The organism is Bradyrhizobium sp. SZCCHNRI1009, from assembly GCF_032487575.1.
Taxonomy (GTDB): Bacteria; Pseudomonadota; Alphaproteobacteria; order Rhizobiales; family Xanthobacteraceae; genus Bradyrhizobium.
Map to the genome: position 1 here is coordinate 1 of NZ_JAUEUL010000033.1, position 51,486 is coordinate 51,486.

Sequence of the window (51,486 nt, forward strand, 5' to 3'; positions counted from 1 at the left end):
ATCGATTTGCGTGACCCCAAAAGTGTCAACCATGTCCCCGAACAGGTGTAAGCTATGTCTCCGGGCTAAACAGCAGCGAAGCAATCCAGGATCTTGCCGCGGATGCGCTCTGGATTGCTTCGTCGCTGCGCTCCTCGCAATGACGGAAATCTTGGTGGGCGTCTCGTTTCAACAAACACGGTGTCGTCCCGGCGAACGCCGGGACCCGTAACCCCAGGAAGATGTTGTTGCGCGAGATGTTGGACCAGGCTTGTTTCACCACGGCCGCCGCGGAGTATGGGTGCCGGCGTTCGCCGGGACGACAGCGGAGGTCGTGGCGATTGCTTGGCTCACACCGGCAGTGCAATCGAGTACTTGACCTGACTCAGGGCAAAGCTGCTCTCGATCGAGGCGATGCCGTCGAGCCTTGTCAGCTTGGTCTTCAGGAACGCCTCATACGACGACAGGTCGGCCGCTACCACCCGCAGCATGTAGTCCCGATTGCCTGTCATCAGATAGCACTCCAGCACCTCGGGCCAGGCCGAGATCGCCTTCTCGAACCGTTTCAGGTCCTCCTCCTTCTGCCGAGCCAGCTTGATCGAGATGAACACCGAGACGTGCAGCCCGAGCGCCTTCTGGTCGACGGTGGCGATGTAGCGGGTGATGACGCCGCGCTCCTCCAGCAATTTCACGCGGCGATGGCAGGGCGAGACCGAGAGGCCCACCTTGTCGGCCAGCTCCTGCATGGTGATGCGGCCGTCGGCCTGGAGGTGGCCGAGAATCTTGCGGTCGATGGCGTCGAGTTCTGGCATTGGAATCAAGTCGCTGAAAATGAGTTCAGGTTGATAAAATATCCCAATAGAGCCGCTCTGTGCGCGAAAAATTGAGAATTCTGGCCGTGGCAAGAGGATTAAAGTCCACGAATCCAGCAATACCCGGGGAGCAGCGCCATGGCCACGCCATCCGCATCGTCAGACCGTCTCGATATCCTGAACGCGCTGACCCGCAAGGCGTTGTGGCTGTCGTCCTGGACCATCCATCACGCCAACCACATCAGGCCGAACACCGATGGCCTGAAGGTCGGCGGCCACCAGGCCTCGTCCGCCTCGCTCGCGACCATCCTGTCGGCGCTGTACTTCTCGGTGCTGCGCCCCGAGGACCGCGTCGCAGTGAAGCCGCATGCGAGCCCGGTGTTCCACGCGATCCAATATCTGTTCGGCCGGCAGACGCGCGAGAAGCTGGAGAATTTCCGGGGCTTCAAGGGCGCGCAATCCTACCCGTCGCGCACCAAGGACGTCGACGATGTCGACTTCTCCACCGGATCGGTCGGCCTCGGCGTCGCGCAGACGCTGTTCTCCTCGCTGGTGCAGGACTACGTGCACGCGCATGGCTGGATGAAGGATCGCCGCGAAGGCCGCATGATCGCGCTGGTCGGCGATGCCGAGATGGACGAGGGCAACATCTTCGAGGCGCTGGCCGAAGGCTGGAAGCATGGCCTGCGCAACACCTGGTGGATCGTCGACTACAACCGCCAGAGCTTGGACGCCGTCGTGCGCGAGGGCCTGTGGGAGAAGTTCGAGACCATGTTCCGCAATTTCGGCTGGGATGTGGTGATCGTGAAATACGGCCGGCTGATGCGCGAGGCCTTCGCCGAGCCCGGCGGCGAGGCGCTCAGGCGCTGGATCGACAATTGCCCGAACGCGCTCTACGCGGCGCTGTGCTTCCAGGGTGGGGCTGCCTTCCGCAAGCACATCCAGGACGAGATCGGCGACCAGGGCGACGTGACGCGGCTGCTCGACAAGCGCAATGACGACGAGCTGCTGGCGCTGATGTCCAATCTCGGCGGCCATGACATGGCGAGCATGCTGGAAGCGTTCGAGTCCATCGATCACGACCGCCCGGTGTGTTTCATTGCCTACACCATCAAGGGTGTCGGCCTGCCGTTCCAGGGCCACAAGGACAACCATGCCGGGCTGATGACGGTGGCGCAGATGGAGAAATGGCGCGCGCAGCAGAACATCCGTCCGGGCCATGAATGGGACAAGTTCGAGGGACTGACGCAGGATGCTTCGACGCTGGAGTCGTTCCTCGCCTCGGTGCCGTTCAACCGCGATGGCCGCCGGCTCGATGACGCCGTGTTCGACGTGCCCAGGCTGACCTTCACCGCCGCGGCCCAGATGTCGACGCAGCAGGGCTTTGGCCTGATCCTCAACGATCTCGCCCGCGGCGACACCGCAATGGCCTCGCGCATCGTGACGTCGTCGCCCGATGTCACCGTCTCGACCAATCTCGGTGCCTGGGTCAACCGCCGTGGCCTGTTCGCGCGCGCCGAGAAGGCCGATTTGTTCCGCAGCGAGAAGATCCCCTCGACCTTCAATTGGGCGGCCTCGCCGAAGGGCCAGCATATTGAGCTCGGCATCGCCGAGATGAACCTGTTCATCATGGCCTCCGCGCTCGGGCTGTCGCACGCCATCAACGGCGCGCGGCTGCTGCCGGTGGTCACCTTGTACGATCCCTTCATCGAGCGCGGCCTCGATGCGCTGAACTACGCCTGCTATCAGGATGCGCGTTTCATGGTCGTCGCGACGCCGTCGGGCGTCACCCTGGCGCCGGAAGGCGGCGCGCATCAGTCGATCGCGACGCCCTTGATCGGCATGGCGCAGGATGGGCTGTCCTCGTTCGAGCCGGCCTTCGTCGACGAGCTCGCCGCGATCATGAAGTGGGGCTTTACCCACATGCAAGCCACGCCGGGCGAGGGCGGCTCGGTCTATCTGCGGCTGTCGACGCGCACCATCGACCAGCCGCAGCGGATCATGACGCCCGAGCTGGAGTCCGACATCGCCGCGGGCGCCTATTGGCTGCGCAAGCCGGGCCCGAATGCGGAGGTGATCGTCGCCTACACCGGCGCGGTCGCGCCGGAGGCGATCGAGGCCACCGGGCTGATCGGCGAGTCCCGCCGCGACGTCGGCCTGCTCGCGATCACCTCGGCCGACCGGCTGCATGCCGGATGGACGGCGGCGCGCAGCCTGCGCCGGCATCGCCGCGGCGGGCAGCATCTCAGCCACATCGAGCAGTTGCTGGCGCCGCTGCCGCGCGATTGCGGCATCGTCACCGTCATCGACGGCCATCCGGCGACGCTCGGCTGGCTCGGCTCGGTGCGCGGCCATCGCGTCGAGGCGCTGGGTGTGGAGAAATTCGGCCAGACCGGCACGATCGACGACCTTTATCGCCACAACGGCATGGACGCGAACGCGATCATCGACGCCGCCGAGAGCCTCACCGGCGCCCCGGTGAGGCATCGCAAGATGGCGGTGTGAGAAGGGGGCGGAAACAAGGACGCCGCCTCGCTCACCTGGGGTGAAGGAGACGGCGTCGCAACTTGGATCAAATGTCTACGTGCTAAAAGGCCACGCAATAAGAACAGGCGAAAATATCGGTTCTGAAATCGTGTCCGGCGTCCTTTCGAGATGCCGGGATGTCTATGACGGGGAGATTAGCCACGGCGATCCAACGGCGATGTGAAGCAGTTCACATCTTGGAAATGAATCTTCGGCGACGGGAATTCTGCCATCCGGAATGATGGCCGGTTAGCGGCGAAAGAGGGAGCCACGCTTGTTGCGATGCAAAATGGAGCGGCGACGAAACGCAGGCGCGTCGGCTTGCGCCGGTCGCGGGCTTGCTCCTATATCCGCGGGACGCAACCCCGGCCCCCGCATGTGGCGGGTTCATCCCGCGGATCGCGCGTGCCAGGATGCCGGCCCGCGCGCTGCCGCCCCTCCATATGCTTCCACGTGAAGAGGTTTTCCGATGGTCAATCGCCTGCAATTCTACATCGACGGCGCCTGGGTCGATCCGGTCGTCAAGAAGTCCACCCCGGTCATCAATCCGGCGACCGAGGAGGCGATGTATGAGGTTGCGCTGGGCTCCAAGGCCGATGTCGACAAGGCCGTCGCCGCCGCCAAGCGCGCCTTCGATACCTTTTCGCAGACCTCGCGCGATGAGCGCGTCGCGCTGCTCGAAAAGATCATCGCGATCTACAAGGGCCGCATGAAGGAGATCGGCGCCGCCGTCTCCGACGAGATGGGCGCGCCGCTGCCGATGGCGGAGAAGCTGCAGGCCGGCGCCGGCCTCGGCCATCTGATGTCGACGCTCGACGTGCTTAAGAAATACGAGTTCGAGGAGACGCTTCCGGCGTCCGTGGTCGTGCGCGAGCCGGTGGGCGTGGTGGGCATGATCACGCCCTGGAACTGGCCGCTCAATCAGATCGCCTGCAAGGTCGCGCCGGCGCTGGCCGCGGGCTGCACCATGATCCTGAAGCCGTCGGAATTCACTCCGACCTCGGCGCTGATCTTCGCCGAGATCCTGCATGAAGCCGGCGTGCCGAAGGGCGTGTTCAACCTCATCAACGGCCTCGGGCCGGAGGTCGGCGCCGCCATGAGCGAACATCCGGACATCGACATGATCTCGTTCACCGGCTCAACCCGCGCCGGCATCGACGTCGCCAAGCGCGCAGCGCCGACGGTGAAGCGCGTCAGCCAGGAGCTCGGCGGCAAGTCGCCGAACGTGATCCTGGAGGGGGCCGACCTCACCAAGGCGGTGACCGGCGGCGTCATGCACATGTTCAACAACTCGGGCCAGTCCTGCAACGCGCCGTCGCGCATGATCGTGCCGGCCGCGCGGATGAAGGAAGTGGCCGCGATCGCCAAGGGCGTCGCCGACAAGACCAAGGCCGGCGATCCCCGCGGCGAGGGCACCACGATCGGCCCGGTCGTCAATCGCGGCCAGTGGGACAAGATCCAGGCCCTCATCAACAAGGGTATCGAGGAGGGCGCGACGCTCGTGGCTGGCGGTCCGGGCCTGCCCGAGGGCGTCAACAAGGGCTTCTACGTCCGTCCGACCATCTTCGCCGACGTCAAGCCTGACATGACGATCTCGCGCGAGGAGATTTTCGGGCCGGTTCTCGTCATCATCGGTGCGCAGGACGAGTCCGAGGCGGTGAAGATTGCCAACGACACGCCCTATGGTCTTGCCGGCTACGTCTCGGCTCCGACGATCGAGAAGGCCCGCGAGGTCGGTCGCAAGATCCGCGCCGGCAACGTCAATTTGCAGGGCGTGCCGAACGACCGCACCGCGCCGTTCGGCGGCTACAAGCAGTCCGGCAACGGCCGCGAATGGGGCAAGTTCGGTCTCGAGGAGTATCTCGAGGTCAAGGCGGTCGCGGGCTACAACGCGGCCTGATCGATGAGGATGCGTAGGGTGGGCAAAGCGCAGCGTGCCCACCGTTCGCGCCGACAACGAAGCAGGTGGGCACGGCGCTCCGCGCCTTTGCCCACCCTACGGGACCGGATGTCAGCCCCCCAGCGCGCCCTGCGTGTTCACGTAGAGTGCGTAGATCGACTGGCTGGCAGCCATGAACAGGCGGTTGCGCTTGAGGCCGCCGAAGCAGACGTTGGCGCAGCGCTCGGGCAAAGCGATGCGGCCGATCGGCGCGCCATCCGGCGCGAACACCATGACGCCATCGAGCTCGGGCGTGCCCATGCCCCAGCCGCACCAGAGATTGCCGTCGACGTCGCAGCGCATGCCGTCCGGCGTGCCTGGGCCGGCATCGATGTGGACGCGCTTGTTGGTGAGCGTCGTGCCGTCGGCGGAGACGTCATAGGCGAGGATCTTGCGCGTCGGCACGCCGCGGGATTCGACGATGTAGAGGATGGATTCGTCGGGCGAGAAGCACAGCCCGTTCGGCCCCAGCACGCCTTCGGCGACGATGGTCGCTTGGCCGGTGGCAGCGTCGATCCGGTACACGTGGGTGTCGATCTCCGGCTCGGCCTTGTAGCCCTCGTAATTGCCGAGCAGGCCGAAGGTCGGATCAGTGAACCAGATCGAGCCGTCGGACTTCACCACGACGTCGTTCGGCGAGTTCAGCCGCTTGCCGTTGAAGGAATCCATCAGCTCGGTGATCGAGCCGTCGTATTCGGTGCGCGTGACGCGGCGGCCGCCATGCTCGCAGGTGACGAGCCGTCCCTGCCGGTCACGGGTGTTGCCGTTGGCGAAATTGGAGGGCTTGCGGAAGATCGAGACCGCGCCGGTCTCCTCCTCCCATTTGAGGATGCGCTGGTTGGGAATATCGCTGCAGAGGAGATAGCGCCCGTCGCCAAACCACACCGGCCCCTCTGCCCAGCGCAGCCCGGTGGCGAGCCGCTCGACCGCGGAGAGCTTGAGCCAGTATTTCTCGAAGCGCGGATCCAGCGCCTGGATCGCCGGATCGGGATAGAAGGTGGCAGGGCGAAAGCCCTGCGCGTGAGCGTTTCCGTCGGACATTTGGCCGGTCCTGTTATTGCGCCGTTACGATCTCTGCTATCATCGCCAAGCAATGACCGCAAACCTGCGGGCCGAACAAGAGGGATGAAATGCCACGTATCTTGATGACCGGAGCGAGCGGTGGAATCGGCACTTCCTTGCGGAAGCTGCTGCCGCCGATCTATCCGGACCTTCTGCTCAGCGACCTCAGACCGCCGGCGGATCTGTCCAGCCAGGAGACGTTCAAGGCGGCCGATCTTGCCGACCTGTCCCAGGTCGAGGCGCTGTGCGAGGGCGTCGACGGCATCATCCATTTCGGCGGCTACTCGGTCGAAGGACCGTGGAGCGACATCCTGCAGGCCAACATCATCGGCGGCTACAACCTGTTCGAGGCCGCCCGCCGCAAGGGTGTGAAGCGCGTGGTGTTCGCGTCGTCGAACCACGCGGTCGGCTTCTATCCGCGCCATCGCAAGATCGACAACGACGTGCAGCCGCGCCCCGACGGCCGCTACGGCGTCAGCAAGGTGTTCGGCGAGGCGCTCGGGTCTCTGTATGCCGACAAGCACGGGCTGAAGGTCACGTGCCTCCGCATCGGCAATTTCGGCGACAAGCCGCTCGACAAGCGCCGTCTGTCGATCTGGCTGAAGCCGGAGGATCTCGTGCAGCTCTGCCGCATCGGCCTGGAGCATCCGGACATCCACTTCGAGGTGCTGTACGGCGCCTCGCTCAATGAACGCGCCTGGTGGGACAACCAGCGCGCCTATGATCTCGGCTACCGCCCGACCGGCCGCGCCGAGGATTTCCGCGAGCACGCCATGGCCGAGCAGGCCAAGCTGCCGGCCGATCCGATTGGGGACTATTTCCAGGGCGGCGCGTTCTGCACCACGGAGTTCGATGGCGACACCAGCCGGATCATCGATTGGGGGTGATCCAAGGTCGTCATTCCGGGGCGCGTCCGCAGGACGCGAACCCCGAATCTCGACATGAGAGTTTAAACCACTTCTGGATTCCGGGTTCGCGCTCCGCGCGCCCCGGAATAACGAGACAGAGCAACGAAAGAAAAGAAGACCATGACCGACGGCCTGCGCAAGGGACTGACCGCTTACGGCGATGCCGGATTCTCGCTGTTCCTGCGCAAGGCCTTCATCAAGGCGGCGGGCTATTCCGATGACGCGCTCGATCGTCCGATCGTCGGCATCACCAACACCTACAGCGACTACAATCCCTGCCATGGCAACGTGCCGCAGATTTTGGAAGCGGTGAAGCGCGGCGTCATGCTGTCCGGCGCGATGCCGTTCGTGTTTCCGACCATCTCGATCGCCGAGAGCTTTGCGCATCCGACCTCGATGTATCTGCGCAACCTGATGGCGATGGAGACCGAGGAGATGATCCGCGCGCAGCCGATGGACGCCGTTGTCGTCATCGGCGGTTGCGACAAGACCTTGCCGGCGCAGATCATGGCCGCGGTGTCCGCCGATCTGCCGACCGTGGTCATTCCGGTCGGACCGATGGTGGTCGGGCATCACAAGGGCGAGGTGCTCGGCGCCTGCACCGATTGCCGACGTCTCTGGGCGAAGTATCGCGCCGGTGAGATGGACGGCAGCGAGATCGATGCGGTCAACGGCCGGCTCGCGCCTTCGGTCGGCACCTGCATGGTGATGGGCACGGCCTCGACCATGGCCTGCGTCACCGAGGCGCTCGGCCTGTCCCTGCCGATGAGCGCGACCATCCCCGCGCCGCACGCCGAGCGCTTCCGCTCGGCCGAGGCCAGCGGCCGGGTCGCGGCTGAGATGGCCAAGGTGAAGGGACCGAAGCCGAGCGAACTGCTGACCCCTGCGGCGTTCCGGAATGCGCAGGTGGTGCTGCAGGCGATCGGCGGCTCGACCAACGGGCTCGTGCATCTCACCGCCATCGCCGGCCGGACGCCGCACAGGATCGACCTCGATGCGTTCGACTGCATCGGGCGCGAGGTGCCGGTGCTGGTCGACCTCAAGCCGTCCGGCGATCACTACATGGAGCATTTCCACCACGCCGGTGGCGTGCCGAAGCTGATGAAGCAGCTTGGCGATCTCATCGACCTCGATTGCCGCTCGATCACCGGCCAGTCGCTGCGCGACATCGTCGCTGCGGCGGAGGATGTTCCCGGGCAGGACGTGATCCGCGCGCGCGATGACGCGATCAAGCCGGAAGGCGGCCTTGCCGTGCTGCGCGGCAATCTGGCGCCGCGCGGCGCAGTCATCAAGCATTCGGCGGCGAGCCCGAAGCTGCTGCAACATACCGGGCGCGCCGTCGTGTTCGAGTCGGTGGAGGACATGACCCTGCGGGTCGATGATCCCGCTCTCGATGTTTCGGCCGACGACGTCCTGGTGTTGCGCAATGCCGGACCCAAGGGCGCGCCAGGCATGCCGGAGGCGGGGTACCTGCCGATTCCGAAGAAGCTCGCGCGCGGCGGCACCAAGGACATGGTGCGCATCTCCGATGCGCGCATGAGCGGCACAGCGTTCGGCACCATCGTCCTTCACATCACTCCGGAGTCCGCCGTCGGCGGTCCGCTGGCGCTGGTGCGGAGCGGCGACATGATCCGGCTCGATGTCGAAAAGCGCAGCATCGACCTGCTGGTCGACGACGCCGAGTTGGACCGGCGTCGCGCTGCGCTGAAGCAAGCCGCAACGCCCGAATGGGCCGAGCGCGGCTATGCGCATCTCTTCCATGCAACGATCCTGCAGGCCGACGACGGCTGCGATTTCGATTTCATGCGCCGGAAAGGGAAGAGTTGAGCGCAGTCCTACTTTCCCTTGCTGGTGAAACGCTTCACGGCGGCGCGGAATTCGTCGGTGTGCATGCAATTGATGATTGCATCCCGCTCGGCCGCCAGCTGGTCCTCGACCGAGCTGGTCGGTGCGCGATGGATCAGCGCCTTGGTCGCAGCGATCCCCGCCGGCATGTTCTGCGCCAGTCGCTGCGCCAGCGCTTCGGTGGCTGCAGCGAGCCCGGGGGCGGGGACGACTTTCGCGACCAAGCCCCATTCATGGGCCTGCGCGGCCGTGAAGCTGTCCTCCGCCAGGAAGATCTGCAACGCCCGCCTGATGCCCACAGTGGCGACCATGCCAACTGTACCGCCGCCGTCGGGCGACACGCCGAGCTTGGCATAGGCCGGCGTGAAGCGCGCGTCCTCGGCGGCGATGCAGAGGTCGGCGGCGAAGGTGAGCGACATCCCTGCGCCGGCGGCGGAGCCGTGCACGCTCGCCAGCACGATCTTGGGCATGCGCCGCAGGCTCGCGATGAAAGCATGGTAGTGATGCAGCAGTTCGCTGACGACAGGCGTGATGGTGTTGGCCTCAGCGGCAGCGCCGATCGTCTGCAGGTCGCCGCCGGCGCAGAAGGCGCGGCCTTCGCCTTTCAGGATCAGCACGCGGATGGTCTTGTCGGCCTCTACTTGGGCCGCAAGCAGCTCCAAGCGCTTCGCAATCGCAAGGTTGATGGCGTTGAACGCCGCCGGGCGGTCGAGCGTGATGGTCGCGATCGGACCCTCGATGCTCAGGCGGGCAGGTTCCGCTACGGCGTCCGACATTCATACCTCCCGGGCGTGGTTCTTGTTGCCGCATTTAAACCGCACGGCGGGACCGGTGACAATGCCGGGCAAGTCTGCCAAAACCCGGTTCCGTCGGCATGGACAATGACAGAATGGGGCAGCGCGCAGTGACGAAGGGACCGGTGGTGATCGTGGGTGCGGGGCATGCGGGATTCCAGCTCGCGACCTCGCTGCGTCAGGCAGGCTTTGCCGATCCCATTCACCTGATCAACGACGAACCGCATCTGCCGTATCAGCGCCCGCCGCTGTCGAAGGCCTATCTCAAGGGCACCGGCGGTCCCGAGACCCTGATGTTTCGGCCGCAGAAGTTCTACGCGGACCAGACCATCGATCTCGTCTACGATCGTGCCGTCGCGGTTCAGCGCGATCAGCGCAAGGTGCAGCTCGCCTCCGGTCGGACGCTCGACTATGGGCACCTCGTGTTCGCGACCGGCGCGCGCAACCGGCTGCTCGACATTCCCAATGCCAATCTCCCGGCCGTGCGCTATCTGCGCATTCTCGACGACAGCGAAACGCTGCGAGGCTTGCTCGCCGATGCCAAGCGGGCCGTGGTGATCGGCGCCGGCTTCATCGGTCTCGAATTCGCGGCGACCGCGCGGATCAAGGGCCTCGAGGTCGACGTGCTCGAGCTCGGCGCGCGGGTGATGGCGCGGGCCGTGACGGCGGAAATCTCCGACTACTTCCAGAAGCAGCATGCCGATGCCGGCGTGCAGATTCATCTCGGAGTGCAGTCCACCAGCATCGAGGCCGACGGCAACAAGGTCACCGGCGTCAGCCTCAGCGATGGTCGGCACATCCCCGCCGATCTCGTCGTGGTCGGCGTCGGCGTGCTGCCGAATGTCGAGCTCGCCGCCGAGGCGGGATTGCAGGTCGCCTCCGGCATCGTGGTCGACGAGTATCTGCTGACCAGCGATCCGCACATCTCGGCGATCGGCGATTGCGCGCTGTTCGCCAGCCAGCGCTTCGGCGGGACTCTGCGGCTGGAGTCGGTGCAGAACGCCACCGATCATGCCCGCTGCGTCGCGGCGCGGCTGACGGGCGACGTCAAGCCCTATGACGGGCAGCCGTGGTTCTGGAGCGATCAGGGCAATGACAAGCTCCAGATCGCGGGGCTCACCACGGGCTATGACCAGGTCGTGCTGCGCGGGGATCCGGCGCAAAAGGCATTCTCCGCATTCTGTTACAAAGAGGGCCGGCTGGTCGGCATCGAGTCGGTCAACCGCGCCGGCGACCATATGTTCGGCCGCAAGTTGCTTGCTGCGGGCGGCACCTTGGATGCAGCCAAGGCCGCTGATCCCAGCTTCGACCTGAAGAGCGCTCTCGCCTAGAGCAGCGCGCGCACCTCCTCGGCAGTGGGCATCGACGGGCCGGCGCCCATCCGCTGCACCGAGATCGACGCCGCAGCGTTGGCGTAGGCGATCGCATCCGCGATCGCCGCGCCCTGCGACAGTCGCGCCGCCAGCGCGCCGACGAAGCAGTCGCCGGCGCCCGTGGTGTCGACAGCCTTGACCGCGCGGCCTTCGACCAGCCTTGCCTCGGCACCAGAGACCGCGACCGCGCCGCGCGCGCCGAGCGTGACGCAGACCGTCTGATCGTCGCGAGGCTTGAGCGCAAGCACCGCCGTGATTACCTGCTGCGGCGTCGGCGCGTCGCCAAGCTCGATGCCGGCCAGGAAGCCGAGCTCGGTTTCGTTGAGCACGAGGACGTCGACCAGCGCGAACAGCTCGCGGCCAAAGGCGCTGGCGGGGGCGGGGTTGAGGATCGTGGTGGCGCCGGCGGCCTTCGCGCGCTGGAAGAAGGCGGCGATGGTCGCCTGCGGGATCTCGAACTGGCTCACCGCCACGTCGCCCGTTGTCAACGCAATCTGCGCCACATCGTCAGCGCTGACCTCGGCATTGGCGCCCGGGATCACCACGATCGTGTTGTCGGCGTTGGCCAGCGTGATGATCGCGGTGCCCGTCGACGCGTCCGCGCTGTCCTTGACCGCGGCGAGGTCGATGCCCTGGCCGGCGAGGAAGGCGCGCAGCTGCTCGCCGAAGGCGTCGCGGCCGAGGCGGCCGATCAGCGCCGTCGGCGCGCCGAGCTTGGCGGCTGAGACCGCCTGGTTCGCGCCCTTGCCGCCGGGAAAGTACATCACCGACCGGCCCGCGACGGTCTCGCCGATGCGCGGATGGCGCTCGGCCGCCGCCACCACATCCATGTTGATGCTGCCGGCGACGACGACCCGTCCCATCCGCTTTTCTCCCAAACAGCCGCTAGACGCGCGCCTCGAATTCCTGCCGGACCAGCTCGATATCGGTGAGCGTCGGCAGGCCGGCCTCGTTGCCGAGCTTCTGGATCTTGAACGTCGAGGCCGCGCGCGCGAACTCGAAATGCTCCTTCCAGCCCTTGGCGGGATCGGCGAGGTACGAATACACATACGCGCCGTGGAAGACGTCGCCGGCGCCATTGGTGTCGATCACGCGCTCGCGCGGGATCGGATAGGCCGGCAGCGTATGCACGGCGCCGACCTCGTCATACCAGAGCAGGCCCTTCTCGCCCTGGGTGACGCCGCCGATGCGGCAGCCGCGGCTCTTCAGGTAGTCGAGCATCTTTTCCGGCGTGAGATCCATCTGCTCGCACAGCCGCTCGGCGACGATCGCGACGTCGATATATTCGAGCAGCTCATGGGTGTTGGTGCGCAGGCCGCCGCCGTCGAGCGAGGTCAGGATGCCGGCCTCGCGGCACAGCTTGGCATAATGCAACGCGGCGTCGGGCTGGTGGCCGTCGACATGCAGCGCCCTGCAATTGCCGAGATTGAGCAGCGGGAACGGGTGGATATGCGCGTCGTCGCGGCAGCGCACGATGGCGCGCTTGCCGTCCTTCGGCATGATGAAGGACAGCGAGGAGGCATTGACCTTCCGGGGGTGGACCGAGATGCCGTATTTCGCGGTCATGTCCTGGAACATCCGCCCGAGCCAGTCATTCGCGACGGTCGCGATCAGGTCGGGCACAATGCCGAGCTTGGCGCAGCAAAATGCCGCAGTCACGGCATTGCCGCCGAACGAGACGGCATAGTCGGACGCCACGTGCTTCTCGTCCCCCGTCGGCATGTGGTCGGTGATGAATGTCACGTCGATGTAGGTCTGTCCGATGAAGAGGGCCTGCATTGCCATTTCTGTCTCACTAAGGGGTGATCGCGGCCCCGGCGCCGCAGATTAGCAAGCGGTCAAAGCGGATCAACGCTGAAATTCTTCGTCAAATCGTCACCTTGGTGGTTGAGATCGGCCGTCTGCTACCGGTGGCCCCCTGCCGCCGGCGCGCGGGTCGCGCTATGGTTGCCGGCCTGCAGAAACGCAGATTCGGGAGTGGAATATGACTGTCTATGCGGGTCCGGTGTTCGAGATGGCCACCAATCAGTTCAACGTGATCGCCGACCATCTTGGTATCCCAGCCGACGAGCGGGACCGGCTGCTGTTGCCGAAGCGGGCGATCACCGTCTCGTGTCCGATCCACAAGGATGATGGCACGATCTCGGTCTACGAAGGCTACCGGGTCCAGCATCTGCTGACGATGGGGCCGACCAAGGGCGGCACGCGGTTCGCCCCGACGGTCGACATTGGCGAGGTCGCCGCGCTCGCGATCTGGATGAGCTGGAAATGCGCGCTGGTCGGCTTGCCCTATGGCGGCGCCAAGGGCGGCATCAACGTCGATCTCTCCAAGCTGTCGAAGCGCGAGCTCGAATCGCTGTCGCGCCGCTACATGCAGGAGATGATCCCGTTCGTCGGCCCGCATACCGACGTGATGGCGCCCGACATGGGCACCAATGAGCAGGTGATGGCCTGGTTCATGGACACGTATTCGATGTACCAGGGCCAGACCGTGACCGAGATCGTCACCGGCAAGCCGGTGTTCTCCGGCGGCACGCTCGGCCGCCGCGAGGCGACCGGCCGCGGCGTCGCCCATGTGTCGCGGCGGGTGATGGATGAGCTGGGCATCGACCCGACCACGTCCACGGCCGTAGTGCAGGGCTTCGGCAATGTCGGCTCCTACGCCGCGCTCGGCTTCCACCAGATGGGCATGAAGGTGATTGCGGTCAGCGATCACACTGGCGCCCTCCATGATCCGCGTGGCCTCGACATCCCGGCGCTGATGGAGCATGCGACCAGGCACGGCAGCATTGCGGGCTTCTCCACCGAACTCGCCTTCGATCCACACCAGATACTGACCCTGGCCTGTGACATCCTCGTGCCGGCGGCCGTCGAGCGCGTGATCGACGCCAAGGTGGCGGCGCATCTGAAATGCCGGGTGATCGCGGAAGCCGCCAACGGTCCGACCACGCCGGATGCCGATCTCGTGCTGGAGCAGCGCCGCAAGGAGATCTTCCTCATTCCCGACATCCTCTGCAATTCCGGCGGCGTCATCGTCAGCTACTTCGAATGGGTGCAGGATCTGCAGCAGCTGTTCTGGGAGGAAGAGGAGGTGATGCGCAGGGAGTACCAGATCCTCGACCGCGCCTTCGAGCGGATGCTGGCGCGCGCCAAGGCCGACGACATCTCGCACCGGACCGCGGCGATGGCGATCGGGGTAGAGAAGGTGCGCAACGCCAAGAACTCGCGAGGGCTGTTTCCGTGATCACCGGGCTCGACCACGTCGTCGTCCTGCTGCAGGACATCCAGGCCGGCAGCGCCGCGTTCGAGACGCTGCTGGCGCGCAAGCCGTCCTGGCAGAATTCGGGCGAGGGCGCCGACCGCGTCCTGTTCACGCTCGACAACATGAGCCTGGAGCTGATGGCGCCGGCGGGGGAGAGCCCCGCCGCCGACCGCATCCGCAACGTCATCAAGATCTGGGGAGAGGGGCTCGCCAGCATCTGCTTTGCCACCGGCGATATCGGCAAGATGCATCGGCGGCTCGAGCGGGTCGCGCTGAAGCCGGATCCGATTGCCGAGGTCGACAACACCGATCGCGTCTCCGGCCAGACGCTGCATTGGAAGCGCACCCGTGCGATGACCGATCTGACGCGCGGCGTGCGCATGTTCTTCCTCGAGCTTGCCGAGCCGCGCCCGCCGTCCGCCAAGACCGCCGATACGGCCGTGCTCGGCCTCGACCATATCGTGATCTCGACCGAGGATCCCGAACGCGCCGCCGCGCTCTACGGCGCCCGGCTCGGCCTCGACATGGCGCTCGACCGCAGCCATCAGGAATGGGGGCAGTTGATGTTCTTCCGCTGCGGCGACCTGATCGTCGAGGTGGTGAAGCGGCCGGTCGCCGGCAACGACAAGGCCCATGACAAGCTGTGGGGCCTGAGCTGGCGCGTCGCCGACATCGATGCCACGCGCGCGCGGCTGCTCGCCGCCGGCCTGCAGGTCTCCGAGCCCAGAGTTGGGCGCAAGCCCGGCACACGGGTGATGAGCCTCTACAGCGGCACCTGCGGCATCCACACGCTGATCCTGGAGAAGACCCCGCGCGTGGCGGAGTGAGGGATTCGCGGAGCGTGGAGAGGCGTTCGGACAACGGCACGGCAGGTCGCGAGCAACGCTAGGGCGTCGGGATGCGCTCAGCTCTTTCGACTCGTTATGGCCGGGCTCGTCCCGGCCATCCACGTAGCACCGCACACGCCGAACGACGTGGATGGCCGGGACGGGCCCGGGAATGACGAGAATTCCCTTGGCAGTCTCGACGCCGCGCAAGGGCAGGCGGTGATATAGATTGGGACGGTTTCCAGAGTTTCGCCTCAGCCGATGACCTCTCCTATCGTCGTCCCTTCGTCTGGTCCGCGCCGTGTCTTCATGCTCGGCGCGACGGGAACGATCGGCCGCGCCACCGTGCGTGCGCTGGTCGCGCGGGGGCATGAGGTGGTCTGCTTCGTCCGTCCGCGCCAGGACGCCGTGCGGGTCCAGGGCGCCACCGTCAGAACGGGCGACGTCACCGATCCCGTCTCGCTCGCGCGCGACGGCTTTCGCGGTGAGCATTTCGACGCCGTGGTGTCCTGCATGGCATCGCGGACCGGCGTGCCGCGCGATGCCTGGGCGGTCGACCACCAGGCTCATGTGAACGTGCTGAAGGCCGGCCGCAATGCAGGCGTGACGCACTTCGTGATGCTGTCTGCCATCTGCGTGCAGAAGCCGCTGCTGGCGTTTCAGCAGGCCAAGCTGGCGTTCGAAGCGCATCTGATGGAGCAGGGCCTGATCCATTCGATCGTTCGTCCCACCGCGTTCTTCAAGTCGCTGTCCGGGCAGGTCGAGCGTGTCAGACAGGGCCGGCCATATCTCGTGTTCGGCGATGGCCGTCTCACCGCGTGCAAGCCGATCAGCGACGCCGATCTCGGCGACTACTTGGCCGGCTGCCTCGATGACGAGAGCCGCTGCAATCGCGTGCTGCCAATCGGCGGCCCCGGACCGGCCATCACGCCGCTGGAGCAGGGCGAGCATCTGTTCGCGCTGCTCGGACGCAAGCCGCACATCCGCCACGTCCCGGTGGCGCTGCTCGACGTCGTCATCCGCGGGCTCGATCTTGCCGGTCGGGTCGTGCCGTCGCTCGCCGACAAGGCGGAGCTCGCCCGCATCGGCCGCTACTACGCCACCGAATCCATGCTGGTGCTCGACCCCGCCACCGGCCGCTACGACGCCGACGCCACGCCGTCGACGGGTTCGGAGACGCTGTTCGACTACTACGCCAGGCTGATCCGCGGCGAGGCCACGGCCGAGCGCGGCGACCACGCGGTGTTCTGAAATCGCCAGCGCGCTGTTGAGCATTCCACCCTCTCCATCGTCATGGCCGGGCTTGACCCGGCCATCCATCACTCTTCGCGAGAAGATGGATGCCCGGGTCAAGCCCGGGCATGACGAGTAACTCAATAGCTCGCCCCTCGGCGGTCTCCTTATGCGCGGCGTCATTGCGAGGAGCGCAAGCGACGGAGCAATCCAGAGTCGCATGCCCAGCCCTGGATTGCTTCCGCCGTCGCCCTTCGGGCTTTGGCGGACACGTCGCATCGCTCGCAATGACGATGGTGAGAGCTGTGTTTGGGACGATGAGACTTGTGCTGAAGGCGGTGAGACATGCGGTCACCCCCTCGCGGCGCGGTTCGCGTCCGAGCTTTGCGCTTCGTCCTGCCCTCTCCGAAAAGAGGGCACGGGGAATGCCGGGCGCTGGCCGCACCCATGGCCCGCCTGCGGAAAAAAATGCAGGCGGCAGGAACCACAGGTTCAGCCGAGACATCCCGGCATTCCCCGCGCGATGGTTTTGACGGCTGCTTCGCGTTCTCCCCGGTGCTCCGGGCTTTCTGGCCACCGTTGCCCGCGCGGCGCGTGAGCGCCAACGCAAGCGTGACACCAGCGTCGGGGTGTCAGGACCACGCGACTTGACCGTGCGCATCGATGCCGTTCGTCGGCGCGGAAAACCACGCTGCGACACCAACACGCCCACCGCATCCCGCCTCAACGTTCGTGACGACCGCGAAGCGCCCCTCTTGTGAGACGGGACGGCGCGCGTATAACATGATTTCTGATGAAGCGAAACAAAAATCTTGCAATTCGAAAACAAAGCGAGGAGCGCTACGTAAAGTCGGTAGGGCGGATTAGCGAAGCGTAATCCGCCGCGCCAGCAGCAGCGGCATTGTAACAGCGGGTCGCTTGAGCGTGGTTGTGACCGGGGGCCGGATCGCTGATGAAGAGCGTGTCCTTCAACAGCAGTTGACCGTGTCAGCGGCGGATTACGCTTCGCTAATCCGCCCTACGAACTGCCGCCCAGGCCGTCATGGCTGGGCCGTCTGAAGTCAAGACCGAGGGGCTATCGCGAGAGCGACGATCGCGTCAGCCCCCCAACCACACACGGCACGCTCGCAAACCCGCGAAATCTGACCCGCCCCCCACGCACCGCCTCGCCGTCCAGCTGATAGTTCGGAAACCGCGCCAGAAACCGCGAGATCGCCACCGCGCCCTCCAGCCTTGCCAGCGCCATGCCGGCGCATTGGTGCGCGCCGGTGCCGAAGGCGAGGTGACGGTTGGCGGGGCGGGCGATGTCGAAGCGTTCGGGGTCGTCGAACTGGGCGGGGTCGCGGTTCGCGGCGCCGATGCACAGCGTGACGGAGGTGCCAGCCTCGAGCCTGACGCCGCCGAGCTCGACGGGCTCCGTGGTCATCCGGTTGCCGAGCTGGTTGGAGCTCTCGTAGCGCAGGATTTCTTCGACCGCGGTGCGGATCAGGCCGGGCGCCTCGATCAGCCGCTGCCGCTCGGCCGGATGCTGGCACAGCAGCACGAGGCCGTTGCCGATCAGGTTGGTCGTGGTCTCGTGGCCGGCATTGAGCAGGAAGATGCAGTTGTGCAGCAGCTCCGTCTCGCTCAGCCGCTCGCCGTCGGCCTCGCCCTGGATCAGCCGCGTCAGCACGTCGCGCTCGGGATTGCCGGGGGCGGCGCGCCGGCGCGCGACCAGGGTTTCGAGATAGGTCAGCATGTCGCCGACGGCCTGGTTGCCGCGTGACAACTGCTCCGGCGTCAGCACCGGCTCCAGCGCGCCGAGGATGGCGAGAGACCAGTCGCGCAGCGGCGCGCGCTCGTCATGCGGCACGCCGAGCAGGTTGCCGATCACCTCGATCGGAATCGCGGCGGCGAAATCCTCGATCAGCTCGAATCTGTCCTTGGTCGCGATCCGGTCGAGCAGCCCGTCGACCAGCGCGATCAGCGCAGGCTCCATCTCGGCGATCGCGCGCGGCGACAGCGCGCCCATGATCAGGCGGCGCACCCGCGTGTGCGCCGGAGGATCGTTGAAGACGAGGCTCGTCGTGTGATGCTCGTACAGCAGCGAGTTGCCGTATTTGGGCGCGAACTCGCGCTTCTTGTCCGACGAGAACGTCTTGGTCGCCTTGTAGGCGGTGACCAGATCGTCGTAGCGGGTGAGGAAATAGGAGCCGTTGCGCATGCGCTTGACCGGGGCGTGCCGGCGCAGCGCGCGATAGGTCGGGTAGGGATCGGCGTAGAACTCCCGCGTCAGGCTCTCGAGATCGAACTGGCTGGCGAGCGCTGCGTCGTCGGTCATGTCTGGTCCTCCCGGCCGATTCTTGTTTTTGTCCCGGTGACCGTCGCATGGCGCGCGGCGGAAGAAAATGCGCCCGCCGCGGCGGTCCCGGCGCGGCACTGCATCCACTGATGGGGCGGTGCCGCAGATCCGCCGCTTTGAGAGGTATAAAAGTGCCTTTGGTGGTCGTGAAATCCCACCTGCAATTTCAGGGACTTGGCCGCCGACCCTGCTGCGCCGCGGCATCTTTCTTGACATCAATCAAGTGAGTATTTACTCACGGCCGATGTCCACTTTGCGCATGACAAGCGATCTCCGGAGGCAGCTGATCCTCGGTGCAGCCAAGCGCTGCTTCGCGCGTCATGGCTATGCCGGCACCACGACCAAGAGCGTGGCCGCGGCGGCGGCGATCTCCGAAGCGCTGCTGTTCAAACATTTCCCCTCCAAGGCGGCGCTCTATGCGGAGATCCTCACCGAGGAGTGCGAGACCGATCCGGATTTCGAGGTGCTGCTCAGTCAGGAACCTTCGACCGCGACGCTGGTCATGATGATGGCCGGGATGGTCCGGCATTTCCTCGGGATCGCCGACGGCCCCAATGAGGAAGAAGAGCAGCGGCTGCGGCTGATGGCGTCGAGCCATCTCGACGATGGCGAATTCGCAAGGCTGCTGTATACGAAGATCGATGATCTGATCGGCGCCAAGTTCGTTAACTCCTTGGAAAGCGCGGTTGCGTGTGGTGATGCCGTGCGTCTCGTGGCTGCGCCCCGTGACCTGTTCTGGTTCGCGCACCACACCGTATTGATGGCGGCCTTGACGCGGCTTCCATCCGTTCCGTGTGTGCCGTATGGAACTGCTGCGAGCCTGGAGCGCCAGCTCAGCGAATTCATTCTCCGCGGCATCGGCCTGACCGATGCCGCCATTGCGTGCCACCTCGATCACGAATTGTCGCAACCTCCGGCCCGGCCGGCGACGGCAGAAAGTGCATGACATGAACATTGCGACGGAACCCAAGCTCTCCGGAAAGCCGGTCGACGACAAGCCGCGCAAGCGCACCCGCCCGGTGCTGTGGTTCATCGTCGTGGGCGCGCTGCTCGCGGCGCTGGTCGGCGGCTTCGTGTGGTTCAACATGTTCCGCGACAAGATGATCGCGCAGTTCTTCGCCAACATGAAGCCCCCGCCGCTCAATGTCAGCGTCGCGACGGCGAGTTCGGAGACGGTGCCGAACCTGTTGACCGCAGTCGGCGATCTCGCCGCCGTTCATCAGGTCAACGTCACCTCCGACGCCTCGGGCCGCATCACCGACATCATGTTCACGCCGGGCACGACGGTGAAGCAGGGCACGCCGCTGGTGCAGCTCTATGATGCGCCGGAGCAGGGCGACCTCGCCAACTACAAGGCCCAGGTCACCGTGGCGCAATTGTCGCTCGACCGAGCCAAGCAATTGGCCTCGCGCCAGTTCGGCCCGCAGGCGACCGTCGACCAGGCCCAGGCCGCCTACGACCAGGCCCAGGCCGGCGTCGCCAAGACCGAAGCGCTGATCGCGCAGAAGCTCGTGCGCGCGCCGTTCGACGGCGACCTCGGCGTCCGCAAGGTCGAAGTCGGCCAGTATCTGTCCGCCGGATCGCAGATCGTGTCGCTGACCGATCTGTCGCAGCTCTGGGTCAACTTCACCGTGACCGAAAAGGACAGCGGTCAGCTCAAGGTCGGACAGACCGTGCGCGTCGGCGTCGATGCCTATCCGGGCAAGACGTTCGAGGGCAAGATCACCACGATCGAGCCGCAGATCGCGACCGACACACGCAACATCCGGGTGCAGGCGACGATCGCCAATCCGGAGCGCATCCTCAGGCCCGGCATGTTCGCGACCACCACGGTCGTACTGCCGGACAAGCCGCCGGTGCTGACGGTGCCGGAGACCGCTGTCGACTACACGCTCTATGGCGACTCGGTGTTCGTCATCAACGAGAAGAAGACCGACGACGGCAAGACCGCGCTGACGGCCGACCGCATCTATGTGCAGACCGGCGACCGCATCAACGGCCGCGCGGTGATCCTCAAGGGCCTCAAGGAAGGCGATCGCGTCGTCGCCGTCGGCCAGCTCAAGATTCAGTCCGGCGCCGCGGTCGCGATCTCCACCGATCCGCTGCCGCCGGTCCCGGCGAAGCCGCCGCGCTACTGAGCGACCTCTGAGCCAATGCCGGGCCGCCTGATCGTGGCGGCCCGTCCGGACCTCATCTGACCTCTGCTGACGGGATTGCCGCGATGCGTTTCACCGATATCTTCATCAAGCGCCCGGTGCTGTCGGTCGTGGTCAGCCTGCTCATTCTGCTGCTCGGCCTGCGCGCCGCCTTCGTGCTGCCGATCCGGCAATATCCGAAGCTGTCGAACACGGTCGTCAACGTCACGACGGTCTATCCCGGCGCGTCCGCCGACCTGATGCAGGGCTTCATCACCACCCCGCTGGAGCAGGCGGTCGCCTCCGCCGAGGGCGTCGACTACATCACCTCGTCCTCGGTGCAGGGCACCAGCACGATCCAGGTGTTCATCAAGCTGAATTTCGATCCGAACCAGGCGCTCACCGAGGTGCTCGCCAAGGTCAATTCGGTCCGCTACCTGATCCCGAAGGAATCCAACGACCCGATCGTCACCAAGACGACGGGCCAGACGACCTCGGTGATGTATCTCGGCTTCTCCAGCGAGGAGCTGTCGGGATCGGCGATATCCGACTACCTGACGCGCGTGGTCCAGCCGGTGCTGTCGACGGTCGACGGCGTCGCCGCGGCGAACATTCTCGGCGGCCAGACCTTTGCGATGCGGATCTGGCTCAACCCCGAGAAGATGGCCGGCCGCAACGTGTCGCCGACCGACGTCGCGGCAGCGATCGCGGCCAACAACTTCCAGTCCGCGGCCGGACAGGCCAAGGGCTACTTCATCGTCTCCAACGTCACGACCAATACCGGCCTGACCGACGTCAACCAGTTCAAGCGGATGATCGTCAAGGCCAAGGACGGCGGCTTCGTTCGCATGGAGGATATCGCGACCGTCGAGCTCGCGGCGCAGAGCACCGACGCCAGCGTCGCCTTCAACGGCGAGCGCGCCATCTTCATCGGCGTCGATGCGACGCCACAGGGCAACCCGCTCAACATCGTCAGGGGTGTGCGCGCGCTGTTCCCGGACCTCGAGCGCAACCTGCCGCCGTCGATGAAGATGAAGGTGGCCTACGATTCCACCAAGTTCATCCAGTCGTCGATCGACGAGGTCGAGCACACGCTCGGCGAGGCCGTGCTGATCGTCATCGTGGTCATCTTCCTGTTCCTGGCCTCGCTGCGCTCGGTCATCATCCCCGTCGTGACGATCCCGCTGTCGCTGATCGGCGTCTGCACGATGATGCTGGCGCTTGGCTTTAGCATCAACCTGCTGACCCTGCTGGCGATGGTTCTGGCGATCGGCCTCGTCGTGGACGACGCCATCGTCGTGGTGGAGAACATCCACCGCCATCTGGAGGAGGGCAAGGCACCCGTGCAGGCTGCGCTGCAGGGCGCCCGCGAGATCGTCGGCCCCGTCATCTCGATGACGATCACCCTGGCCGCGGTGTATGCCCCCATCGGCTTCCTCGGCGGTCTCACCGGCTCGCTGTTCCGCGAATTCGCCTTCACGCTCGCCGGCTCGGTCATCGTCTCCGGCGTGATCGCCCTGACCCTGTCGCCGATGATGTGCTCGGTGCTGCTGCGCAGCGCCGAGGAGGGCCGCTTCGCGCGGCTCGTCAACCGGGTGTTCGGCGCGATGACGCGCTGGTACGGCCGCCAGCTCGACCGCTCACTCGACTACCGGCCGGTGACGGCGCTGTTCGCGCTGACGATCCTCGGCCTCGTCGGCTTCCTCTACATGCACACCGCCAAGGAGCTGGCGCCGGAGGAGGATCAGGGCATCGTGTTCTCGATCACCAAGGCGCCGAAATACGCCAATATCGACTACATCAACTTCTACACCGACAAGGTCGACAAGGCGTTCCAGAAGTTCCCGGAGACCGATCTTCGCTTCGTCCTGAACGGCATCCAAGGCCCGCAAGGCGGCTTTGCCGGCATGCTGCTCAAGCCGTGGGACGAGCGCACGCGCTCCTCGATCAAGCTGAAGCCGCTGGTGCAGGCGGAGCTGTCGAAGATCGAGGGCATCAACGCCTTCGCCTTCAACCTGCCGGCGCTGCCGGGCGGCCCCGGCGGCCTGCCGGTGCAGATGGTGATCAGCTCGACCAGCGGCTTCCAGGCGGTCTATGAGCAGATGGCCAAGCTGAAGGACGCCGCACGCAAGAGCGGCATGTTCATCGTCTCCGACAGCGACCTCGAGTTCAACCAGCCGGTGGTCAAGGTCTGGATCGATCGCAGCAAGGCGAGCGATCTCGGCATCACCATGCAGTCGATCGGCAACACCCTGGCCGTGCTGCTCGGCGGCAACTACATCAACCGCTTCAACCTCGAGGGCCGCTCCTATCAGGTGATTCCGCAGGTGCCGCGCGACAAGCGGATCTCGCCCGAATCGCTGTCCGGCTACTATGTCGCGACCTCGGCTGGCCAGCAGGTGCCGCTGTCGACCGTCGTCAACATCGAGACCGCGACCGACCCGAACTCGCTGACGCATTTCAACCAGCTCAACTCGGCGACCTTCTCCGCCGTGCCGATGCCGGGCGTCACCGTGGGGCAGGCGGTCGACTTCCTGGAGAAGCAGGCCAAGAACCTGCCGTCCGGCTTCAGCCACGACTATCTCGCCGACGCCCGTCAATACGTCCAGGAGGGCAATCAGCTCGCCATCACCTTCGGCTTCGCGCTGATCATCATCTTCCTGGTGCTGGCGGCGCAGTTCGAGAGCCTCAGGGATCCGCTGGTCATCATGATCAGCGTGCCCATGGCGATCGTCGGCGCGCTGATTCCGCTGTTCTTCGGGCTGGCGACCATGAACATCTACACCCAGGTCGGCCTGCTGACCCTGGTCGGCCTGATCACCAAGCACGGCATCCTGATGGTGGAGTTCGCCAACGAGCTGCAGCTCAACGAGGGGATGGACCGCCGCACCGCCATCGAGACGTCCGCGCGCATCCGCCTGCGGCCGATCCTGATGACCACGGCGGCGATGGTCACCGGCCTGATCCCGCTGTTGACCGCGACCGGCGCCGGAGCCGCCAGCCGCTTCTCGATCGGCCTCGTGGTCGTCGCCGGCATGTCGATCGGCACCTTGTTCACGCTGTTCGTGCTGCCGGCCGTCTACACCGTCATCGCCACCAACCACCAGGCCGCTGCCAAGTCGCAGCGCGCCCGGCAGATCGCCCAGTTCGACGCCGAGACCGATCATGCGCTGAAGGCGACGTGAGCGGGCAGTTTCTTTGGGTTGCTGAAGATCAACGGCGGCTGCTCCTGGCAGTCGCCGTTTTTGTCGGGCCGTCTCTTACTCCCTTTACTGGCGTCACGGCCGGCGGCGCCCGCCGCGGCGCTCAGCACAGCGGCCTCCTAAAGAACAGATGGTCGAGCAGGATCAGCAGAGCGGCGATGCCGATGATGATGAGAAACGCGAAGGCGTAGTGCAATGACCGATGGAAGTGCGCGCGATAGGCGCGGGAATATTCGTCGGCAGTCACACGGCGGAGCGTGAACCAGCCGCGCCATTCCGGTGCATGGCTCGCCATCAAGACCCGCTCGCGAAACGCCAGCGCCCAGATCACGACGCCAGCCCCCATGTCGACGATCGTCAACAATCGCAGGAGATCCTCAGCCATTCGAGCTAGCATGGAGAGACCTCGCTCACTCTTCCTGCTGCGGATCGAGCGCGTCGCGCAGGCCGTCGCCGAGGAGGTTGAGGGACAGCACCACCAGGAAGATCGCGAGCCCCGGCCAGATCGCCATCCAGGGGGCATTGGTGAGGAAGCGCTGGGCGGCGTTGAGCATGCTGCCCCAGGACGGCGCCGGCGGCTGCTGGCCCAGGCCCAGGAACGACAGCGCGGCCTCGGCGATGATGGCGGCGGCGACCGACAGCGTCGCCTGCACCAGCAGCGCCGGCATGATGTTGGGCAGGATGTGCCTGACCGCGATCTGCAGGTCGGTATCGCCGACGCTGCGGGCGGCCTCGGCATATTCCTCGACCTTGACGCTCAGCACCTCGCCGCGGGTCAGCCGGACGAAGATCGGCGTCGCCGAGATGCCAATCGCGATCATCGCATTGCCGAGGCTCGGGCCCAGAAACGCCGCCAGCGCGATCGCCAGGATCAGGAACGGGCAGGCCAGCATCGCGTCGGTGATGCGGCTGATCAGGGCATCGATGAAGCCGCCGCGATAGCCTGCGGTCATGCCGATGGGGACGCCGATCGCCAGCGCGATGGCGACCGAGATCGCGCCGGCCAGCAGCGAGGCGCGCGCTCCATAGATCACGCGGGCCAGCACGTCGCGGCCGAGATCGTCGGTGCCGAACCAATGCGCCGCGGACGGCGCCTTGCGCACGAGCGCCCAGCTCGTCTTGACGGGATCGTAGGGCGCCACCAGCGGCGCTGATACGGCGAGCAGGATGAAGGCCGTGATCAGGCCGAGCCCGACCATTGCGCCTTTGCGCTTCACCAGCCGGCGCCAGGTGCGCTGCATCGGCCGTTCGAGCGGAGCGAGGGCGCGTGCTCCTGATGGAGCCGACAGCGTCGTCTCGGCCATCTCAGCTCCTCAGCCTGGGATTGACGAGGACATAGGCGAGATCGGCGATCAGGTTCAGCATGATGTAGACGGTGGCGGTGACCAGCACGACGCCCTGCACGACGGCGTAGTCGCGATTGAACACGGCGTCGACGATCAGCTTGCCGAAGCCGGGGATCGAGAAGATCTGCTCGGTCAGCACCGCGCCGGACAACAGCGTGCCGAGCTCGAGCGCGCCCAGCGTGATGACAGGCGTCAGGGCGTTGCGCAGCGCGTGGCGCAGGATGACCTGGCGCTCGGAGATGCCCTTGGCGCGGGCGGTGCGGATGTAGTCGCTGCCCAGGACCTGCAGCATGGCGCTGCGGGTGTGGCGCATCAGGATCGCGGCGATGGCATTGCCGAGCACGAAGGCCGGCATGATGGTGGCGGCGAGGCTGGCGCGCCAGTCCTCGGCGGGCGAGACGTAACCGGAGGCGGGGAGCCAGCCGAGCTGGATCGAGAACAGGAAGATCAGCATGATGCCGAGCCAGAAGTTCGGCGTCGAAATGCCCCACAGTGCGAAAAGGTTGGCGGCATAGTCCCAGGCCGTCCCGCGCTTCACGGCGGAAACGATGCCGGCGGGAATGCCGATCAGGAACGCGATCACGATCGCCATCGAGGCGAGCTGCAGGGTCACGGGCAGCTTCTGCAGGATGAGATCGCGCACCGGCATCTTGATGCGCAAGGACTCGCCGAAATCGCCCGAGAGCACGCCCTTCATCCAGTAGCCGTACTGGACGGGCAGCGGCTGGTCGAGGCGATACTGCTTGCGGATCTGCTCGATGACAGCGGGATCGCGCTCCTCGCCGGCCATGACGAGCGCGGGATCGCCGGGCAGCAGCTGCTGCAGCGAGAAGATCAGGATCGAGACGAAGATCAAGGTCGGAATGATCTGGGCGATGCGGCGGGCGAGGAAGGTCAGCATGATCAGTGCCTCTCCCGACGCTGATGCTTGCAATCAGACTCCGGTCGTGCCGCTTGCGTTCCCTCCCCCCTTGTGGGGGAGGGACAGGGAGGGGGGTGCCCCAAGCGAGATCGGAGTGCGTGGCACCCCCCTCCCCAACCCTCCCCCACAAGGGGGGAGGGAGCGGAGTGAGTGCGGGGCGCCGGCTGCGCGTCCCAACGACCAGGTGCCACCTGACCGCTCACTTCAGCTTCAGCCCGACCACCCTCACCAGACCGTCCGGCATCTGCTTGTAGCCCTCGAGCTTCTTGGTGTGCGCGATCAGGATGCGGCGGTGATAGAGGTAGAGGATCGGCTCGTCCTCGATCTCGAGCTTGGTCAGCTTCTCGTAGAGCGCCTTGCGCTGGGCCATGTCGGTCACCAGCCGCGCGTCGCTGAGCGCCTTGTCGGCCTCGGCGTTGGCCCAGGCGCTGTAGTTCTGCGGCGCGTTGCTGTGCAGGAACACGTAGCTGTTGCCGTCGGGATCGATCCGGCCGCTCCATGACAGCATGAACGCCTGATAGTCGCCGGCCTCGGCCTGCTTCAGCGAGGTCGCGAACTCCGTAACACGGATCTTCATGTCGAAGCCGGCCTCGGCGGCCATCGACTGTACCACCTGGGCGGCCGCCTCGGTCTCGGCACCCTTCGGTACCATGAAGTCGACCGCGACAGGCGTCGTCACGCCGGCCTCTTTCAGCAGCGCCTTTGCCTTCTCGACATCGCGGGCACGCACCGGGAAGGCCTTCTGATAATACGGATGCGAGGGATTGACCCATTGGTTGCCCGGCATGAATTCGCCGTTGAAGACCACCTGGTTGAGCGCCTCGCGGTCGATCGCGAGATCGAGCGCCTGGCGCACCTTGGCTGACTGGCTGAGTGGGCCCTTGGCCTTGTCCTTGCCGATGTTGAGCGTGATGCCCTGGTAGCCGAGCTCGATCGCAGTCGACAGCGCAAGCCTGGAATCGGCGCGGACATCCTTGATATCGGTCGCGAGCACGCGCTCGATCAGGTCGAGGGCACCCGACTTCAGGTTCGCCAGCCGCACCGTGGCATCGACGATGGGCTGGTAGACGATCCTGTCGATGAAGACGTTGTCCTTGTTCCAGTAGTCGGCGAACTTCTCGAACACGATCTTGTCCTGCTGGACGCGCTCGACGAACTTGTACGGACCGGCGCAGACCGGATGCAGGCCGAACTTGTCGCCGGCCTCCCTGGCGGCCTTCGGCGACACCATCATGCCGGCGCGGTCGGTGAGCTGGGCGATCAGCGGCGAGAACGGCGCTTTCAACACCAGCTTGATCGTCAGGGGATCGACGACGTCGACATGATCGAGCGAGGCCAGCTCAGGCTTGCGGAACGAGCCGGGAAAGGTCAGGTGGCGGTCGAGCGAGAATTTGGCGGCCTCGGCGTCGAACGGCTCGCCGTCGTGAAACTTCACGCCGGGCCGCAGCTTGATGGTGACCTCCTTGCCGTCGGCGGATGTCTGCTGCGACAGCGCGAGCTGCGGCACGATGTTGAGCTTCTCGTCGATGTCGAACAGCTTGTCGCAGGTGGCGGCGAACACGATGCGCCCGACATAGGTGCGGGCCATGGTCGGATCGAGAACGTCGGGGTCCTCGGCAAGGCCGATTCGCAGGGTGGTCTGCGCCTGCGCGGCCGGCCCCCAGGAGGCCACGACAACGGCCGCGACGGCGGCCAAGCACCAGTTCCTCATCATCCGATGTCCCCTACGAAAATGCAGCCTGCGTTGTTGCACTATCCATACCAACCCCGGTCACGCGCCGTCCTTCCGGCTCGGTCATGTCTGGTTCGCGAGCGCCGCGGCGATGCCGGCATCGATCGTGGCGCGATCCGTAATCCCCGCCGGATTGTCGCGCGTCGGCATGAACTGCCGGAACACCGCCCAATGCCTGCGGCTGACGCCTTCCAGGCGTGCGAGCTCGGTGAGCGGATCGGCGTGATCGTCGACCCGCAGATCGAGCTCGGACCATTCCTCCTTGCCGTGGATGAGGAGGGCGGCGGACTGTTTGCCGCGCTTGTCACCGCCGGCGGCCTCGCCGGCCTTCATGGCCGCGATCAGCCGCTGCGCGAAGGGCAGGGCGCCATGAGTGAGAAACGCGTTCGCGGTTTCGTTGAGCACCTGCGGGCCGGCCAGCATGTTGCCGGCAATCGAAAAGCCTCGGCCTTCGAGATGGCCGCACCAGTCGATGCAGTCGCGGCCGGTGTGGGCGGCAATCTGGCCGTTGTGATCGAGGATGTGGAGCTGGCGGCTCTCGCGGCCGGGATCGGCCGACGTCAGCAGTTGCACGATCTCGCGCGGATGGCGGCCATCGCGGAGCAGCGTCACGCCGTCGATGCCGTAATAGGGATTGACCAGCGCCTGTGTCGCGATGCCGCCGTGGCCGGCGACGATGAAGGGCACGCGCGCGCCAACGGCGAAGAAGCGGGTGGCGACGGCGACGCCGATCCGGCCGGTGAGATCGTCCTTGGCAATGATCGACCAGGTCATCGTCGCGTTGCTCTCTTATCGTCCGGCGGCGTAACCCTGCATGCCCCGCGGATTGGCGGCGGCGCGGCGGCGGCGGCCGACACGTGATGCGGCCGTGAGCCGGCCCTCCGACCAGTCGGGGCCGACCTCGACAACATGGCCGCGGCGGCGCAGCTCCTCGACGGTCGCCTTGGGCACGCGGTTTTCGACCACGAGCACGCCGGGGCGTGCGGTGCGCGGCCAGAACGAGATCGGAAAGTGCTCGGAGTGCCACGCCGGCGCGTCGATCGCTTCCTGCAGGTTCATGCCGGCATGGACGTGGCGCAGGAAGAACTGCGTGTTCCACTGGTCCTGCTGGTCACCGCCGGGCGAGCCCCAGGCCACATAGGGCTCGCCATCGCGCAGCGCCATGGTCGGCGACAGCGTGGTGCGCGGCCGCTTGCCCGGCACCAGCGCCGCGGGATGATCCTCCTCCAGCCAGAACATCTGCGCGCGAGTCCCAAGGCAGAAGCCGAGCTCGGGGATGACCGGCGAGGACTGCAGCCAGCCGCCGGACGGCGTGGCCGAGATCATGTTGCCTTGGGAATCGATGATGTCGAAATGTACGGTGTCGCCGCGCACCTCGCCGAAGCGGCCGACGGTCGGTTCGCCCGAGCCCATCGCGCCGACGGCCTCGCGGTGGCCTGTCGCCTCGCGCAGCTTGACCTTGGCGCCGTAGCCGTCGAGCGTGCCGGGACGCAGCTCGAGCGAGGCCTTGTCGGTGATCAGCTTGCGCCGCGCGTCGTTGTAGGCATCGGACAGCAGCGTCTGGATCGGGATGTCGGCGAAGGCGGGATCGCCATAGAACGCCTCGCGATCGGCGAAGGCCAGCTTGGCGGCTTCGATCTGCCAATGGATGAAGTCCGGTCCGGTCGGATCGAGGCCGTCGAGCGCAAAGCCCTTGAGCAGCGCAAGCTGCTGCAGCAGCACCGGACCCTGGCTCCAGACGCCGGCCTTGCAGACGGTGTAGCGGCCGTACTCATAGGTCAGCGGCGCCTCGATCGTCGGTTGCCAGCGCGCCATGTCGTCGGCGGTCAGCACGCCCTTGTGACGCGCGCCCGAGACGTCCATCACCTCCTGGGTCCGGCAGAAGCGGTCGATCGCCTCAGCGACGAAGCCGTGCGACCAGGCCTTGCGGGCTCGCTCGATCTGCGCGTCGCGATCAGCACCCGCGCTTTCGCCTTCGCTCAGAATGCGCGCGTAGGTCTCCGCGAGCTGTGGATTGGTGAACAGCGTGCCCGGCCGCGGCACGTTGCCGTTGGGCAGATAGAGCGCGGCCGAGGTCGGCCAATGCGTCTTGAACAACTGCTCGACGGTCTGGATCGTCGCCGAGACGCGTTCGACCAGCGGATAGCCGTCGCGCGCATAGCATATCGCCGGCTCCAGTACGTCGCGCAGCCGCATCGTGCCATAGTCGCGCAGCAACAGCATCCAGGACTCGAACGTGCCGGGCACGCAGGCAGCGAGCAGGCCGGTGCCGGGCACCATGTCCAAGCCTTCGCGCTTGTAGTGCGCGATGGTGGCGCCTGATGGCGCCGGGCCCTGGCCGCAGATGACCTCGGTGCGCCCCCGCCTGACGTCGTGCAGGATGATCGGCACGTCGCCGCCGGGACCGTTGAGATGCGGCTCGACGACCTGCAGGGTGAAGGCCGCCGCGACGCCGGCGTCGAAGGCATTGCCGCCGCGCTCCAGCATCGCCATGCCCACCGCGGTGGCAAGCCAATGTGTGGAGGTGACGACGCCGAAGGTGCCGTCGATCTCGGGGCGGGTGGTGAAGGGATCGGGGTTGATGAAGCTCATGGCGCCCTTTGATCTGTCTTATTAGTCGCCGTCATTGCGAGCGAAGCGAAGCAATCGAGGGTCCAGGTTGACGCCCCTGGATTGCTTCGTCGCTTCGCTCCTCGCAATGACGACCTCATTCAAATTCCGTCGTGCTGCTTCACGCCACCGATGCCGTCACAACGGCCGTGTCGGCCGGCTGGTTCACCGCATGACAGGCCACACCTCCGATCAGCTCCGGTGCCTTCTGCCGGCACAGATCGAACGCCAGCGGACAACGCGGGTTGAAGGTGCAGCCCGAAGGCGGATTGATCGGGTTCGGGATCTCGCCCTTGACCGGGATGCGCTGGCGGCCGGACATCGACAGGTCCGGGACGGCGCCGAGCAGCATCTTGGTGTAGGGCATGCGCGGATCGTTGAAGAGGGTGCGGCCGTCGGCGATCTCGACGATGCGGCCGAGATACATCACGCCGATGCGGCTCGCCATGTGACGCACGACCGCGAGATTGTGGCTGATGAACAGATAGGTCAGGCCGAACTTGTCCTGCAGATCGCGCATCAGATTGAGGATCTGCGCCTGTACGGAGACGTCGAGCGCCGAGGTCGGCTCGTCGCAGACGATGAATTCGGCTTCCGAGGCCAGCGCGCGCGCGATCGCGATGCGCTGGCGCTGGCCGCCGGAGAATTCGTGCGGGAATTTCTGGCCGTCGTCGGGATGCAGGCCGACGAGGGTCAGGAGCTCGCCGACACGGTCCTTGATCTGGCGTTCGCCCTCGATGATGTCGAAGGCGCGGATCGGCTCGGCGATGATGCTGTCGACCCGGAAGCGCGGGTTGAGGCTGGCGTAGGGATCCTGGAACACCATCTGGATGCGCCGGCGCAGCTTGCGCCGCACCTGCGCCTGGCGCGCTTCGCTCATCGACACGCCGTCGATGATGACCTCGCCCGACGTCGGCGCCAGCAGCCCGACCACCATGCGCGCGACCGTGGTCTTGCCCGAGCCGGATTCGCCCACCAGCGCGAAGGTCTCGCCCTTCCTGATGCCGAAGCTGACGCCATCGACCGCCTTCAGGAATTCCTGCGGCTGGCGCTCGATCACGCGGTTGAGCCAGGGTTTCGAGACGTCGAACACCCGGCGCAGATCCCTGACTTCGACGAAATCGCTCATGCCGCGGTCTCCGTCGCGCGATCATACAGATGGCAGGCGACCGCCTGCGTGCCCTGGCGCAGTGGCTCCGGCCGGTCGACGCGGCAGCGCTCGAATGCGACGCCGCAGCGCGGATTGAACGAGCAGCCGGGCGGGATCGCCGACAGCCGCGGCATGGAGCCTGGGATCTGCACCAGCCGCTTCTCCTCGCCTGCGAGCGTCGGGATCGCGCCCATCAGGCCCTTGGCGTAGGGGTGCAGCGGGTTCTGGATCACCTCCTGCACCGGGCCGATCTCGGCGACGCGGCCGGCATACATCACCGCGACGCGATCGCAGGTCTCGGCGATGACGCCCATGTCGTGGGTCACCAGCATCACGGCGGTGCCGTGGTCGCGGCCGAGCCGCTTGATCAGCGAGATGATCTGCGCCTGCACGGAGACGTCGAGCGCGGTGGTCGGCTCGTCGGCGATGATCAGCTCGGGCTCGGCGCACAGCGCGAGCGCGATCACGACGCGCTGGCGCATGCCGCCGGAGAATTCGTGCGGATAGCCGTCGATGCGCTTCTCGGGCGCTGATATGCCGACCTCGGCGAGCAGGTCGATGGCGCGCTTGCGCGCCTGCTGGTCGGTGAGATTGGTGTGGGTCCTGATTGTCTCGATGATCTGGTCGCCGACACGATACAGCGGATTGAGCGAGGTCAGCGGATCCTGGAAGATCATGCCGATGCGCTTGCCGCGCACCTTGCGCATCTCCTCCGGCGGCAGGTTGTCGATGCGCAGCCCGGAGAGCTCAATCTCGCCGCCGGAGATGCGGCCCGGAGGATCGATCAGGCCGATCACGGCAAGGCCGGTGACGGATTTGCCGGCGCCGGATTCGCCGACGACGCCGAGCACCTCGCCCTTGGCGATGTCGTAGGAGACGCCGTCGATCGCGCGCAGGGTGCCGCGCCGGGTCGCAAACTCGACCTGCAGATTGCGCACGGACAGAACGGGGGCGGTCATGAGCTCGAGCCTCGGAAGGACGCAAACACGCGGGTCATCGCAGTTTCGGGTTGAGGGCGTCGCGCAGCCAGTCGCCGAGCAGGTTGATGGCGAGGATCAGCCCGGCGAGCGCGATGCCGGGGAAGGCGACGATCCACCATTCGCCGGCGAACAGATAGTTGTTGCCGATCCGGATCAGGGTCCCGAGCGACGGCATCGTCTCCGGCATGCCCGAGCCGAGGAACGACAGGGTCGCCTCGGTGATGATCGCCAGCGCGAGGTTGATGGTGGCGATCACCAGCACGGGACCGGTGGTGTTGGGCAGCACGTGGCGCAGCATGATGACGGGCGCGGGCAGGCCGATCAGTTGTGCGGCGGCGACGTAGTCCTTGTTCTTCTCGACCAGCACCGAGCTGCGCACCGTGCGCGCATACTGCACCCAGAAGGAGAGGCCGATCGCCAGCACCAGCACGACCAGCATGCTGAGCCAGTCCAGCCGGTTGCCGGAGACGGACTTGGCGATGCCGTTGACCAAGAGCGCAATCAGGATCGGCGGAAAGGTGAGCTGGACGTCGGCGATGCGCATGATCACGGTGTCGACCCGGCCGCCGAAATAGCCCGCGATTAGCCCGAGACCGATGCCGAGCGCACCGGAAAAGGCGACGCCGAGAATGCCGACCAGGAGCGAGATGCGCAGGCCGTAGAGGATGGCCGAGAGCACGTCACGGCCCTGCTCGTCGGTGCCGAGCAGGAACGGGCTCTGCCCGTCGGCGGTCCACAGCGGCGAGATGCGCGAGTTCAGGAGCTGCAACTGCGCCGGGTCGAACGGGTTCTGCGGCGACAGCAGCGGCGCGAAGATCGCCAGCAGGAAGAACAGCAGCGTGATCACGGCCGCGGCGACCGTCAGCTTCGAGCGGCGGAACGAGTAGAACAGGTCGCTCGCAAACGCACGCTTCAGCCAGCCGTCGGCGGCGCGCGGCGTCTCGACCGGCGTGGGGTGGGGGAGGGCTGCGTCGCTCATGATCAGGCCGGACGGCTGATGGTCGCGCGCAGGCGCGGATCGACCACGGTGTAGAGGATATCAACCACGAGATTGATGGTGACGAAGATCAGCGACACCATCATCAGGTAGGCCGCCATGATCGGGATGTCGACATTCTGCACCGCCTGGACGAACAACAGGCCCATGCCCGGCCATTGGAACACCTGCTCGGTGATGATCGAGAACGCGATCACCGAACCGAACTGCAGGCCGACCACGGTGATCACCGGCACCAGCGTATTGCGCAGCGCGTGGCCGAAATGGATCGCGCGCGTGGTCAGCCCGCGGGCGCGGGCGAAGCGGATATAGTCGGTGCGCAGCACCTCGAGCATCTCGGCGCGGACCAGCCGCATGATCAAGGTCATCTGGAACAGGCCGAGCGTGATCGAGGGCATGATCAGCGCCTTCCAGCCGGAGACGGTGAACAGGCCCGATGTCCACCAGCCGAATCTGACGGTGTCGCCGCGGCCGAACGACGGCAGCCAGCCCAGCGTGACCGAGAACAGGTAGATCAGGAGGATGCCGATCAGGAAGGTCGGCAGGGAGATGCCGATCAGCGACAGCATCTGGAACAGCTTGGCGAGCAGAGAGTCGCGGTGCAGCGCCGAGAACACGCCCATCAGGATGCCGAAGACCAGCGCCAGGATCGTCGCGCAGACCGCCAGTTCCAGGGTGGCGGGCATGCGCTCCTTGAGGAGATCGGAGACCGGCTGCCGGAACTGATAGGAGACGCCGAACTTGAACTGCGCCGCGTCGAACAGATAGCGCCCGAACTGCACGATGAAGGGATCGTCGAGCCCGAGCGACTGGCGGATGCTGGCCCGTTCCGCCGCCGACGCATCGATCGGCACCAGCTGGCTCACCGGATCTCCGGCGAAGCGGAACATGGCGAACGCGATGATTCCGACGGCGATCATGACGCCGATGGCCTGAATTGCTCGGCGAAGCGCGAAGGCGAGCATCTGATCCTTTCAGGTCCCTCGAGATGCGGCGGCGCGTAGCACCTGCCGCAGGAAATGAAAAGTCCCGAAAAGCAGTTCTGCTTTCCGGGACTTGTCGTCGCGTGAGGACTACTCGGTCTTGGTGGCGAGGAACAACAGCACGGCGTTGTCGGCGCGCAGCGGAATCTTCACCTTCTTCGAGACGCCCCAGGCCACCGCCTGCTGATGCAGCGGGATGTAGCCGTAATCCTTGATGCCGATCTCGAACGCCTGCTTGATCAGTTGATTGCGCTTGGCGGTATCGGTCTCGACCAGGACCTTGTCGGTCAGGGCGTCGAACTCCTTGTTGCAGTAATCGCCGAGATTGGCCTCGCCCCGGGTCGGGTCCTTGGCATCGTCACGGCAGCCCATGATGTCGTGCATCACGTTGTGCGCATCCATCGAGGAGGGCGTCCAGCCGAGCAGGAAGAACGAGGTGTTGTAGCCGCCGGGCTTCAGCACCTTGGCGAAGTACTGCGCCTTGGGCTGCGCGTTCAGGTTCACCTTGACGCCGATGCGGGCGAGCATGCCGACCACGGCCTGGCAGATCGCGGCGTCGTTGACGTAGCGGTCGTTCGGGCAGTCCATGCCGACCTCGAAGCCGTCGGGATAGCCGGCCTCGGTCAGCAGCTTCTTGGCGGCGTCCGGATCGTATTTCGGCCGCGTGAAGTCCTTGGACAGCGCATAGAGCTGCGGCGCGATCATCAGCGCCGACGGCGTCGACAGGCCACGCATGACGCGGGTCTTGATCAGCTCGACGTCGATCGCCTTGTAGAAGGCCTCGCGCACGCGGATGTCCTTGAACGGGTTCTTGCCCTTGACGTTCGAGTACAACAGCTCGTCGCGCGTCTCGTCCATGCCGAGGAAGATCGTGCGCAGCTCCGGTCCCTTCAGGACATGGGCGTTCGGGCTGGAATCGACGCGGCCGATATCCTGCACCGGGACCGGCTCGATGATGTCGACCTCGCCGGACAGCAGCGCCGCGACGCGCGTGGCGTCGGAGGCGATGGTGGTGAACACGATCTCCTTCAGATTGTGCTCGGGCTTGCCCCACCAGTTCGGATTGACCTTGAATACGGTCTTCACACCGGGCTGATGGCTTTCGATGATGAAGGGGCCGGTGCCGTTCTCATGTAGCGCGGCGTAGCTCGGCGTGGTTGCCGACACCGGCGTCGGCGCGACCGAGTTGTTGTCCTCGCACCACTTCTTGCTCATGATGTACCAGGTATCCCACTGCGAGATCAGGATGGGATTGGGGGCATCGAGCTTCACGTCGACGGTGTAGTCGTCGACCTTGATGAATTTTGCGTCCGGCGGAACGTTGGAGAGGAAGTTGGAGCCGGTGGCGCGGACACGATCGGCGGAGAAGATCACGTCGTCGGCGGTGAAGGGTTCGCCATTGTGGAACTTGACGCCCTTGCGCAGATGGAAGCGCCAGCGGGTCGGCTCGGGCGTTTCCCAGCTCTCGGCCAGCGCGGGGATGATCTTCAGATCCTTGTCGCGCGCGGTCAGCCCCTCATAGACGTGAGCATGGTGCGCAATCGTGGTCGATTCCTTGAAGGTGTAGGGATCGAGCGATTTCAGGGTGCCCTGGTTGGCATAGCGCAGGGTCTGGGCCGAGGCCGGCATGACGGCGAGGCCGAATGCGACCGCTGCCGCGATGAGCAGGGATTTGCGTCCCGACATATGTCCAAATTCTCCGCGTTTGACGCTTGGTTTTTCGGCAGGCGCGATTATGTCCGGCCTGCTTTGCTTCGAAGTTCGTGTTGTCTGCAGCGCCTCTTGCACGAACTTCAAGAAGCAACAAGACGCCGGGCGATATGCTTGCAAGTCTGATGCCGCGCCGGAATGAACTGATCCCGTTGGCTCTGGCCTGGCGGTGCGCCGTACGACCCGCGGCAGATCGATCCGAATATGTTGCCAGAGTTCAGCGGCGGCACACAAGTGCAGTTTGTTTAAGCCTAAACGATATGGTTATCCCCCGCGGCCGCTGTGCAGCGCACGCGAGCGGCGGCGTCCGGATTGGGCTGACGGCCCGCCGGATTGACCATGTCCCGGGAATTGCGCACCTGCAGCAACGCGCCGCTTGCTAGAGGGGGGCCGGCGCGGCGATACTGGACATCCCTGCCGCGGGTCCGGGATGGGCGTTCCTTGTGAAGGGAGCCCGGCCCGGGCCTGGCGTCGGGATGGTTCGAACAGCGGAGCGGACATGAAAGTCAATATCGAGATCGATTGCACACCGCTCGAAGCGCGGCAGTTTTTCGGACTTCCCGATGTCGGTCCGATGCAGGCCGCGGTCATGGACCGGCTGCAGAATCAGATGACGAGCAACATCGACAAGCTCACGCCCGAAGCCATCATGCAGAGCTGGTTCACGTTCGATCCTCGCCTGGCCGAACGGTTTCAGGACCTGATGCTGACCATGACAGGCCTCGGCGGCAGCCGTTCGAGCGACAAGAAGTCGGCCTGACGCGGCAAACGGCTGCTCGGATTTCGCTCGCGCGGAACTCCGAGGAGAAGCGGCGTGACGTCACGGCATGGAGCAGGCTCCACGCCGGAGCCGAAGACCGGTCGAAAAAGGCCGGCTGAACAGCTTCAGGGGAGGATGCATGACCGATCCGTCTTGGATGCCGGCGCTGCAGTTCGCGACGACCAACGGCATTCGCATGGGCTATTACGAAGCGGGCCCCGTCAGCGACAGGCCGCCGATGATCCTCTGTCACGGCTGGCCGGAGCTGGCCTTCTCCTGGCGGCACCAGATCAAGGCGCTGGCCGAGGCTGGCATCCGCGTCATCGCACCCGACCAGCGCGGCTATGGCGCGACCGACCGGCCGGAGCCGGTCGAGGCCTATGACCTCGAGCATCTCACCGCCGACCTCGTCGGCCTGCTCGATCATCTCAACATCGACAAGGCGATCTTCGTCGGACACGATTGGGGCGGCTTCGTCGTCTGGCAGATGCCGCTGCGATACCCCGACCGAGTCGCGGGCGTGGTCGGCATCAACACGCCACATCTGCCGCGCGCGCCTGCCGATCCCATCGCCATCATGCGCAAGCGGTTCGGCGACATGATGTACATCGTGCAGTTCCAGGATCCCGCACGCGAGCCGGACCGCATCTTCGGCAGCCGTGTCGCGGAGACCTTCGATGCGTTCATGCGCAAGCCGCTGCCGCGCAGCGACGCGCCGCCGACGGAGCCGCCGGCCGGAGGGATCGCAGCGTCGCCGTCGCTCAATCTGGCGTTCCCGCAGATGATCGCGGCCTATGACGCCGCCAAGGACACGCGGCAGCCGATCCTGTCGGAGGCCGAGAAGCAGGTGTTCGTCGACACCTTCACGCGCACCGGTTTCACCGGCGGCATCAACTGGTATCGCAACATGACGCGCAACTGGCAGCGCGCCGAAGGGCTCGACCATACGGTGCGCGTGCCGTCGCTGATGGTCATGGCGGAGAACGACGCCGTGCTGCCGCCCTCGGCCACGGACGGCATGGAGAAGCTTGTCCCGGACCTGGAGAAATATCTCGTCCGCAACAGCGGCCACTGGACGCAGCAGGAGCAGCCGGAGGAGGTCAGCGCCAAGCTGATCGAATGGCGGCGAAGAAGGTTCGGTTAGGGGCTTCCGGCGGTTCGTTTGAAGAACGGCTGAGACACAGACTCGCGTCGCGTGACGCAATAGCGACCCTCAGCAACATGTGTCGTCCCGGAGTCGTCCCGGACAAGCCTGTCGACGCAACGCGTCGGCAGGCGCCGATCCGGGACCCATAACCACAGGCCCGGATGGCTGAAGCGGGCTGGAGCCACAGCCCGTCGCCATCACCAAAGCCGGTGGTTATGGGTCCCGGCGTTCGCCGGGACGACAGCTCGTTTCCGGGCGGCGGCGGTGACCACCGACTGCCATTCTACGCCGCCTGCGCATTCGCGCCGCGCGCGTGCTCGGCGATGGCGTCGATGATCTGCGGCCACATCGGCCGCGGGGTGGCGTGACCCATGCCGTCGATCATCAGGAGCTTGGCATTCGGAATCGACTCCGCGGTGTCCTTGCCGGCGGTGGGATGAACCAGCGGGTCGACCTTGCCGTGGATCACGAGTGTCGGCGCGGTCACCAGATGCAGCCGCGGCTTGCGGCTGCCGGAGGCCAGGATCGCGCGCAACTGACGTCCGACGCCGGCGGGATTGATGCCGCGCGCGAAGCAGCGTTCGGCGAGCGCCACGTCATTCGCCTCGTCCTCGGGGAAGGAGCCGACGCGCAGCGCCTTCCAGGTCCTCTGGAAGCGCTTGATGTACTCGTCCTTGGTCTTCGGCGGCGGCGCCATCAGCAGCATCGCGACCTCGCGCGTCGGCGGCGGGATGCGCGGATTGCCGGTCGTCGACATGATCGATGTCAGCGAGCGCACGCGATGCGGAAAGGAGATCGCGATCTCCTGCGCGATCATGCCGCCCATCGACGCGCCGACCAGATGCGCCGACTTGATGTCGAGTGCGTCCATCAGGCCGACCGTGTCCTTGGCCATGTCGAGCAGCTTGTAGGGCGCGGCGACGGGAATGTTGAAGAAGCGCAGCTTGAGCAGCTCGAACGGCGTCAGGCGGCGTCCGCCATGCAGCTTGCTCGACTGGCCGATGTCGCGGTTGTCGAAGCGGATCACGCGAAAGCCGCAGCTTGCGAGCTGTTCGCAGAACTCATCGTACCAGATGATCATCTGCCCGCCGAGGCCCATGATCAGCACGAGAGGAGGGGCCGCCGGGTCGCCGAAGATCTCGTAGCAGATGTCGATACCGTTGGCGCGCACGGTCTGCGGCGGCTGATGAGCATTTGCAGTCACGATGATCCCTCGTTCAAGGCCAACAGGCCATCTATGGCATGGTTCCGCCGACAGAGAGAAGCGGCCCCATGATCCTCCCGCATCGCAGCGATGACGTGCTATGATAGGTTGTGTTGAGTCTCCGCGTGGCCTGAAGGAGCGTGCCGATGGTGAACAAGTCCGGCGATCCGATCGCATTCTGGCAGCAGATGGTCGGTGAGATGCAGAAGAGCTTCACGGCCTTCACGCGATTGCGCCCGCTGGGCGCGGCCCGCTCATCCTCCGACGATCCTGCAACTGGTTCTGGAAACGGACAGAAGCCCATGGCCGATCTGATGGAAAACTACTTCGCCGGCATGAACGTGCCGAGCCGCGGTCAACTGACTGCGCTCAACGAGCGGCTGGCGTCGATCGAAGGCGAACTGGCGGAGACGCGGGCGCTGTTGAAGGAGCTGCTGGGCGCCGCGAAGGTGCCGCTGCCGGCATCGAAACCGCCGGTGGATCTCGCTCCCCAGTTGAATGAGATCAAGAGCTTGCTCGACGCGCTTCTCGCCGCATCCAAGGCGCAGCCGGTTGCGCCGGCTCCGGTCGACGTCACGCCTGAGCTCAACGAGATCAAGGCCTTGCTCAACGAGCTTGTTGCCACATCCAAAGCGCCGCCCCCCGGAACGAAGCCTGCCATCGATGTCACGCCCCAGTTGAGCGAGATCAAGGCGCTGCTCGACCAGATTCTGAAGGCGGCGCAGCCGTCCGGTCCTGCCCCGATGGCGTCCATCGAGGCGCAGCTGCGCGAGATCCGGGAGGTGCTCGACAGGGTGATGAAACCGTCGCCGCCGGCGGAACCAGAACCCGCGGCGGTCGAGACCGCGCCGGGAACGGCCGAGCCGGTCCGGCCCGGAAAGTCTCGCAACAAGAAGCATGGGGGCGGCCCTGATCGAGGCTCGCGCCAAGGCAATGATGCGCCGTCGGGCACTTGAGCGGGGACGGCCTTTCCCCCATCCTCCCTGGATGGTGCATTGCAACATTTTTGTTGCGATGCACTATGTATGCTGGTATAGCTGAGTCACTCCGGTTTCATAAGGGACGGAGCGAGCCATAGCTCAGAAGCATTGAGGATGGAGACAGCCATGACCACCGAGACCAATACCGTGTTCGACACCGTCAAGGATGCCTTTGCGCCGGTGACCGACGCGTTCAAGAACCTGCAGACGATGGAAGTGCCGGAGTCCGCGCGGGAGTTCGTCAAGAAGACCGCGTCGACCGCCAAGGAGCGCGCTGCGGAGGCCCTCGCTGGCTCCGAGAAGGTGACGTCGGCGATCGAAACCGCCGTGTTCGACGGCGTGACCGAGGCCGGCAAGATCAGCCGCAACATCCAGCAGGCGCTGTATCAGGACACCGAAGCGTTCTTCGACGGCCTGGACAAGCTGGCGTCCGCGAAGTCGATCAGCGAAGCCGTTCAGATCCAGGGTGAGCTGGCCCGTGCCCGTGGCGAGGCGCTCGTCGCCCGCGCCAAGTCGACCAGCGAGTATGTCGGCAAGCTCGTCACCGAGGGTGCCAAGCTCGCGCAGGAGAACATGGCCAAGGCCTACAACAAGACCGCCTGATCGCCTTGCGCGTCAGTCGATCCATCTGCAAGGCCCGCTCCATGCGGGCCTTTTCTTTTGCGATCGGGCGAAACCGGCTAAAGCCTGCACCATGCCGCAGCCGCTGTCCCGCATCGTCCATGAGCTCAAGAGCGAGCCGTCGCGCACGGGCTCGCTGATCATCACCGTGTTCGGCGACGCCATCGTGCCGCGCGGCGGCAGCGTCTGGCTCGGCAGTCTGCTGGCCTTCTTCGAAGGGCTCGCGATCGACGGCAGCGTGGTGCGCACCGCGATGTCGCGGCTGACGGCGGAAGGCTGGTTCGAGCGGACGAAGAGCGGCCGCAACAGCTTCTATCGCCTGACCCGGCGCGGCGAGCAGACCTTTGCCGGCGCCACCCGCCACATCTACGATTCGCCGCCGGCGGAATGGAACGGCAGCTTCGAACTGCTGCTCATCGGCAGCGCTGATGACCGCGAGCAGGCGCGGATCGCGCTGCGCGACGCCGGCTTCGGCAGCCCGCTGCCGGGCGTGTTCGTGGCGCCCTCGAGCATCGCCGTGCCGGACGCGGTGGAGGGGGCGGTCCGCCTGCAGGCCTCCGCAGGCTCGGATATGGCGCGGCGGCTGGTCGCCGAGAGCTGGGCGCTGGAGCGGACTGCGGAAGCCTATCGCAAGTTCAGCGCCTCCTTTGCGCCGCTCAAGGCCAGCATCGAACGCGGCGAGCCGCTGTCCGACGGCCAGGCCTTCACCGCCCGCATCCTGCTGATCCATCACTACCGCCGCATCGTGCTGCGCGATCCCTTGCTGCCGGCCGAGCTGCTGCCTGGGAACTGGCCGGGACGACAAGCGCGTGTGCTCTGCGGCGACATCTACCGGCTGCTGCTGCCGGGTTCCGAGCGATGGCTCGACGCTCACGCGACCAATGAAGAGGGGCCTTTGCCTGCGGCCGGCGCGACGCTGCTGCGGCGGTTCGCCGATGCCCATGAGGTGGGCTGATATATTACAGAATTCGATTGCACGGATAAAATCTCGTTATATATTGGCGGCAACCAAGTCCTGGGAGGACGCCGCCGCATGTACACGCAGGCGCTCAATTCGCCCGAGGAGGGCAGCTTCGCCGAGGACGCCGGACGCGCCTCGCGCTTTCAGGCGCGCATCGATGCCGAGGAGCGCATCGAGCCGAACGACTGGATGCCGTCGGCCTATCGCAAGACGCTGGTCCGGCAGATTTCCCAGCACGCCCATTCCGAGATCGTCGGCATGCTGCCCGAGGGCAACTGGATCACGCGCGCGCCGAGCCTGCGCCGCAAGGCGGCGTTGCTCGCCAAGGTCCAGGACGAATGCGGCCATGGGCTGTATCTCTACGCCGCGGCCGAGACGCTTGGCGCCTCGCGCGAGGAACTGGTTGACGCGATGCTGGCCGGCAAGGCCAAGTACTCCTCGATCTTCAACTACCCGACCTTGACCTGGGCGGATATCGGCGTGATCGGCTGGCTGGTCGATGGCGCCGCGATCATGAACCAGATCCCGCTGTGCCGCTGCTCCTACGGCCCCTATGCGCGCGCGATGATCCGCGTCTGCAAGGAGGAATCGTTCCACCAGCGCCAGGGCTACGAGATCATGCTCACGCTCTGCCGCGGCACGCCCGAGCAGAAGGCGATGGCGCAGGATGCGTTGAACAGATGGTGGTGGCCGGTGCTGATGATGTTCGGCCCGCCGGATCAGGCCAGCCAGCACAGCGACGCCTCGACGAAGTGGAAGATCAAGCGCTTCTCCAATGACGAGCTGCGCCAGAAGTTCATCGATGCCACCGTGCCGCAGGCGCAGTATCTCGGCCTGACGATTCCCGATCCAGCGATGACGCAGGACGAGCAGGGCCACTGGCAGCACGGTCCGATCGACTGGAACGAGTTCAAGCAGGTGCTGGCCGGCAACGGCCCGTGCAACCGCGACCGTATGGCGGCGCGCCGCAAGGCGCATGCCGACGGCGCGTGGGTGCGCGAAGCCGCGGCCGCCTACGCCGAGAAGCGCGCGCAGCGCCGGATGGCGCAGGCCGCCGAATAGACAAGGGAGAGCGAGATGGCGACGCCGAACACGCCGTTGTGGGAGGTCTTCATCCGCAGCCGCAACGGGCTCGCGCACAAGCATTGCGGCTCGCTGCATGCGCCGGACGCGACCATGGCGCTGCAGGCCGCGCGCGACCTCTACACCCGCCGCGGCGAGGGCCTGTCGATCTGGGTGGTGCCGTCGAGCGCCATCACCGCGTCCGATCCCGCCGACAAGGGCATGATGTTCGAGCCGGCGGAAACGAAGATCTATCGGCATCCGACCTTTTATGAAGTGCCCGATGAAGTCGGACATATGTAGGTGCAACTCCTCATGGTGAGGAGGCGCGCAGCGCCGTCTCGAACCATGAGGCCCGATACGGCTCCTGGCCCATCCTCGAGACGCCCGCCTGCGGCGGGCTCCTGGAGGAGGTCAAATGCGTGGCTTCAGAGGCGAAACGTCATGACCGCCCCCTCGATCACTGTCTCCGAAACGCCGCTGGTGCTCTACACCTTGCGCCGCGCCGATGATGCGCTGATCCTCGGTCATCGCCTCTCCGAATGGTGCGGCCACGCGCCCATGCTCGAAGAGGACATGGCGCTGTCCAACATGGCGCTCGACCTGATCGGCCAGGCGCGCGAGCTCTATGGCTACGCGGCAAAGGTCGAGGGCCGCGACAATGACGAGGATAAGCTCGCTTATCTCCGGGACGTCAGGCAGTACCGCAACCTGCTGCTGGTCGAGCGTCCGAATGGCGATTTCGCGCACACGATGGTGCGGCAGCTGTTCTACGCGGCTTTCGCCGATCTGTATTGGCGCGGCATGATGGGCTCGACCGATGCGACGCTCGCCGCCATCGCGGCCAAGTCGGAGAAGGAATCCGCCTATCATCTGCGCCATGCCAGCGAGTGGGTGATCCGGCTCGGGGACGGCACCGACGAGAGCCACCGCCGCGCGCAGGCCGCGGTCGACGATCTCTGGGCGTACACCGGCGAGATGTTCAGCGTCGACGACTCCGAGCGCGGACTGATCGATGCCGGCATCGCGATCGACCCGACGATGCTGCTGCCGGAATGGCTGTCGATCGTCTCGCATGTCGCGCGCGAGGCGACCCTCGTGCTGCCTGAGAACGACTGGATGCAGCAGGGCGGCCGCGACGGCCGCCACAGCGAGCATCTCGGCCATCTCCTCAGCGAGCTGCAATACATGCAGCGCAGCTTCCCCGGTGCGACGTGGTAGTCGCCGACACCAGTCCTGCCGAACTCCGCCAGCGCGCCTGGGAGGCGGCGGCGTCGGTGGCCGATCCGGAAATCCCGGTGCTGACGATCGACGATCTCGGCGTGCTGCGCGAGGTCGAGGTGGTCGGGGAACGGGTGGAGGTCGCGATCACGCCGACCTATTCCGGCTGCCCGGCGATGAACATGATCGCGCTGGAGATCGAGCTGGCGCTGGAGCGCGCCGGCTTCCGCGAGGCCAGCGTGCGCATTGTGCTGTCGCCGGCCTGGACCACGGACTGGATGAGCGAGGAAGGGCGACGCAAGCTGCGGGAGTACGGCATCGCGCCGCCGCCGCCGTCGAGTGGCCGGCGCGCGCTGTTTGGTGTGGCCGAGGTGGCGTGTCCGCAATGCGGGTCTGATGACACCGAGCAACTCGCCGAGTTCGGCTCGACCTCGTGCAAGGCGTTGTGGCGCTGCAGATCGTGCCGCGAGCCGTTCGATTACTTCAAGTGTCACTGATGCTAAAGCCGTCATCGCGAGCGCAGCGACGCGATCCAGGGCCACGCCCGGAGCCCTGGATTGCTTCGTCGCTTCGCTCCTCGCAATGACGTGAGGATAGGTTCGATGTCGACAACGCCGCGCTTTCACCGTCTCGCCATCCGTGACCTGCGCCGGGAGGCACCGGATGCGGTGTCGCTGACGTTTGCCATTCCAAACGAACTCGCGGACGACTATCGCTTCGCGCCCGGACAGTATCTCACGCTGAAGACGACGCTCGGCGGCGAGGAAGTCCGGCGCTCTTATTCGATCTGCTCCGGCCCCGATGACAACGAGATCCGCATCGCCGTGAAGCGCGTCGATGGCGGCGCGTTCTCGAGCTTCGTCACCGACGAATTGAAGCGCGGCGACGAGATCGACGTGATGACGCCGACCGGACGTTTTGGCGTGGCGCTGGATCCTGCGGCGGCGCGCACCCATGTCGGATTTGCCGCTGGCTCGGGCATCACGCCGATCCTGTCGATCGTGAAGGCCGTGCTGGCGCGCGAGCCGGACAGCCGCTTCTTCCTGTTCTACGGCAACCGCACGACCGCCGGCATGCTGTTCCGCGAGCAACTGGAGGAGCTGAAGGATCGCTTCCTCGACCGCTTCTCGGTGTTCCACGTCATCTCCGGCGAGGAGCAGGATCTTCCGATCCTGCACGGTCGTCTCGACGGCGAAAAGGTGCGTATGCTCTTGCGCTCGCTGGTGCCGGCGGAGACGGTCGACCACGTTTTCATCTGCGGTCCGACCGGGATGAGCGAGGACATCGAGGCTGCCTGCCACATCCTCGGCATTGCCGACGAGCGCATCCATGTCGAGCGCTTCGTCTCCGGTGCGGGCGGCAAGCCGCGGCCGAGAGCTGTCGTGCCCGATACGGCGCCGCCCAAGGCGGTCGCCGCCCTGATCATCGACGGCAAGCGCCGCGAGGTCCCGGTCGCCGACGGCGAGGCCATCCTCGACGCCGCACTCCGCGCCGGCGTCGACCTGCCATTCGCCTGCAAGGGCGGCATGTGCTCCACCTGCCGCGCCAAGCTGGTCGAAGGCAAGGCCGAGATGGAGCTGAACTACTCGCTGGAGCCGTGGGAGCTCAAGGCCGGATTCGTGCTGACGTGCCAGGCCAAGCCGGTGACGGAGCGGGTGGTGGTGGATTACGATCATATGTGAGATGGCGATGTATGGAGCGGGACTCGTCGTTCGAGATGCGCCTTCGGCGCTCCTCACCATGAGGGGTGACAGCGCGGCGCACTCCCCAACTACCCCACCGGCCGCTTGTCCTTGATCCGTTTCGCCTTGCCGGCCGAGCGCTCCAGCGTGTCTGGTGCCACCACCTTCACCTTGGCGGTCAGGCCGATGGTGTTCTTGATGTGGATCGAGATCCGCTCGGCGTGCGCGCCGAGGCCGGTCTCGTCCCAGTGCTCCGGGCGCGACTCCGCGTAGATCGTCAGCTCGTCCATGCGGCCTTCGCGGGTCAGCTCCAGCATGAAATGGCCGCCGCACCATTCGGTCGACAGCAGGATCTCCTCGATCTGCGACGGAAACAGATTCACGCCGCGCAAGATGATCATGTCGTCGGAACGGCCCGTGACCTTCTCCATGCGGCGCATGCCCGGCCGCGCGGTGCCCGGCAGCAGTCGCGTCAGATCGCGGGTGCGATAGCGGATGACGGGAAAGGCCTCCTTGGTCAACGAGGTGAACACCAGCTCGCCGATCTCGCCGTCGGGCAGCACCTTGCCGGTGTCGGGATCGACGATCTCCGGATAGAAATGATCCTCCCAGATGTGCAGCCCGTCCTTGGTCTCCAGGCATTCCTGCGCCACACCCGGACCGATCACCTCGGACAGGCCGTAGATGTCGGTGGCGTCCATCGCGAACGCATCCTCGATCTCGGCGCGCATCGCATTGGTCCATGGCTCGGCGCCGAAGATGCCGATCTTGAGCGAGCTCTGCCGCGGGTCGAGCCCCTGGCGCTTGAACTCGTCGAGGATGGCCAGCATGTAGCTCGGCGTCACCGTGATGATGTCGGGCCTGAAATCATTGATCAACTGCACCTGCCGCTCGGTCATGCCGCCGGAGATCGGCACCACCGTGCAGCCGAGCTGCTCGGCGCCGTAATGGACGCCGAGACCGCCGGTGAACAGGCCGTAACCATAGGCATTGTGGATGATCATGCCGCTGCGGCCGCCGGCAGCGCGGATCGAGCGCGCCATGACGGTGGACCAGGTCGCGATATCGTTGCGGGTATAGCCGACCACGATCGGCTTGCCCGTCGTGCCCGACGAGGCATGCACCCGCACCAGTTGCTCGCGCGGCACGGCGAACATGTTGAACGGGTAATTGTCGCGCAGGTCCGTCTTGACCGTGAACGGAAACTTGGCGAGGTCGGCGAGCTCGCGGAAGTCGGAGGGATGCACGCCAGCCTTGTCGAAGGTGCGACGGTAATGGGCGACGTTGTCATAGGCGTGCGTCAGCGACCAGGCGAGGCGCTTGGTCTGCAGCGCCATGATTTGGTCGCGCGAGGCGCGCTCGGTGTCGTCCATCTCGGGTACGTAGCTGCCGGCCGGTTGAGGTTTGCTCGATGTCATCGTGTCAGTCCTCCGGCGGAGCCGTGGGGGTCGGCACCAGCGTGCCGCCGATGCTGCGGGAATGGCCGCGAAACTCCGCGATCACGGTGTCTTCAGCGGTGACGCGAACGTCGTAGATGCCGGAGCGGCCGCTGCGCGACACCTCGCTGGCGCGGGCGGTCAGCACATCGCCGAGCTTGCCCGGCCGGATGAAGCTGATACTGCCCTGGGCCGCCACGGTGCGGTCATTGTGGGAGTTGCAGGCGAACGCGAACGCGGAATCGGCCAGCGTGAAGATGAAGCCGCCATGGGCGATGCCGTGGCCATTGACCATGTGCGGCTGGATGGTCATGCGCAGCGTCGCGCAGCCCGGGCCGATTTCGATGATCTGCATGCCCAGGCCCTGGCTGGCGCGATCGTCCTGCCACATGGCGTCGGCGCAAGCGCGGGCGAGCGCGTCGGGGGAGAGCGGGGCCGCGCCACTCACCGGCGAGCCCCCGGCGGCGAACAGGCCAAGATCGGCGCATGAGGATGCGCTGGTGACACCACGGCATTCTCTCCCGTTGATGCTTGTTGGAACAAGCATTCTGAACTAGTTAAGCTCGATATCGTGGCGAATAATCCGCGCGCGTCAAGCGAAAGCGGTGCTTGCGCAGCCCGCGTGCCGCCGCCTCTTTTCCGCAACCAGAAGGACTCCTGCGCGTGCCGGAAGCTGCTGATGTCGCCGTCGTAACCGGTCTCGGGATCGGCCTGGTCTATGGCGTGGTGGGGCTGCTCAGCGGCTTCTGCATGATGAGCAGCCTGCGCGGCTGGTGGGCCGACGGCGACAGCCGCCTGGTGCGAAGTTACGCCCTGGCGATGGGCATCGCCATCATCGCCACACAGCTGCTCGCGGCCAACGGCGCCGTCGATCTCGGCAAGTCGATCTATCTGCAGCCGACCTTCTCGGTGCCGCTGATGTTCGCCGGCGGTGTCCTGTTCGGCTACGGCATGGTGCTCGCCAATGGCTGCGGCTCGCGCGCGCTGGTGCTGCTCGGCCGCGGCAATCTGCGCTCCTTCGTTGTCGTGACGGTGCTGGCGATCGCCGCCGAGATGACCTTGAAGGGCCTGATCGCGCCGCTGCGCATCGCGCTGATGCAGGGCTCGCAGACCACGGCGACCGCGACGTCGCTGCCGGCCGTGCTCTCGGTCGGTGGCCTGCATGGTGCAGCGGCGCGGCTGCTGCCGGCGCTCGCGCTCGGCGGCGCGCTGATCGTCTTCGCCTTTGCGCATGCGCCCTTCCGGCGCGCGCCCGGCCAGATGCTCGCGGGCCTCATCGTCGGCCTGCTGATCGCAGCCGGCTGGTTCGCGACCGGCTATCTCGGCGCGGACGATTTCAACCCCGTGCCGGTGGCGTCCCTGACCTTCGTCGCGCCGATCGCCGATGCCCTGCAATACATCATGCTGTCGACCGGCTCGACCGCGAATTTCGGCATCGCCACCGTGGCCGGGGTGCTCGCCGGCAGCCTCGTTACCGCCGTGGCGACGCGCCGCTTCAAGCTCGAGGGCTTTCATTCGCCGCAGCATATGCTGCGCTCGGCGGGCGGCGCCGCGCTGATGGGCATCGGCGGCGTGATGGCGCTGGGCTGCTCGGTCGGGCAGGGGCTCACGGGACTGTCGACCCTGGCGCTGCCCTCGTTCGTCGCCATCGCCGGCATCTTCATCGGCACGGCGGCCGGCCTGCGCGGAGCGTTGCGCGTCAGGCCGCTGAAGATCGAGCCGCAGGCGGCGCGTTGATCACTCCGCCGCGCGCGTGACGATGCGGATCTCCGACGTCAGCGTCCGGTGCACCGGGCATTTGTCGGCGATCTCCATCAGCTTCCTGCGCTGCTCCTCATCGAGCGCGCCGTCGAGGTGGATCTCGCGGTCGAGCTGATCGATCAGCCCGACCTTGGTCTCGCATTCCGCGCAATCTTCCGCATGGATCTTGCTGTGGCGCAGGGTGACCGTGATGCGGTCGAGCGGCAGGGATTTGCGGTCGGCATAGAGCCGCATCGTCATCGAGGTGCAGGCGCCGAGCGCCGCGAGCAGCAGGTCGTAGGGGCCCGGGCCGGTATCCTGGCCGCCGACGGAGAGCGGCTCGTCAGCGGTGAGATGATGCGGGCCGAGCGCGATGGCCTGCTGCAGCTTGCTCGACCTGGTCTCGCGCACGACCACGTCGCGCGGGCCATCCGCGGGCGCCGGCTCGGCGGCCTCCGGCGCGACGTAGCGGCCGGCCCAGCTCGCGATCACCTCGGCGATGTAGGCGGCGTCCTCCTTCCCGCTGATGAGATGATCGGCGTGATCGAGCGAGATGAAGCTCTTGGGATGCCTGGCGGCGACGAAGATCTTCGTTGCGTTGTCGATACCGACGGTGTCGTCGAGGGGCGAGTGCATCACCAGCAGCGCCTTGTGCAGATGCTTGATCTTGTCGAGCAGGCGCTGCTCGGCGATGTCGTCGAGGAAGGAGCTGCTGATCCGGAACGGGCGCCCCGCGAGCGAGACCTCGGCCGAGCCGTCGCGGCGGATCGCCTCGAGTCGGTCCTTGAACAGCGCCGTCACATGGGCCGGATCCGACGGCGCCGCGATCGTCACCACCGCCTTCGCATCGGGGATGTCGCCGGCCGCGGCCAGCACGGCGGCGCCGCCGAGGCTGTGGCCGATCAGGATGGCCGGCGCCTGCCGCGTTTCACGCAGATGATTGGCGGCGCGGACGAGGTCGGCGACGTTGGAGGAGAACGTCGTGTTGGCGAAGTCGCCTTCGCTGGAGCCGAGGCCGGTGAAGTCGAACCGCAGCACGGCGATGCCATGCGCCGTCAGCGCCATGGCGATGCGCCGCGCGGCGTGGGTGTCCTTGCCGCAGGAGAAGCAATGCGCGAACAGCGCGTAAGCGCGCGGCGCGCCGCCGGGCAGATCGAGCGCGGCAGAAAGCTTGTCGCCGCTGGCGCCTTCAAACTGGAAACGTTCGGTTGGCATGATGTGGTCCCCATTTGTTGCGTCTTCACGGCCGCTCGAGGCGACGACACCGCATCGTCTCACATCGTCATACAACAGATATGGCCATACGCGCAGACATGATGGCGCATTCTCGCGGCCCGCACGGCCCGAGCTTTGCGGCTATTCGCCCTCTTGAAACGAGAGGGCGCAGGGAAGGCCGGGAGCCTGCCGCCCCCATGGCCCGCCTGCGGAAAAAATGCAGACGGCAGAACCACAGGTTCGGCTGAGGACATCCCGGCCTTCCCTGCGCAATGGTTGGAACGGCTTATACGCGCTCTCTCCGGGGAACGGCTGTCTTGCCCCCGTCATCGCGATGCGCGTCAACCGCACCACGACTTGACGCCAGCACCGCGGCGCCGAGACCACACGATTTCACCGTGCGCACCGGATCGTTCGTCCGCATGGACAACCATGCTGCGACCCGTTGCGCCCACCGCATCCCGCGCTCCACGTCCGTGACGATCGCGATACGCCCCTCTGCAACGAGGCGGGACGGTGGGAGTAAATAACGATTTTCAGAAATTGGCAAGGGGAATGTTTTGGGATGCGAGCTTTGGCAATAGCGGCAATACCGCCCGGGTGCCAAGGCTATCTGCGAGCGGAGTTTTGCGCTCACCTGTCTCCTCATCGTCATGGCCGGGGTTGTCCCACGGCTGTCCGGTTGAGGTTTTAGCATATACTAAGGCTCATCTGGCGGTCGTCTCGGGTGAGAGACTGTGGAGGATCGAGCAGTCCATCGATCCTCCTGCGGTGCATGAGGTTTTGCG

43 protein-coding genes are annotated in these 51,486 nt (G+C 65.9%); 22 read left to right on the forward strand and 21 right to left on the reverse strand.

Features of this window, described 5'->3' with window-relative positions:
* Positions 1-329: 329 nt before the first annotated feature.
* Positions 330-791 (reverse strand): Lrp/AsnC family transcriptional regulator, encoded by a 462-nt coding sequence (locus QX010_RS30875; protein WP_316183402.1) that lies wholly within the window; start codon positions 789-791, stop codon positions 330-332.
* 138 nt (positions 792-929) lie between these two features.
* On the opposite strand from QX010_RS30875, the gene QX010_RS30880 reads away from it, so the two are divergent.
* Both QX010_RS30880 and QX010_RS30885 read left to right on the forward strand, forming a co-directional pair.
* On the forward strand, positions 930-3,296 hold the full coding sequence (locus QX010_RS30880) for a transketolase (RefSeq protein WP_316183403.1): 2,367 nt from the start codon (positions 930-932) through the stop codon (positions 3,294-3,296).
* 490 nt (positions 3,297-3,786) lie between these two features.
* The gene (locus QX010_RS30885) at positions 3,787-5,217 is read left to right on the forward strand and encodes an aldehyde dehydrogenase family protein (RefSeq protein WP_316183404.1); all 1,431 of its coding nucleotides are present in this window, start codon (positions 3,787-3,789) and stop codon (positions 5,215-5,217) included.
* Between the two features lie 111 nt (positions 5,218-5,328).
* Here QX010_RS30885 and QX010_RS30890 read toward each other — a convergent pair whose 3' ends face one another.
* Positions 5,329-6,297 carry an SMP-30/gluconolactonase/LRE family protein gene (locus QX010_RS30890; RefSeq protein WP_316183405.1) on the reverse strand — a complete coding sequence of 323 codons (969 nt, stop codon included), beginning with the start codon at positions 6,295-6,297 and terminating at the stop codon, positions 5,329-5,331.
* 89 nt (positions 6,298-6,386) lie between these two features.
* Here QX010_RS30890 and QX010_RS30895 point away from each other — a divergent pair, with 89 nt between their 5' ends.
* Positions 6,387-7,205, forward strand: a complete 819-nt coding sequence (locus QX010_RS30895) for an NAD(P)-dependent oxidoreductase (protein ID WP_315805865.1) — start codon at positions 6,387-6,389, stop codon at positions 7,203-7,205.
* A 141-nt stretch (positions 7,206-7,346) separates the two neighbouring features.
* Positions 7,347-9,053 (forward strand): IlvD/Edd family dehydratase, encoded by a 1,707-nt coding sequence (locus tag QX010_RS30900; RefSeq protein ID WP_316183406.1) that lies wholly within the window; start codon positions 7,347-7,349, stop codon positions 9,051-9,053.
* A gap of 8 nt (positions 9,054-9,061) precedes the next feature.
* Here QX010_RS30900 and QX010_RS30905 read toward each other — a convergent pair whose 3' ends face one another.
* Positions 9,062-9,847 carry an enoyl-CoA hydratase/isomerase family protein gene (locus QX010_RS30905; protein WP_316183407.1) on the reverse strand — a complete coding sequence of 262 codons (786 nt, stop codon included), beginning with the start codon at positions 9,845-9,847 and terminating at the stop codon, positions 9,062-9,064.
* Between the two features lie 113 nt (positions 9,848-9,960).
* On the opposite strand from QX010_RS30905, the gene QX010_RS30910 reads away from it, so the two are divergent.
* Positions 9,961-11,196, forward strand: coding sequence for an NAD(P)/FAD-dependent oxidoreductase (locus QX010_RS30910; protein ID WP_316183408.1), 1,236 nt, complete (start codon positions 9,961-9,963; stop codon positions 11,194-11,196).
* Here QX010_RS30910 and rbsK read toward each other — a convergent pair.
* Entirely contained in the window at positions 11,193-12,101 is a 909-nt protein-coding gene (gene rbsK, locus QX010_RS30915) for a ribokinase (protein ID WP_316183409.1), read from the reverse strand. The genes QX010_RS30910 and rbsK overlap by 4 nt on opposite strands.
* A gap of 22 nt (positions 12,102-12,123) precedes the next feature.
* Positions 12,124-13,017, reverse strand: a complete 894-nt coding sequence (locus QX010_RS30920; RefSeq protein WP_316183432.1) for a sugar kinase — start codon at positions 13,015-13,017, stop codon at positions 12,124-12,126.
* Between the two features lie 205 nt (positions 13,018-13,222).
* On the opposite strand from QX010_RS30920, the gene QX010_RS30925 reads away from it, so the two are divergent.
* From QX010_RS30925 to QX010_RS30935, 3 genes are all read left to right on the forward strand, one after another.
* On the forward strand, positions 13,223-14,482 hold the full coding sequence (locus tag QX010_RS30925; RefSeq protein WP_315805861.1) for a Glu/Leu/Phe/Val dehydrogenase: 1,260 nt from the start codon (positions 13,223-13,225) through the stop codon (positions 14,480-14,482).
* Positions 14,479-15,327, forward strand: a complete 849-nt coding sequence (locus QX010_RS30930; protein WP_316183410.1) for a VOC family protein — start codon at positions 14,479-14,481, stop codon at positions 15,325-15,327. The genes QX010_RS30925 and QX010_RS30930 overlap by 4 nt, the downstream gene beginning before the upstream one ends.
* Before the next feature lie 309 nt (positions 15,328-15,636).
* On the forward strand, positions 15,637-16,578 hold the full coding sequence (locus QX010_RS30935; RefSeq protein ID WP_316183433.1) for an NAD(P)H-binding protein: 942 nt from the start codon (positions 15,637-15,639) through the stop codon (positions 16,576-16,578).
* A gap of 1,057 nt (positions 16,579-17,635) precedes the next feature.
* On the opposite strand, the gene QX010_RS30940 is transcribed toward QX010_RS30935, so the two are convergent.
* Complete coding sequence (locus tag QX010_RS30940) at positions 17,636-18,880, reverse strand: cytochrome P450 (protein ID WP_316183411.1); 1,245 nt, start codon at positions 18,878-18,880, stop codon at positions 17,636-17,638.
* A 280-nt stretch (positions 18,881-19,160) separates the two neighbouring features.
* Between QX010_RS30940 and QX010_RS30945 the strand changes: the two genes are divergently transcribed.
* The 3 genes from QX010_RS30945 (at position 19,161) to QX010_RS30955 (ending at position 24,221) form a co-directional block, all read left to right on the forward strand.
* Complete coding sequence (locus QX010_RS30945) at positions 19,161-19,847, forward strand: helix-turn-helix domain-containing protein (protein WP_315801391.1); 687 nt, start codon at positions 19,161-19,163, stop codon at positions 19,845-19,847.
* Between the two features lies 1 nt (position 19,848).
* Positions 19,849-21,039, forward strand: coding sequence for an efflux RND transporter periplasmic adaptor subunit (locus QX010_RS30950; protein WP_315801367.1), 1,191 nt, complete (start codon positions 19,849-19,851; stop codon positions 21,037-21,039).
* Positions 21,040-21,122: 83 nt separating this feature from the next.
* Positions 21,123-24,221, forward strand: a complete 3,099-nt coding sequence (locus QX010_RS30955; RefSeq protein ID WP_316183412.1) for a MexW/MexI family multidrug efflux RND transporter permease subunit — start codon at positions 21,123-21,125, stop codon at positions 24,219-24,221.
* Between the two features lie 121 nt (positions 24,222-24,342).
* On the opposite strand, the gene QX010_RS30960 is transcribed toward QX010_RS30955, so the two are convergent.
* The 11 genes from QX010_RS30960 to QX010_RS31010 form a co-directional block, all read right to left on the reverse strand.
* Positions 24,343-24,624, reverse strand: a complete 282-nt coding sequence (locus QX010_RS30960) for a hypothetical protein (protein ID WP_316183413.1) — start codon at positions 24,622-24,624, stop codon at positions 24,343-24,345.
* 25 nt (positions 24,625-24,649) lie between these two features.
* Positions 24,650-25,480: an ABC transporter permease gene (locus tag QX010_RS30965; protein WP_316183434.1), complete on the reverse strand. Its 831-nt coding sequence runs from the start codon at positions 25,478-25,480 to the stop codon at positions 24,650-24,652.
* Positions 25,481-25,544: 64 nt separating this feature from the next.
* Positions 25,545-26,486 (reverse strand): ABC transporter permease, encoded by a 942-nt coding sequence (locus QX010_RS30970; protein WP_316183414.1) that lies wholly within the window; start codon positions 26,484-26,486, stop codon positions 25,545-25,547.
* A gap of 220 nt (positions 26,487-26,706) precedes the next feature.
* Positions 26,707-28,218, reverse strand: coding sequence for an ABC transporter substrate-binding protein (locus QX010_RS30975; protein WP_316183415.1), 1,512 nt, complete (start codon positions 28,216-28,218; stop codon positions 26,707-26,709).
* An 84-nt stretch (positions 28,219-28,302) separates the two neighbouring features.
* Positions 28,303-29,013: a DUF1028 domain-containing protein gene (locus tag QX010_RS30980; protein ID WP_316183416.1), complete on the reverse strand. Its 711-nt coding sequence runs from the start codon at positions 29,011-29,013 to the stop codon at positions 28,303-28,305.
* Between the two features lie 15 nt (positions 29,014-29,028).
* Positions 29,029-30,831 (reverse strand): gamma-glutamyltransferase family protein, encoded by a 1,803-nt coding sequence (locus tag QX010_RS30985; protein WP_316183417.1) that lies wholly within the window; start codon positions 30,829-30,831, stop codon positions 29,029-29,031.
* Between the two features lie 139 nt (positions 30,832-30,970).
* Complete coding sequence (locus QX010_RS30990; protein WP_316183418.1) at positions 30,971-31,978, reverse strand: oligopeptide/dipeptide ABC transporter ATP-binding protein; 1,008 nt, start codon at positions 31,976-31,978, stop codon at positions 30,971-30,973.
* Entirely contained in the window at positions 31,975-32,958 is a 984-nt protein-coding gene (locus tag QX010_RS30995) for an ABC transporter ATP-binding protein (protein ID WP_316183419.1), read from the reverse strand. The genes QX010_RS30990 and QX010_RS30995 overlap by 4 nt, the downstream gene beginning before the upstream one ends.
* A gap of 34 nt (positions 32,959-32,992) precedes the next feature.
* Complete coding sequence (locus tag QX010_RS31000; protein ID WP_316183420.1) at positions 32,993-33,958, reverse strand: ABC transporter permease; 966 nt, start codon at positions 33,956-33,958, stop codon at positions 32,993-32,995.
* 2 nt (positions 33,959-33,960) lie between these two features.
* Positions 33,961-34,941 carry an ABC transporter permease gene (locus QX010_RS31005; protein ID WP_316183421.1) on the reverse strand — a complete coding sequence of 327 codons (981 nt, stop codon included), beginning with the start codon at positions 34,939-34,941 and terminating at the stop codon, positions 33,961-33,963.
* A 108-nt stretch (positions 34,942-35,049) separates the two neighbouring features.
* Entirely contained in the window at positions 35,050-36,645 is a 1,596-nt protein-coding gene (locus QX010_RS31010; protein WP_316183422.1) for an ABC transporter substrate-binding protein, read from the reverse strand.
* Between the two features lie 523 nt (positions 36,646-37,168).
* Here QX010_RS31010 and QX010_RS31015 point away from each other — a divergent pair.
* Together QX010_RS31015 and QX010_RS31020 are read left to right on the forward strand one after the other, a co-directional pair.
* Positions 37,169-37,429, forward strand: a complete 261-nt coding sequence (locus QX010_RS31015; protein WP_315801359.1) for a DUF6489 family protein — start codon at positions 37,169-37,171, stop codon at positions 37,427-37,429.
* A gap of 139 nt (positions 37,430-37,568) precedes the next feature.
* A complete protein-coding gene (locus tag QX010_RS31020; RefSeq protein WP_316183423.1) occupies positions 37,569-38,573 on the forward strand; it encodes an alpha/beta hydrolase in 1,005 nt (334 codons plus the stop codon).
* A 286-nt stretch (positions 38,574-38,859) separates the two neighbouring features.
* On the opposite strand, the gene QX010_RS31025 is transcribed toward QX010_RS31020, so the two are convergent.
* Positions 38,860-39,780: an alpha/beta hydrolase gene (locus QX010_RS31025; RefSeq protein WP_316183424.1), complete on the reverse strand. Its 921-nt coding sequence runs from the start codon at positions 39,778-39,780 to the stop codon at positions 38,860-38,862.
* 146 nt (positions 39,781-39,926) lie between these two features.
* Between QX010_RS31025 and QX010_RS31030 the strand changes: the two genes are divergently transcribed.
* The 8 genes from QX010_RS31030 to paaE all read left to right on the forward strand — a co-directional run bounded on the left by QX010_RS31030 (position 39,927) and on the right by paaE (position 46,307).
* On the forward strand, positions 39,927-40,736 hold the full coding sequence (locus QX010_RS31030) for a hypothetical protein (protein ID WP_316183425.1): 810 nt from the start codon (positions 39,927-39,929) through the stop codon (positions 40,734-40,736).
* 150 nt (positions 40,737-40,886) lie between these two features.
* Positions 40,887-41,363, forward strand: a complete 477-nt coding sequence (locus QX010_RS31035) for a phasin (protein ID WP_315801355.1) — start codon at positions 40,887-40,889, stop codon at positions 41,361-41,363.
* A 91-nt stretch (positions 41,364-41,454) separates the two neighbouring features.
* Positions 41,455-42,336 (forward strand): phenylacetic acid degradation operon negative regulatory protein PaaX, encoded by an 882-nt coding sequence (gene paaX / locus QX010_RS31040; RefSeq protein WP_315801354.1) that lies wholly within the window; start codon positions 41,455-41,457, stop codon positions 42,334-42,336.
* Between the two features lie 78 nt (positions 42,337-42,414).
* Complete coding sequence (paaA, locus tag QX010_RS31045; protein WP_316183426.1) at positions 42,415-43,404, forward strand: 1,2-phenylacetyl-CoA epoxidase subunit PaaA; 990 nt, start codon at positions 42,415-42,417, stop codon at positions 43,402-43,404.
* Between the two features lie 15 nt (positions 43,405-43,419).
* On the forward strand, positions 43,420-43,707 hold the full coding sequence (gene paaB / locus QX010_RS31050; RefSeq protein ID WP_316183427.1) for a 1,2-phenylacetyl-CoA epoxidase subunit PaaB: 288 nt from the start codon (positions 43,420-43,422) through the stop codon (positions 43,705-43,707).
* Between the two features lie 141 nt (positions 43,708-43,848).
* On the forward strand, positions 43,849-44,625 hold the full coding sequence (gene paaC, locus QX010_RS31055; protein WP_316183428.1) for a 1,2-phenylacetyl-CoA epoxidase subunit PaaC: 777 nt from the start codon (positions 43,849-43,851) through the stop codon (positions 44,623-44,625).
* A complete protein-coding gene (gene paaD, locus QX010_RS31060; protein WP_315801351.1) occupies positions 44,619-45,122 on the forward strand; it encodes a 1,2-phenylacetyl-CoA epoxidase subunit PaaD in 504 nt (167 codons plus the stop codon). Before paaC ends, paaD begins: the two co-directional genes overlap by 7 nt.
* 105 nt (positions 45,123-45,227) lie before the next feature.
* Positions 45,228-46,307, forward strand: coding sequence for a 1,2-phenylacetyl-CoA epoxidase subunit PaaE (gene paaE, locus QX010_RS31065; protein WP_316183429.1), 1,080 nt, complete (start codon positions 45,228-45,230; stop codon positions 46,305-46,307).
* 89 nt (positions 46,308-46,396) lie between these two features.
* On the opposite strand, the gene paaK is transcribed toward paaE, so the two are convergent.
* The gene (gene paaK / locus QX010_RS31070; RefSeq protein WP_316183430.1) at positions 46,397-47,725 is read right to left on the reverse strand and encodes a phenylacetate--CoA ligase PaaK; all 1,329 of its coding nucleotides are present in this window, start codon (positions 47,723-47,725) and stop codon (positions 46,397-46,399) included.
* A 4-nt stretch (positions 47,726-47,729) separates the two neighbouring features.
* Positions 47,730-48,191, reverse strand: a complete 462-nt coding sequence (gene paaI, locus QX010_RS31075) for a hydroxyphenylacetyl-CoA thioesterase PaaI (protein WP_315801348.1) — start codon at positions 48,189-48,191, stop codon at positions 47,730-47,732.
* Between the two features lie 215 nt (positions 48,192-48,406).
* Between paaI and QX010_RS31080 the strand changes: the two genes are divergently transcribed.
* On the forward strand, positions 48,407-49,480 hold the full coding sequence (locus QX010_RS31080; protein ID WP_315801347.1) for a YeeE/YedE family protein: 1,074 nt from the start codon (positions 48,407-48,409) through the stop codon (positions 49,478-49,480).
* Here QX010_RS31080 and QX010_RS31085 read toward each other — a convergent pair whose 3' ends face one another.
* Positions 49,481-50,698, reverse strand: coding sequence for a bifunctional alpha/beta hydrolase/OsmC family protein (locus QX010_RS31085; RefSeq protein WP_316183431.1), 1,218 nt, complete (start codon positions 50,696-50,698; stop codon positions 49,481-49,483). It abuts the gene before it with no gap.
* Between the last annotated feature and the right edge of the window lie 788 nt (positions 50,699-51,486).

What these genes read in the sequence shown, in the direction of transcription:
- QX010_RS31005 (WP_316183421.1), bottom strand. Translation starts at nt 34,941, where the DNA reads ATGCTCGCCTTCGCGCTTCGCCGAGCAATTCAGGCCATCGGCGTCATG.
- QX010_RS31035 (WP_315801355.1), top strand. Translation starts at nt 40,887, where the DNA reads ATGACCACCGAGACCAATACCGTGTTCGACACCGTCAAGGATGCCTTT.
- paaC (WP_316183428.1), top strand. Translation starts at nt 43,849, where the DNA reads ATGACCGCCCCCTCGATCACTGTCTCCGAAACGCCGCTGGTGCTCTAC.
- QX010_RS31000 (WP_316183420.1), bottom strand. Translation starts at nt 33,958, where the DNA reads ATGAGCGACGCAGCCCTCCCCCACCCCACGCCGGTCGAGACGCCGCGC.
- QX010_RS30965 (WP_316183434.1), bottom strand. Translation starts at nt 25,480, where the DNA reads ATGCAGCGCACCTGGCGCCGGCTGGTGAAGCGCAAAGGCGCAATGGTC.
- QX010_RS31085 (WP_316183431.1), bottom strand. Translation starts at nt 50,698, where the DNA reads ATGCCAACCGAACGTTTCCAGTTTGAAGGCGCCAGCGGCGACAAGCTT.
- QX010_RS30955 (WP_316183412.1), top strand. Translation starts at nt 21,123, where the DNA reads ATGCGTTTCACCGATATCTTCATCAAGCGCCCGGTGCTGTCGGTCGTG.
- QX010_RS30995 (WP_316183419.1), bottom strand. Translation starts at nt 32,958, where the DNA reads ATGACCGCCCCCGTTCTGTCCGTGCGCAATCTGCAGGTCGAGTTTGCG.
- paaA (WP_316183426.1), top strand. Translation starts at nt 42,415, where the DNA reads ATGTACACGCAGGCGCTCAATTCGCCCGAGGAGGGCAGCTTCGCCGAG.
- QX010_RS31020 (WP_316183423.1), top strand. Translation starts at nt 37,569, where the DNA reads ATGACCGATCCGTCTTGGATGCCGGCGCTGCAGTTCGCGACGACCAAC.
- QX010_RS30895 (WP_315805865.1), top strand. Translation starts at nt 6,387, where the DNA reads ATGCCACGTATCTTGATGACCGGAGCGAGCGGTGGAATCGGCACTTCC.
- QX010_RS30910 (WP_316183408.1), top strand. Translation starts at nt 9,961, where the DNA reads ATGGGGCAGCGCGCAGTGACGAAGGGACCGGTGGTGATCGTGGGTGCG.
- QX010_RS30900 (WP_316183406.1), top strand. Translation starts at nt 7,347, where the DNA reads ATGACCGACGGCCTGCGCAAGGGACTGACCGCTTACGGCGATGCCGGA.
- QX010_RS30960 (WP_316183413.1), bottom strand. Translation starts at nt 24,624, where the DNA reads ATGGCTGAGGATCTCCTGCGATTGTTGACGATCGTCGACATGGGGGCT.
- QX010_RS30935 (WP_316183433.1), top strand. Translation starts at nt 15,637, where the DNA reads ATGCTCGGCGCGACGGGAACGATCGGCCGCGCCACCGTGCGTGCGCTG.
- QX010_RS30950 (WP_315801367.1), top strand. Translation starts at nt 19,849, where the DNA reads ATGAACATTGCGACGGAACCCAAGCTCTCCGGAAAGCCGGTCGACGAC.
- paaX (WP_315801354.1), top strand. Translation starts at nt 41,455, where the DNA reads ATGCCGCAGCCGCTGTCCCGCATCGTCCATGAGCTCAAGAGCGAGCCG.
- QX010_RS30925 (WP_315805861.1), top strand. Translation starts at nt 13,223, where the DNA reads ATGACTGTCTATGCGGGTCCGGTGTTCGAGATGGCCACCAATCAGTTC.
- paaK (WP_316183430.1), bottom strand. Translation starts at nt 47,725, where the DNA reads ATGACATCGAGCAAACCTCAACCGGCCGGCAGCTACGTACCCGAGATG.
- QX010_RS31030 (WP_316183425.1), top strand. Translation starts at nt 39,927, where the DNA reads ATGGTGAACAAGTCCGGCGATCCGATCGCATTCTGGCAGCAGATGGTC.
- QX010_RS30985 (WP_316183417.1), bottom strand. Translation starts at nt 30,831, where the DNA reads ATGAGCTTCATCAACCCCGATCCCTTCACCACCCGCCCCGAGATCGAC.
- QX010_RS31015 (WP_315801359.1), top strand. Translation starts at nt 37,169, where the DNA reads ATGAAAGTCAATATCGAGATCGATTGCACACCGCTCGAAGCGCGGCAG.
- QX010_RS30885 (WP_316183404.1), top strand. Translation starts at nt 3,787, where the DNA reads ATGGTCAATCGCCTGCAATTCTACATCGACGGCGCCTGGGTCGATCCG.
- QX010_RS30945 (WP_315801391.1), top strand. Translation starts at nt 19,161, where the DNA reads ATGACAAGCGATCTCCGGAGGCAGCTGATCCTCGGTGCAGCCAAGCGC.
- QX010_RS30940 (WP_316183411.1), bottom strand. Translation starts at nt 18,880, where the DNA reads ATGACCGACGACGCAGCGCTCGCCAGCCAGTTCGATCTCGAGAGCCTG.
- paaB (WP_316183427.1), top strand. Translation starts at nt 43,420, where the DNA reads ATGGCGACGCCGAACACGCCGTTGTGGGAGGTCTTCATCCGCAGCCGC.
- QX010_RS30975 (WP_316183415.1), bottom strand. Translation starts at nt 28,218, where the DNA reads ATGAGGAACTGGTGCTTGGCCGCCGTCGCGGCCGTTGTCGTGGCCTCC.
- QX010_RS30890 (WP_316183405.1), bottom strand. Translation starts at nt 6,297, where the DNA reads ATGTCCGACGGAAACGCTCACGCGCAGGGCTTTCGCCCTGCCACCTTC.
- paaE (WP_316183429.1), top strand. Translation starts at nt 45,228, where the DNA reads ATGTCGACAACGCCGCGCTTTCACCGTCTCGCCATCCGTGACCTGCGC.
- QX010_RS30970 (WP_316183414.1), bottom strand. Translation starts at nt 26,486, where the DNA reads ATGCTGACCTTCCTCGCCCGCCGCATCGCCCAGATCATTCCGACCTTG.
- QX010_RS31010 (WP_316183422.1), bottom strand. Translation starts at nt 36,645, where the DNA reads ATGTCGGGACGCAAATCCCTGCTCATCGCGGCAGCGGTCGCATTCGGC.
- QX010_RS30880 (WP_316183403.1), top strand. Translation starts at nt 930, where the DNA reads ATGGCCACGCCATCCGCATCGTCAGACCGTCTCGATATCCTGAACGCG.
- QX010_RS30920 (WP_316183432.1), bottom strand. Translation starts at nt 13,017, where the DNA reads ATGCAGGCCCTCTTCATCGGACAGACCTACATCGACGTGACATTCATC.
- QX010_RS30875 (WP_316183402.1), bottom strand. Translation starts at nt 791, where the DNA reads ATGCCAGAACTCGACGCCATCGACCGCAAGATTCTCGGCCACCTCCAG.
- QX010_RS30905 (WP_316183407.1), bottom strand. Translation starts at nt 9,847, where the DNA reads ATGTCGGACGCCGTAGCGGAACCTGCCCGCCTGAGCATCGAGGGTCCG.
- QX010_RS30980 (WP_316183416.1), bottom strand. Translation starts at nt 29,013, where the DNA reads ATGACCTGGTCGATCATTGCCAAGGACGATCTCACCGGCCGGATCGGC.
- QX010_RS30990 (WP_316183418.1), bottom strand. Translation starts at nt 31,978, where the DNA reads ATGAGCGATTTCGTCGAAGTCAGGGATCTGCGCCGGGTGTTCGACGTC.
- rbsK (WP_316183409.1), bottom strand. Translation starts at nt 12,101, where the DNA reads ATGGGACGGGTCGTCGTCGCCGGCAGCATCAACATGGATGTGGTGGCG.